Origin of the sequence: Shinella zoogloeoides (assembly GCF_030733845.1) — a bacterium.
GTDB lineage: Bacteria > Pseudomonadota > Alphaproteobacteria > Rhizobiales > Rhizobiaceae > Shinella > Shinella zoogloeoides_C.
This window is the reverse complement of sequence record NZ_CP132312.1, coordinates 57,672-113,912: the sequence shown is the minus strand read 5'-3', so window position 1 is coordinate 113,912 and position 56,241 is coordinate 57,672. Positions and strand designations below refer to the sequence as shown.

At 65.3% G+C, this 56,241-nt stretch carries 54 protein-coding genes (2 of these 54 running past the window's edge); 22 read left to right on the top strand and 32 right to left on the bottom strand.

Going from position 1 to position 56,241, the window contains the following annotated elements:
• The 3 genes in view from Q9316_RS21000 to Q9316_RS20990 are tightly spaced (at most 37 nt apart) and all read left to right on the top strand, a layout consistent with a single transcriptional unit that may run on beyond the window.
• A protein-coding gene (locus tag Q9316_RS21000) for an alpha-hydroxy acid oxidase (RefSeq protein ID WP_306035833.1) crosses the window boundary here: on the top strand, positions 1-42 show its 3' portion. 1,104 nt of this gene lie to the left of the window's left edge; only the last 42 of its 1,146 coding nucleotides appear in the window; the start codon falls outside the window, past its left edge; it ends in the stop codon at positions 40-42.
• Positions 43-79: 37 nt separating this feature from the next.
• Positions 80-316: a CopG family ribbon-helix-helix protein gene (locus Q9316_RS20995; protein WP_306035684.1), complete on the top strand. Its 237-nt coding sequence runs from the start codon at positions 80-82 to the stop codon at positions 314-316.
• A 9-nt stretch (positions 317-325) separates the two neighbouring features.
• A complete protein-coding gene (locus Q9316_RS20990) occupies positions 326-613 on the top strand; it encodes a type II toxin-antitoxin system RelE/ParE family toxin (RefSeq protein ID WP_306035832.1) in 288 nt (95 codons plus the stop codon).
• A gap of 3 nt (positions 614-616) precedes the next feature.
• Here the strand turns inward: Q9316_RS20990 and Q9316_RS20985 are convergent, their stop codons facing one another.
• The 3 genes from Q9316_RS20985 to Q9316_RS20975 all read right to left on the bottom strand — a co-directional run bounded on the left by Q9316_RS20985 (position 617) and on the right by Q9316_RS20975 (position 4,503).
• Positions 617-2,005, bottom strand: a complete 1,389-nt coding sequence (locus tag Q9316_RS20985) for a glutamine synthetase family protein (protein WP_306035683.1) — start codon at positions 2,003-2,005, stop codon at positions 617-619.
• A complete protein-coding gene (locus Q9316_RS20980) occupies positions 2,002-3,375 on the bottom strand; it encodes a transaminase (protein WP_306035682.1) in 1,374 nt (457 codons plus the stop codon). The genes Q9316_RS20985 and Q9316_RS20980 overlap by 4 nt, the downstream gene beginning before the upstream one ends.
• Before the next feature lie 78 nt (positions 3,376-3,453).
• Entirely contained in the window at positions 3,454-4,503 is a 1,050-nt protein-coding gene (locus tag Q9316_RS20975) for a helix-turn-helix domain-containing protein (protein ID WP_306035681.1), read from the bottom strand.
• A gap of 269 nt (positions 4,504-4,772) precedes the next feature.
• Here Q9316_RS20975 and Q9316_RS20970 point away from each other — a divergent pair, with 269 nt between their 5' ends.
• Complete coding sequence (locus Q9316_RS20970) at positions 4,773-5,672, top strand: hypothetical protein (protein ID WP_306035679.1); 900 nt, start codon at positions 4,773-4,775, stop codon at positions 5,670-5,672.
• Here the strand turns inward: Q9316_RS20970 and Q9316_RS20965 are convergent.
• On the bottom strand, positions 5,669-6,070 hold the full coding sequence (locus Q9316_RS20965; protein WP_306035678.1) for a DUF3307 domain-containing protein: 402 nt from the start codon (positions 6,068-6,070) through the stop codon (positions 5,669-5,671). The two genes, Q9316_RS20970 and Q9316_RS20965, sit on opposite strands and share 4 nt — an antisense overlap.
• 25 nt (positions 6,071-6,095) lie before the next feature.
• Positions 6,096-7,337, bottom strand: a complete 1,242-nt coding sequence (locus tag Q9316_RS20960) for an AGE family epimerase/isomerase (protein WP_306035677.1) — start codon at positions 7,335-7,337, stop codon at positions 6,096-6,098.
• Between the two features lie 385 nt (positions 7,338-7,722).
• Between Q9316_RS20960 and Q9316_RS20955 the strand changes: the two genes are divergently transcribed.
• Entirely contained in the window at positions 7,723-7,884 is a 162-nt protein-coding gene (locus Q9316_RS20955; RefSeq protein WP_306035676.1) for a hypothetical protein, read from the top strand.
• A gap of 95 nt (positions 7,885-7,979) precedes the next feature.
• Here Q9316_RS20955 and Q9316_RS20950 read toward each other — a convergent pair whose 3' ends face one another.
• From Q9316_RS20950 to nirK, 5 genes are all read right to left on the bottom strand, one after another.
• Positions 7,980-8,441 carry a GFA family protein gene (locus Q9316_RS20950; RefSeq protein WP_306035675.1) on the bottom strand — a complete coding sequence of 154 codons (462 nt, stop codon included), beginning with the start codon at positions 8,439-8,441 and terminating at the stop codon, positions 7,980-7,982.
• Positions 8,442-8,469: 28 nt separating this feature from the next.
• Positions 8,470-8,631 (bottom strand): hypothetical protein, encoded by a 162-nt coding sequence (locus tag Q9316_RS20945; protein ID WP_306035674.1) that lies wholly within the window; start codon positions 8,629-8,631, stop codon positions 8,470-8,472.
• A gap of 114 nt (positions 8,632-8,745) precedes the next feature.
• A complete protein-coding gene (locus Q9316_RS20940) occupies positions 8,746-9,441 on the bottom strand; it encodes a Crp/Fnr family transcriptional regulator (protein ID WP_306035673.1) in 696 nt (231 codons plus the stop codon).
• 62 nt (positions 9,442-9,503) lie between these two features.
• Positions 9,504-10,418 carry a formylglycine-generating enzyme family protein gene (locus Q9316_RS20935; protein WP_306035672.1) on the bottom strand — a complete coding sequence of 305 codons (915 nt, stop codon included), beginning with the start codon at positions 10,416-10,418 and terminating at the stop codon, positions 9,504-9,506.
• A gap of 131 nt (positions 10,419-10,549) precedes the next feature.
• Positions 10,550-11,692 (bottom strand): copper-containing nitrite reductase, encoded by a 1,143-nt coding sequence (gene nirK / locus Q9316_RS20930; RefSeq protein ID WP_306035671.1) that lies wholly within the window; start codon positions 11,690-11,692, stop codon positions 10,550-10,552.
• 214 nt (positions 11,693-11,906) lie between these two features.
• Here nirK and Q9316_RS20925 point away from each other — a divergent pair, with 214 nt between their 5' ends.
• Complete coding sequence (locus Q9316_RS20925; RefSeq protein WP_306035670.1) at positions 11,907-13,121, top strand: NnrS family protein; 1,215 nt, start codon at positions 11,907-11,909, stop codon at positions 13,119-13,121.
• A 39-nt stretch (positions 13,122-13,160) separates the two neighbouring features.
• Here Q9316_RS20925 and Q9316_RS20920 read toward each other — a convergent pair whose 3' ends face one another.
• From Q9316_RS20920 to Q9316_RS20905, 4 genes are read right to left on the bottom strand one after another with little or no spacing between them, the layout of a single operon-like run.
• The gene (locus Q9316_RS20920) at positions 13,161-13,463 is read right to left on the bottom strand and encodes a metal-sulfur cluster assembly factor (protein ID WP_306035669.1); all 303 of its coding nucleotides are present in this window, start codon (positions 13,461-13,463) and stop codon (positions 13,161-13,163) included.
• Positions 13,464-13,467: 4 nt separating this feature from the next.
• Entirely contained in the window at positions 13,468-14,001 is a 534-nt protein-coding gene (locus Q9316_RS20915) for a DUF2249 domain-containing protein (protein WP_306035668.1), read from the bottom strand.
• Between the two features lie 3 nt (positions 14,002-14,004).
• Complete coding sequence (locus Q9316_RS20910; RefSeq protein ID WP_306035667.1) at positions 14,005-15,357, bottom strand: hypothetical protein; 1,353 nt, start codon at positions 15,355-15,357, stop codon at positions 14,005-14,007.
• Positions 15,358-15,383: 26 nt separating this feature from the next.
• On the bottom strand, positions 15,384-15,665 hold the full coding sequence (locus tag Q9316_RS20905) for a DUF2249 domain-containing protein (RefSeq protein WP_306035666.1): 282 nt from the start codon (positions 15,663-15,665) through the stop codon (positions 15,384-15,386).
• Between the two features lie 228 nt (positions 15,666-15,893).
• On the opposite strand from Q9316_RS20905, the gene hemN reads away from it, so the two are divergent.
• Positions 15,894-17,246: an oxygen-independent coproporphyrinogen III oxidase gene (gene hemN, locus Q9316_RS20900; RefSeq protein ID WP_306035665.1), complete on the top strand. Its 1,353-nt coding sequence runs from the start codon at positions 15,894-15,896 to the stop codon at positions 17,244-17,246.
• Between the two features lie 59 nt (positions 17,247-17,305).
• On the opposite strand, the gene Q9316_RS20895 is transcribed toward hemN, so the two are convergent.
• The 6 genes from Q9316_RS20895 to Q9316_RS20870 all read right to left on the bottom strand — a co-directional run bounded on the left by Q9316_RS20895 (position 17,306) and on the right by Q9316_RS20870 (position 22,897).
• The gene (locus Q9316_RS20895; RefSeq protein WP_306035664.1) at positions 17,306-19,204 is read right to left on the bottom strand and encodes a nitric oxide reductase activation protein NorD; all 1,899 of its coding nucleotides are present in this window, start codon (positions 19,202-19,204) and stop codon (positions 17,306-17,308) included.
• Positions 19,205-19,211: 7 nt separating this feature from the next.
• Positions 19,212-20,015: a CbbQ/NirQ/NorQ/GpvN family protein gene (locus Q9316_RS20890; protein WP_306035663.1), complete on the bottom strand. Its 804-nt coding sequence runs from the start codon at positions 20,013-20,015 to the stop codon at positions 19,212-19,214.
• A 64-nt stretch (positions 20,016-20,079) separates the two neighbouring features.
• Positions 20,080-21,426, bottom strand: a complete 1,347-nt coding sequence (locus tag Q9316_RS20885) for a nitric-oxide reductase large subunit (protein ID WP_306035662.1) — start codon at positions 21,424-21,426, stop codon at positions 20,080-20,082.
• Between the two features lie 24 nt (positions 21,427-21,450).
• A complete protein-coding gene (locus Q9316_RS20880) occupies positions 21,451-21,903 on the bottom strand; it encodes a c-type cytochrome (RefSeq protein WP_306035661.1) in 453 nt (150 codons plus the stop codon).
• A 156-nt stretch (positions 21,904-22,059) separates the two neighbouring features.
• Positions 22,060-22,335, bottom strand: coding sequence for a cytochrome C oxidase subunit IV family protein (locus Q9316_RS20875; RefSeq protein ID WP_306035660.1), 276 nt, complete (start codon positions 22,333-22,335; stop codon positions 22,060-22,062).
• A gap of 7 nt (positions 22,336-22,342) precedes the next feature.
• Positions 22,343-22,897 (bottom strand): cytochrome c oxidase subunit 3, encoded by a 555-nt coding sequence (locus tag Q9316_RS20870; RefSeq protein ID WP_306035659.1) that lies wholly within the window; start codon positions 22,895-22,897, stop codon positions 22,343-22,345.
• A gap of 100 nt (positions 22,898-22,997) precedes the next feature.
• Between Q9316_RS20870 and Q9316_RS20865 the strand changes: the two genes are divergently transcribed.
• Positions 22,998-23,153, top strand: a complete 156-nt coding sequence (locus tag Q9316_RS20865) for a hypothetical protein (protein WP_226922569.1) — start codon at positions 22,998-23,000, stop codon at positions 23,151-23,153.
• Positions 23,154-23,158: 5 nt separating this feature from the next.
• On the opposite strand, the gene Q9316_RS20860 is transcribed toward Q9316_RS20865, so the two are convergent.
• On the bottom strand, positions 23,159-23,962 hold the full coding sequence (locus Q9316_RS20860; RefSeq protein WP_306035658.1) for an alpha/beta fold hydrolase: 804 nt from the start codon (positions 23,960-23,962) through the stop codon (positions 23,159-23,161).
• A gap of 181 nt (positions 23,963-24,143) precedes the next feature.
• Here Q9316_RS20860 and pncB point away from each other — a divergent pair, with 181 nt between their 5' ends.
• Positions 24,144-25,448, top strand: coding sequence for a nicotinate phosphoribosyltransferase (gene pncB, locus Q9316_RS20855; RefSeq protein WP_306035657.1), 1,305 nt, complete (start codon positions 24,144-24,146; stop codon positions 25,446-25,448).
• 46 nt (positions 25,449-25,494) lie between these two features.
• On the top strand, positions 25,495-26,202 hold the full coding sequence (locus Q9316_RS20850; protein ID WP_306035656.1) for a glutathione S-transferase: 708 nt from the start codon (positions 25,495-25,497) through the stop codon (positions 26,200-26,202).
• Positions 26,203-26,211: 9 nt separating this feature from the next.
• On the opposite strand, the gene Q9316_RS20845 is transcribed toward Q9316_RS20850, so the two are convergent.
• Both Q9316_RS20845 and Q9316_RS20840 read right to left on the bottom strand, forming a co-directional pair.
• Positions 26,212-26,676, bottom strand: coding sequence for an RrF2 family transcriptional regulator (locus tag Q9316_RS20845; RefSeq protein ID WP_306035655.1), 465 nt, complete (start codon positions 26,674-26,676; stop codon positions 26,212-26,214).
• A 338-nt stretch (positions 26,677-27,014) separates the two neighbouring features.
• Positions 27,015-27,878, bottom strand: a complete 864-nt coding sequence (locus Q9316_RS20840; RefSeq protein ID WP_306035654.1) for a MurR/RpiR family transcriptional regulator — start codon at positions 27,876-27,878, stop codon at positions 27,015-27,017.
• Between the two features lie 630 nt (positions 27,879-28,508).
• Here Q9316_RS20840 and Q9316_RS20835 point away from each other — a divergent pair.
• The 5 genes from Q9316_RS20835 to Q9316_RS20815 are packed head-to-tail and all read left to right on the top strand — an operon-like array spanning position 28,509 to position 35,201.
• Positions 28,509-29,990, top strand: a complete 1,482-nt coding sequence (locus tag Q9316_RS20835; RefSeq protein ID WP_306035653.1) for a M81 family metallopeptidase — start codon at positions 28,509-28,511, stop codon at positions 29,988-29,990.
• 53 nt (positions 29,991-30,043) lie between these two features.
• Positions 30,044-31,561 (top strand): ABC transporter substrate-binding protein, encoded by a 1,518-nt coding sequence (locus Q9316_RS20830; protein ID WP_306035652.1) that lies wholly within the window; start codon positions 30,044-30,046, stop codon positions 31,559-31,561.
• 21 nt (positions 31,562-31,582) lie between these two features.
• Positions 31,583-32,524: an ABC transporter permease gene (locus Q9316_RS20825; RefSeq protein ID WP_306035831.1), complete on the top strand. Its 942-nt coding sequence runs from the start codon at positions 31,583-31,585 to the stop codon at positions 32,522-32,524.
• Positions 32,521-33,381 (top strand): ABC transporter permease, encoded by an 861-nt coding sequence (locus Q9316_RS20820; protein ID WP_306035651.1) that lies wholly within the window; start codon positions 32,521-32,523, stop codon positions 33,379-33,381. Before Q9316_RS20825 ends, Q9316_RS20820 begins: the two co-directional genes overlap by 4 nt.
• A 2-nt stretch (positions 33,382-33,383) precedes the next feature.
• Positions 33,384-35,201: an ABC transporter ATP-binding protein gene (locus Q9316_RS20815; RefSeq protein WP_306035650.1), complete on the top strand. Its 1,818-nt coding sequence runs from the start codon at positions 33,384-33,386 to the stop codon at positions 35,199-35,201.
• Positions 35,202-35,267: 66 nt separating this feature from the next.
• Here Q9316_RS20815 and ade read toward each other — a convergent pair whose 3' ends face one another.
• From ade to Q9316_RS20800, 3 genes are all read right to left on the bottom strand, one after another.
• Entirely contained in the window at positions 35,268-37,055 is a 1,788-nt protein-coding gene (gene ade / locus Q9316_RS20810; RefSeq protein ID WP_306035649.1) for an adenine deaminase, read from the bottom strand.
• A 66-nt stretch (positions 37,056-37,121) separates the two neighbouring features.
• The gene (locus tag Q9316_RS20805; RefSeq protein ID WP_306035648.1) at positions 37,122-38,522 is read right to left on the bottom strand and encodes an NCS2 family permease; all 1,401 of its coding nucleotides are present in this window, start codon (positions 38,520-38,522) and stop codon (positions 37,122-37,124) included.
• Between the two features lie 46 nt (positions 38,523-38,568).
• Positions 38,569-40,371 (bottom strand): adenine deaminase, encoded by a 1,803-nt coding sequence (locus Q9316_RS20800; RefSeq protein WP_306035647.1) that lies wholly within the window; start codon positions 40,369-40,371, stop codon positions 38,569-38,571.
• A gap of 116 nt (positions 40,372-40,487) precedes the next feature.
• Here Q9316_RS20800 and Q9316_RS20795 point away from each other — a divergent pair, with 116 nt between their 5' ends.
• The 6 genes from Q9316_RS20795 to Q9316_RS20770 all read left to right on the top strand — a co-directional run bounded on the left by Q9316_RS20795 (position 40,488) and on the right by Q9316_RS20770 (position 45,963).
• A complete protein-coding gene (locus tag Q9316_RS20795) occupies positions 40,488-41,432 on the top strand; it encodes a LysR family transcriptional regulator (protein ID WP_306035646.1) in 945 nt (314 codons plus the stop codon).
• 92 nt (positions 41,433-41,524) lie between these two features.
• On the top strand, positions 41,525-42,307 hold the full coding sequence (locus Q9316_RS20790) for a pyrroline-5-carboxylate reductase (protein ID WP_306035830.1): 783 nt from the start codon (positions 41,525-41,527) through the stop codon (positions 42,305-42,307).
• 245 nt (positions 42,308-42,552) lie between these two features.
• Positions 42,553-43,785 carry a glycine betaine/L-proline ABC transporter ATP-binding protein ProV gene (gene proV, locus Q9316_RS20785; RefSeq protein WP_306035645.1) on the top strand — a complete coding sequence of 411 codons (1,233 nt, stop codon included), beginning with the start codon at positions 42,553-42,555 and terminating at the stop codon, positions 43,783-43,785.
• Between the two features lie 24 nt (positions 43,786-43,809).
• Positions 43,810-44,694, top strand: coding sequence for an ABC transporter permease (locus tag Q9316_RS20780; protein ID WP_306035644.1), 885 nt, complete (start codon positions 43,810-43,812; stop codon positions 44,692-44,694).
• 51 nt (positions 44,695-44,745) lie between these two features.
• On the top strand, positions 44,746-45,621 hold the full coding sequence (locus Q9316_RS20775; RefSeq protein ID WP_306035643.1) for a glycine betaine ABC transporter substrate-binding protein: 876 nt from the start codon (positions 44,746-44,748) through the stop codon (positions 45,619-45,621).
• A gap of 69 nt (positions 45,622-45,690) precedes the next feature.
• Complete coding sequence (locus Q9316_RS20770; protein WP_306035642.1) at positions 45,691-45,963, top strand: helix-turn-helix domain-containing protein; 273 nt, start codon at positions 45,691-45,693, stop codon at positions 45,961-45,963.
• Positions 45,964-46,703: 740 nt separating this feature from the next.
• Here the strand turns inward: Q9316_RS20770 and Q9316_RS20765 are convergent.
• The 6 genes from Q9316_RS20765 to Q9316_RS20740 form a co-directional block, all read right to left on the bottom strand.
• Entirely contained in the window at positions 46,704-48,521 is a 1,818-nt protein-coding gene (locus Q9316_RS20765; protein WP_306035641.1) for an aminopeptidase P family protein, read from the bottom strand.
• 18 nt (positions 48,522-48,539) lie between these two features.
• Positions 48,540-49,835 carry an alpha/beta fold hydrolase gene (locus Q9316_RS20760; protein WP_306035640.1) on the bottom strand — a complete coding sequence of 432 codons (1,296 nt, stop codon included), beginning with the start codon at positions 49,833-49,835 and terminating at the stop codon, positions 48,540-48,542.
• 9 nt (positions 49,836-49,844) lie between these two features.
• Positions 49,845-50,798, bottom strand: a complete 954-nt coding sequence (locus Q9316_RS20755; protein WP_306035639.1) for an ABC transporter permease — start codon at positions 50,796-50,798, stop codon at positions 49,845-49,847.
• On the bottom strand, positions 50,795-51,763 hold the full coding sequence (locus Q9316_RS20750; RefSeq protein ID WP_306035638.1) for an ABC transporter permease: 969 nt from the start codon (positions 51,761-51,763) through the stop codon (positions 50,795-50,797). The genes Q9316_RS20755 and Q9316_RS20750 overlap by 4 nt, the downstream gene beginning before the upstream one ends.
• Positions 51,760-53,610, bottom strand: a complete 1,851-nt coding sequence (locus Q9316_RS20745; RefSeq protein ID WP_306035637.1) for a dipeptide ABC transporter ATP-binding protein — start codon at positions 53,608-53,610, stop codon at positions 51,760-51,762. Before Q9316_RS20745 ends, Q9316_RS20750 begins: the two co-directional genes overlap by 4 nt.
• A gap of 76 nt (positions 53,611-53,686) precedes the next feature.
• Entirely contained in the window at positions 53,687-55,402 is a 1,716-nt protein-coding gene (locus Q9316_RS20740; RefSeq protein WP_306035636.1) for an ABC transporter substrate-binding protein, read from the bottom strand.
• Between the two features lie 296 nt (positions 55,403-55,698).
• On the opposite strand from Q9316_RS20740, the gene Q9316_RS20735 reads away from it, so the two are divergent.
• Positions 55,699-56,241, top strand: the 5' portion of a protein-coding gene (locus Q9316_RS20735; RefSeq protein ID WP_306035635.1) for a helix-turn-helix domain-containing protein. Its footprint extends 18 nt past the window's final position; the window shows 543 of its 561 coding nt (coding positions 1-543); it begins with the start codon at positions 55,699-55,701; its stop codon lies beyond the right edge, outside the window.

The following is a 56,241-nucleotide window of genomic DNA, read 5'->3' as shown; positions in this document are numbered from 1 at the left end:
GATGTGAAGAACCTGTCACGCAACAACCTCCACAAGGATTGATACTGGCGAGACGAGTTGCTTTATGCGACAATAGGCCATGGACGAACGCAACGACATCTCCAAGGACCTCGACCGCCGCATCGATGCGCTTGCGGCGCGGTCATCCTTGACCCGCAGCCAGATCATCGAGGACGCACTCGCGCATGGCCGCTCGCTCGCATGGCAGGAGCGATGGATCGCGGGCGTGGAGGCCGGCCTTGCGGATGCCGAGCGCGGCGACTTCGCCTCCGAGGAGGAGATCGCTCTCGTTCTCAACAAGCATACACGTCGCTGATCGGGCATGTTGCAGGTCGTCTGGACCCGGCGCTATCTCCAAGAGCTCGAAGCAATTGCCGACTACATAGCGGAGCGAAATCCCGTTGCGGCCGCAAAGGTCGCAACCATGATCCATACGCGGACCGGGCGTTTCCTCTCGGACAATCCCTTTATCGGCCGGGTCGGAGAGATCGCGGGAACGCGGGAGCTTGTCGTCCCCGGCACGCCTTACATCGTAGCCTATAGGGTGCTCGAAACGCGGGTCGAAGTCCTCTTCGTACAGCACGGCGCGCGCGAATGGCCAGAAACTTTCTGAGCCTCAGACGACTTCGCCGTAAAGCATGCGCTCCAGCGCAGTCACTTCGTTGGCAAAACGACGGTATTCGGCGCGTTTGAGGGCGAGGAAGACGTGGTGCAGGCGCTCGCCGAGGGCGCCCTTCAGGAAGGGCGAGCGGGCCGCCGTCTCTATGGCGCTCTTCCAGTCCGGCGGCAGCTCGTCGCCCGCCGATTCGGCATAGGCGGTCGTTTCCGGGCCAGGATTGGCCTTTGCGAGAATACCCTTGCGCATGCCGGCAAGGACGGTCGCTCCGACGAGATAGGGATTGGAATCGATCCCGGCGGCGCGCTGCTCCAGGTGGCGGCCCGCCGGGGAGCCTGCTGGAATGCGCACGGCGACGCTGCGGTTGTTGGTGCCCCAGGTCGGTGTCGTCGGCGCATAGCTCTGGGCGGAAAAGCGCCGCCAGGAATTGAAGTGCGGCGCGAAGACGAGCATGGACTCCTGCATCGTCTCCAACAGGCCGGCGACCGCGTGTTTCAGGAGCGGCGAGAGGGCCTCGTTTCGATCGGCGAAGCGGTTGTTGCCCTCGGCATCGGCAAGGCTCGCATGGACATGCATGCCGGAGCCGGCGCGACCGGCGAAGGGTTTTGCCATGAAGCAGGCCATCATGCCATGGCGCACGGCTAGAGCGCGCAGGAGGCGCTTCAGCATCACGAGGTCGTCTGCCGCCCGCAAGGCGCTTCCATGACGGAGCGTCAGCTCGAACTGGCCCTGGGCATATTCCGAGATCATGGTTTCGACCGGCAGGCCCTGTGCCTCGGCACCGCGGTAAACGGCATCGATGAAGGGCTCCAGCCGATCGAGCTCGGCAACACCGTAGACCTGGATGCCGTCCGGCCGTTCGCCGGAAAGCGGCAGGCGCAACGGCTGGAAATTGCCGTCCGCGGCGCGCTCCCTGTCGAGCAGGTAGAATTCCAGCTCATAGGCGAGCACCGGGTGAAAGCCGTCGGCTTCGAGCCGCGTTACCTGGCGGGCGAGCGCATGGCGCGGATCGGCCGCCATCGGCGTGCCGTCCAACTCGAAAAGGGCAAGCCGGACTTCGCCACGCGGCGGGTTGGTCCAGGGCAGGGGCACCAGCGAGCCGGCAATCGGCCAGGCGCGACGATCGGCATCGCCATCCGCCCAGACGAGGCCGGTTTCCTCTACATCCTCGCCGGTGACATCAAGGCCGAGGATGGAGCCGGGCAGGTGCCGGCCGGAGCGGAAGATCGGCAGCAATTCGTGCCGCCGAATGATTTTTCCGCGCGCGATGCCGTTGAGGTCGATCAGGACGAGATCGAACGCGGTGATTTCCGGATGGGCCGCGAGGAACGCTTCCGCCTCCGCGATGTCGGCGGCTTCCGGAGGGCGGGCGGCAAGATCGCGGCTCACGCGGCGGCCCTCCGCTCGACGAGACGTGCCGTGACGGTCGCAAACGCGCTCACCAGGCCATCGGCCTGGCTCTGCGAAAGAGCGGGGCTGACCAGCACCATGTTGTGGAAGGGCGTCAACAGGTAGCCGAGATTGAGCATGGAAAGGTGCAATGCGGCCTCGATCGTGTCCGAGGCGGCGGCACGCGCCTCGGCGGCATTCGTGACCGGCGCGGGCGAGAAAACGACCTCCAGCCGGGCGCCGACGCGCGAAACCGTCCAGTCGAGGCCGGCCGCGGCGATCGCCGCCTTGAAGCCGCTCTCGATACGATCGGCGCGCGCCTGCATCGTGTTGTACGCCTCTTCCGTCATGACCTGCTCCAGGCAGGCGCGCAGGCAGGCGAGTTGCAGCGCGCTGCCCGAAAGCGTCGTGCCGATGCCGGAATGGCCATGGCCGCTCTGCTCGCGGCGAATGACGTGCAGCCTGTCGGAAATCGCCTGCGTCATGCCCCAGACGCTGACGGGAACGCCGCCGCCGATGGGCTTGCCCATGACCATGAGGTCGGGTTCAAGGCCGTGCACCTTCGTATAGCCGCCAAGGCCGGTGGAAATGGTGTGCGTCTCGTCGATGAGGAGAAGCGTCCCAGCGTCGCGCGTCAGACGCCGCAGCGCATCATGGAAGCCGGGCGCGGGCGGGATCATGCCGCAATTGGTCATCACCGGCTCGGCGAGCACGCAGGCGATGTCCTGCGCGGCGAGCGCCTTTTCCAGCGCCGCCTCGTCGTTGAACGGAATGGAGACGGTCAGTTCGCCGAGGTCGCGGACCTGGCCGAGCAGGTTGCGGCGCGAGACGGTCCTGCCGTCGACGAGATCGACCAGCGTGTCGTCCACCGCGCCGTGGTAGCAGCCATCGAAGACCAGCAGTTTCGCACGCCCGGTAACGGCGCGGGCGACGCGGATCGCGAAGCGGTTGGCGTCGCTCGCCGTGGCGCCGAGCTGCCAGCGCGGCAGGCCGAAGCGCTCGACCAGAAGGCGGCCGACTACCTGCGCATCCGAGGACGGCAGCATGGTGGTGAGGCCGCGCGTGCCGGCATTCCTCAGCGCCTCCAGCACCGGTGCCGGGCCGTGGCCGAACATGGCGCCGGTATCGCCGAGGCAGACATCGACGATGCGGTTGCCGTCGATATCGACGAGCTCCGCGCCGCTGGCCTGATCGACGACGAGAGGGAAGGGCGTCGGCCAATCGAGCATCCAGTGCTGCGGCACGCCGTCGAAGAAGCCCGACGTCGTTTCGTCATGCGATGCCGCCGAGCGTGGCCGCCTTGCGCGGAAAATTTCCGCTTCCGCCTCGATGAGCGCGCGGGCGCGCGCCTCCAGCTTCGCCCTCTCCATCCCGTTCTCCAGAAAGCACCCCAGGAAATGTGATCACATACTGGTGGATGTGATTTCAAGTGTCAAACGACAAGATGGCTACAGCGAACCGACGATACGCAACCAGTCGTGCACGGAGGTCGCGGCCTGCTTTTCGAGGGAACCACGGGCGAGGGGGCTTTTGCGGTCCATCTCGCGCACCTCGCTCGGGCTCATGCCGAACTGGTGGCGGAAGGTGCGCGAAAAGGCGGAAATATCGGCAAAACCGCAGGCATAGGCGATCTCGCCGACCGTGCGCTTGCCGTCGTTCGCCAGCATGTCGAAGGCGGCGCGCAGGCGCCGGGTGCGGATGTGGTCCGTGACGCCCCCGATCGGCTCGAAAAGCCTGTAGAGCGAGGCGCGCGACAGGCCGAACACCTTGCACAGATGCTCCGGCCCGAGATCCGGCATGGCGATGTTCTGTTCGATGTAGCGCCGGATTTCCATGATGACGGCGCCGCGCACGGTGGGCGAAGGCTGGCTGCGCACGGCCACCTGCGGGGCGATGAGATCGGTGACGAGGTTGGCGGTGGCGGTGACGATGGCCGGCGCCTCGGCCTGCGTGATATCGGCCATATCCGCGAACAGGGCGCGCATATGGCTGCCGATCAGGCGCGCGATGCTCGTGGAGCCCTTGAGCACGAGACCGTGCAGCGCATCGTTCTGGACCTCGCTGCCGAAAAGCAGGTGGCGGGGCAGGACGAGCGTGAGGTTGCGACAGTGCCGGGTCTCGGAATGCATGGGGCGCGACAGGTCGAAGAGCGAGATGTCGCCGGCCTCCACAGTCATCGCCTCACCGCCCAGCATGCGCAGGTCGCTGCCTTCCAGGGTCAACTGGACGAAGATGAGGTCGAGCCCGCTTCGGGCGATGCGGCCGGGATCGCGGGAGAACGTATAGTTCGTGCCCAGCATGTCGGCGACGAGGAAAAGCGCCGGCCCCATGAAGTAGGTCGAAAGGCCCGCACGGAAATCGCCGAGATGTTCCGGCGTTTCCATCGTCGTGCGAAAGATCGGATCCAGCGTCTCAGCAAAGAGCTGGCTCTTCCGGCGGCAATCCGCGCCGGCTTCGGCAAGGACGGAATGAGAGGGCAGCTTGTCGGCGGAATTCATGGCGGCTCGATACGGTTGCAGGGATGACACTACCTATCAAGCGAGTGGTACGGATGAAGGTTCCCGTAAATTCGGCGTCATGCCGAATGTGCCGCCTTGGCACCGCGTCTCAAACTTTTGGCCACCCGTCTCATATTGTCTACAGGAACATCTATTACAATTGACAGTTTATCCCGGCTGCAACCCCATGGAAAATAATGGGTCTATCCGGACCTGGGCGCTGCGACAAGAACCGCATAGGCGCGCCGATCCAGAACGGGAAAACATATATGGATCAGATTTCATTCGATGACGGAGCGATGGCTTTTGTTGTGCCGCCGTTCGAGTTCCTGGCGGCGCCAGGGTTCGCGCAGGCGCGGGACCGGCTGATCGACGGCAAGCTTGCGCTCTACGAAGGCAATCACCTCTTCAATCGGCTGATCCTGGAGGAAGGGCGGTATCTCTGTTATCTCGCCGCCCTGTCGCTCTACGCCGCGCAGGACACGGCCCAGTCATCCACCTGGCTGACGCTCGGACGGCTTCAGCGGGAGGTGACGGAACTCGGGGTCGCAAGCCGCAACCGCGTCGAGGCCCAGGTTTCCTACCTGCGCAAATACGGTTTTCTCACGCAGCAGCCCCATGCCTCCGATCGTCGCGTGCGCCTGCTCGTCCCTAGCGATGCGCTTCTGGCGCGCGACGCGGGCATTCTCGGCCTCCTCGTGAGCGGGCTTTCGGAATTCGGCCTGTCCCCGGTGAAGGCGCACAAGGGACCGCTGAGCCCCGGCCTGCACCGCGGGATGCGCGGGGCGACATTGCCACGCCTGCCGGGCCTCAGCCGGATCATCCGCCGGCACCTGCCGCTCGCGCCGTTCTTCGCCCATGATTGCGGCTACATGATCCTTCTGCTCCTGCTGCGCGGCGCGCGCGAAAGCGGCAACAACACGATCGCCACCGGGTACCAGCGCCTCGCCATGCAGACGGGCGTCTCGCGCACCCATGTCCGCCGCATCGTCGAGGCGGCGCGCGATGCCGGTCTTGTGACGACGGCAGCGCGCGGCGGCCACGACATAGGGCTGACACCCGCCATGTGGCATGCGGCGGATCGCTGGTTCGCCGATCAGTTCGCGCTGACGGACCTGCTCCTGCGCGAGGCGCTGGCGCATGCCAAGCCGGAAGGGCCCGCAACCTAACGCGCGGCGGCGGCGAGCAGGATCGCCAGTCCGATATGGGTGAGGTGGTGCAGCGTCTGGTCCGCACCGAAAAGCCACCAGAAACCGGCCTGACGCGGCGTGACCTTCGCGCGTCTTGCCGCAAGGCTCTTCAGCCGGTCGATCGCGCCGTGCACGACGGCATCGGCGAGACCGAGCCAGGCGAGGGGCGGATAGACGGAGAGGAAGAGCGCGGCGGTTAATGCGCCGTGCACGCCCGCATGGGCGGCAAGGGGCAGGAACCAGCCCGCCGGCCGGTCCTTGCCCGCCGCCATCCAGTCCGTCTGGAGGAGGAAATCCGCAAGGAAATGTTTCGCCAGGAACGCCGCCGAGGCGGCGGCGATCCATAGGGTCGGGATTTGGTCCGGTATGTCGATCATTCCGTCCGCCCTGCGGCAGCCGGCGCTAGCGGCCGTCTGCCTCGATGATGCCCCTGGTGAGGCTGCCCGTCGCCGGATAGAGCGGGATCAGGCACGCCTGCAGCGCATGATAGATGTCGCCCTTGCCGGCGAACAGGGTGTAGCTCGGCACGAGATCTTCCGTCAGTTCCTCATGCCAGCCGCCACGATCCTGATCGAGGAAATGGCGGGCGAGCGTGTCCCAGATCCTGCGATACCAGGACTCGTGGAAATCGCTCGGCAGGTGCTCGCACAGGAAGGCGGCGGCGCCGGCGCCTTCGGCCATCGGCCACCACAGCTTGTTGCGCTTGGCCGGCTCGTCGCTCCAGTCGAGCGTATAGAAGAAGCCGCCCTTCTCCTTGTCCCAGCCGAGCGCGATCGACTGCGCGAAGAGCGCCTTGGCGGCTTCCGGCATCCAGGCGTGCTTGCGGTCGCCAAGCGCGTGGAGTTGAAGGATGAGGCGGGCCCATTCCAGCCAGTGGCCGGGCGTGGTGCCGGACGGGCGGAACATCTCGTTGCCGCGATAGTCCTTGTCGAGCACCCAGTTCTCGTCGAAGTGCTCGGGCACGCGGAAGCCGTTTTCGCCGGCGCGACGGCGGATGACGAGGTCGGCGATGCTCTCCGCCTTGTCGAGATAGCTCTTGTCGCCCGTCGCCTCGAAGGCAGCCATCAGCGCTTCGGTCAGGTGCATGTTGGAATTCTGGCCGCGATAGCCGGGGATCGGCGACCAGTCCGCCTCGAATTCCTCGGCAATCGCGCCGTGTTCGTTTTCCCAGAAGCGCTCTTGCAGGATATCGGTGACGTCGGCGATCATGCGATCGGCATCGGGATGGCCGGCGACCTTGGCGCTGGAGGCAGCGAGCAGCACGAAAGCGTGTCCGTAGCCCTGTTTGCTGGCGTCGAGCAGGCCGGCATTATCCAGCGACCAGTGATAGCCGCCGCGCTCGTGGTCCCGGTGCTTTTCCCAGAGATACTTCATGCCGTGGTCGACGATGTCGTCTGAACCGGGGCGGCCGAGCAGGCTGCCGATCGAAAAGCAATGCACCATGCGCGCGGTGGAGTGGATGCCGCGCACCGGATTGCCGGGATTGAGCGGCCGGCCTTCCGCGTCGAGTTCGTGGAAGCCGCCAAGCGGATTGAAAGCCCGGTTCTGGAAGAAATCGAACAGGCGGTTCGCTTCCCGCCACAGCCATTGACGGTGGTAGTCGCGCTTGCGCCAAGCCGTACCGAGATGTCCCGTTGCGCCCATGATGCGTTCTCCTTTTTGATCGGTCCGCATTGTCTTGTCCGGTGCCGGGCTGGCCGGAGCGCGGGAGAATTTACCGTGGCGTGGTATCGCGCACGGCCCGCAACGCTCGCAATGACGGCTGACCTCGACAGGTGGGGAGGGATTTATGGCTCAGAAAGACAGGCGCCGCAACCCGCGAGCGGCGGACAGCACAAACCGCGGCCGGGCCGTTGGCCTTGGTGACACCAGCTCGAAACGGGCGTTTACGATTGCGGCGAAATTGAGAAAAAATACCCTACCAATCTTATAGGGATAATATATAACTCATCGCAGAGAACGGGCGGACATGACGTTCCGCCCTTGGAGAAGGCCGCATCACGGCCTCCCGAAGAAGGGATGATGGTTGATGAGCAGTACGAAACTCGACGGCCGTTCCACCTACGGGGCCTTCAGCCCTGTCAGCACCCGTCGGGCACGCCGCGCCGAGCGGCAGTTCGTCGTCAACAACATCGCCATCGCCGGCGCCTTCCTCTTCGTCAGCGCCGTCATCTTCGGCCTCGTCGGTTGACAGTTTTCAGTTCCATAATTCAGCTTATGTGACTTAGGACTGTAGCTGGGTGGGTTCAAGTTTGAAGTGCGACACGCACTCGCAGGCGGCGCTGTTCAGCGGTCGGCAGGGATGAACTTCAGCACCCCTGCCAAAACCGGACCGCTCTCGCCTTTCCGGTCAGACGGATGAGCGACGCCGTCGTTGACGGGAACTTCCTCGAAATCGAAGGGACTTAGGCCTTCGAGGCAGGCGACGTTCACGCCGTACTGGCTGGGGTTGGAGCGGCGCTGGTGGTGGGTATAGATGCCGCATCGAGAGCAGAAATAGTGTTTCGCGGTCATTGTGTTGAACTGATAGAGGGTCAGGAACGCCTCGCCCTGTTCGATGACGATGCCGGAAATGTCTGCGGAAACCGCGATGGCGCCGCGCATGCGGCAATAGGAGCAGGAGCATCGGCGGGCGGTGTGCAGACCGTTCGTCAGGCAAACCTGAAAGCGCACGGAGCCGCAATGGCAGGCGCCGCGGATCCGGTCCATGTCCTTGTCGAGGGCTTCCGTCTTTTCCGTGCCGGCCATTGCCACTTCCTTCCCGCGCCCGCCCCGTTCACAACGTCTGCGGCGCCATGAACTGGTAGTAGGCCCAGACGAGCGCGATCACGACGACAACGGCGAGCCAGATCCGTCCCTTCTTCGGCCCCGGCGTCACAGGCTTCTTCTCCTGCTTCGGCTTGCGGGGTTCGAATTTCAGAACATTGTTGTCGTTCAAGACGTCCTCCGTCGCGCTGCAGATCGCTGCGAAACCTAAAACAGTTCACGCAAAAGTGCGAAGCGGTTTGTGTGCGTTCCCACGAAAAAAGAAGGCGGCGCGGAAAGGCGTGCCTCAGTCCTTCGGGCCGTCGGCAAGGGCTGAAAGGCCGGCGATATCGCGGATGAGAAGCTTCTGGCGGCCGCCCTGGACGAGGCCTAGGGTTTCCCAGGCGCTGAGGATGCGCGAGACGGTGTGCAGCGTCGTGCCGGTCATCTCCGCGATGTCCTGGCGCGAGATCGGGAAGTCGATGCGGATGCCCTCCCCCTCCTTGCGGCCGGCCTGCTTGGAGAGCCGCAACACGGCATGGGCGACACGCCGTTCGACCTCCTGCGTCGACATTTCGCGTATGCGGGTATGCGCCTCCTCCAGACGCTGGCCGATGGTCTGCATGGCGCTGACGGCAAGGCGGGGATTCTGCTCGACGAATTGCGGCCAGAGATCGGTCGGCCAGCCGAGGATGACGCTTTCGGTCGCCGCGCGCGCGGTGCCGGGATAGTCGGATCGCTGGAGGGCCTTGGCAAAGCCGAAGAGATCGCCGGGATGCACGACACGCACGATGATCTGCTGGCCGTCCTCCGTCACCTGCGTCACCTTCAGCCGGCCGTGCAGGAGCAGGAAGAAGCTCGCCGCCTGCTGACCCTGCTCGAAGACGGCGTCGCCCTGCGCCACGCGGCGCGCGGTCGCGTGGGTCAGCAGCCTGTCGAGGTCCTCGTCGCTCATCCTGTCGAACAGGGCGAGCGAACGGACGACGGTCCGGTCAATCTTCACGATGGCGTTCCTCTCGCGTGAAAGTCACCGGCTTCTATCACGCCTCTTCCCTTACCGGAAGTTCAGAGCGGAACGCCGCGCTCCCGAAGCGCCACGAGGAGCGGCGCGTACCAGCGCGTGTCCTTGACCAGGCGGAAGCCGACATTGTCCGGCGGCACGCCCACCGCGCAGCCGCCGCCCTTCGGATTGCGCACGAACGAACTCATCGCCGCGCGATGCTTGCCGCTGGCGACATAGATGCCGCAGGACGAGACGTCGTTCACCACGCGCGCCGCCTTGTCGAGATTGACGCGCCGGTTGCAGGTCGCCGTCCATTCCCAGACATTGCCGGCGAAATCGGCTAGGCCGTATTCGTTCTCGCCGAAACGGCCGAGCGGCTGGGGCACGGGATCGCGCGAGGCCTTGCGGCCCGCCTCGCGGCGATAGTCGGCCAGCCACCGGTCCGCCGGGTTTGTACTGTTGATGTCGACGCCGAGCGCATCGTCCGGGAAGCGCGAACCGGCGGCGAAGGCAAGGTCCCGATCGTTCGGCAGCGTCCAGATCTCGCCGGTGCGCTCGCTGAGCCAGCCCGCATAGGCGATCGCGTCGTCATAGCTGACGCCGGTCGCCGGCGTATTGCTGGGGTCGGCCGGGACAAAGCCCGGCTCGGCCGGCGCGCATGCGCCATCGGCGACGCAGCGCGCATAGTCGCTGGCGGTGACCTGGTACTTCATGATGGTGAGCGGACGGCGGACGGTCACGGCCTTCACCGTTCCGTCGACGGCAAAGCCGTTGCGGTAGAATTCGCCGCTGTCACGATAGGCAAAGCTGCGCGGCGCGATCTCGATCGTCTGCGGTTCGTCCAGCACATGGCCGGCCGGCGCGGCGCCGATGAGGTCCGTCTTGACCGCGAGCACGCCGGTGAGCGCGGCAAGCAGAAGGACGGGAAAGGCAAGCGATGTCCACGAATGGCCGGGTCTCGATGTCACTGTAGCCATGACGGCCTCCTTGCACCTCGCCCGGACGATTGTTCGGCATCCGGGACGGGCGCCGATTGGGGACCGGGCCGCCGGCGGCGGCCCGGAAGGATGCGCCTGCCTCAACAAAAGGCGCATCCGGTGCTCGGGCGTCAGGCGCCGCTCGGCGGCGTGACCGAGGTCATCAGGTCGTCGTTCCAGTCACCGGTGACGGTGAAGTGCGCGGCGGCGCCCAGCTCGAAGGCCTCGATCAGGTTGTGGTTGACATAGGCGTAGATGCCGGGCTGCTCGAAGGTGTAGAAGGCTGCGCCCGCCGTGCCGCCCGGGATGAACCAGGTTTCTTGGTCGACGTCGGGCACGTTGCGGAACTTGCCTGTTGCCCAGACATAGTCGCCGTGGCCGCCGATGAGGTGGGGGCGCGTGTCGCGGTTGGCCTGCGAATGCACGATCAGCACCTTCTCGCCCACTTCGGCCTTGAGCGCATTGTCGCCGGTGAGCGCCCCGACGGCGCCGTTGAAGACGATGTGGCTCGGGGTCAGCGTGCGCATGACTTCCAGCGTGTCGGCATACGATTCCCCGACGCTCGCATATTTCTTGTAGTTCCCTTCCGCATCGCGCGGCACGTAGAAGTCCTGCTCGCCGACATAGTAGACGCGGTCGTAGGTCAGCTCCTTGCCGTGGCCGTCCGTCAGGCCTTCGCGCGGCAGCACCATGATCGCGCCGTTCATGCCCGAGGTGACGTGCCAGGGAACCATTCCGGGAGGTGCGCAGTGGTAGACGAAGACGCCGGCCTTCGTGGCCTTGAAGCGCAGCACGGTCCGCTCACCCGGGTTGACCACGGTCAGCGCGCCGCCGCCGAGCGCACCCGTTGCCGAGTGGAAGTCGATATTGTGCTGCAGCTCGTTGGTTTCAGGGTTGATCAGCGTCAGTTCGACATAGTCGCCCTGGTGCACGACCATCAGCGGGCCGGGAACCGAGCCGTTGAAGGTCATGGCGTGCACCTCGGTGCCCTTGTCGTCGAGGATCATCTTCTTTTCCTCGATCGTCATGGTGAATTCGTAGACTTTCGGTCCGCCTTGCGCCTTCTGGGTATGGGCGTGGACGAACGGCGGTTTCACCAGCTCGACCTTCACCCGTTCCAGCTTTGCGATGTCGGCCGCCGCTGCGGCTGCGTTCGTTTCGATCGCGCCACCTTCGGCATGCGCCATCGACGCCGCAATGATCGGCGTCAGGACGCCGGCGAAGGCGGCACCGCCCAGAATGGTGCGGCGTGTCATCTGAAACTGCTCAGTCATTGCATTTCTCCTTATTCAAAGGACGGAGCGGTGTATCGCCCGGTCCTCTTCGTTTTAGGAGCATTCGCGCCGACCTCTTTGTGATGGCTCAAATTACCCTTTCCGGTTGCTGCGGCATTTTGGCAGGCGCTCATTTGCTCTTTGCCATCTCGCAAAGAAGCAGCGCCGCGCCTGCCCTAAAAAGAGCTGACAATTGCAAAGGAACGAGACGATCATGAGTGCAAGCGAACCCACAGTGCGCGTCAGCCGCGCGGTCCCGCGCGGCCTTTCCCGAACGGGCCCGGTGCTGTTTTCCTATGGCTTCCGGCCGTTCTTCCTTGGCGGGGGCCTCTGGGCCATCGTCGCGATGAGCCTGTGGATCGGGGCGATCACCGGCAGGCTCGATCTTGCAGGCGACTACGGCGCTCCCAACTGGCACGCGCATGAAATGCTGTTCGGCTTCGCCTCCGCAGTGCTCGCGGGCTTCCTGCTGACGGCGGTGCCCAACTGGACGGGGCGTCTGCCCGTCTCGGGCTGGCCACTCGCCGGACTTTTCTCGCTCTGGTGCGCAGGCCGCATCGCCCTTCTTATGACGGACGAATTTGGCGTGGCGACCGCCGCGGTAATCGACGGCCTGTTCCTGCCCGCATTGCTGGCCATCTGCTCGCGCGAGGTCGTGGCGGGGCGCAAGTGGAAGGACCTGAAGGTGCTCGGCGGCCTGCTGGCGCTCTCAGTCGCCAACGGCATCTTCCATGTCGCCGTCATCGACGGCAGCCATGTCCACATGGCGACGCGCCTTGCCGTCGCGGCCTATGTCGTGCTGGTGATGATCGTCGGCGGCCGCATCATACCGAGCTTCACCCGCAACTGGCTCAACAAGTCCGGCCGCACCGATTTCCCGGTGCCCTACAATCGCTACGACACGGTCGCCATTCTCGGCGGCCTCGGTGCGCTCGCCGCCTGGACGGTGCAGCCGCAGCATACGGCAACGGCCGGGCTCGGTTTTGCCGCCGCCGTGCTGCACTGCATTCGGCTGCACCGCTGGCGCGGCTGGACGACGGCACCGGAGAAAGTGCTCGCCGTCCTTCACGTCGCCTATGCCTTCGTGCCGCTCGGTCTCCTGGCCATCGGGCTCAGCGCGCTCGGCTATCTGGAGGAGCGCTCCGTCCTGCACCTCCTGTCGGTCGGCGCGATCGCCTGCATGATGCTGGCCGTGATGACACGCGCAAGCCTCGGCCATACCGGCCGGCCGCTCAAGGCCTCGCGCCTGACCGTCGCTGCCTATGCGGCCTTGATCCTGTGCGCGCTCGTGCGCCCGCTCGGCGAGATCCTTCCCGAGGCAAGTGCGCAGATCTACGCCGCCGCCGGCCTGCTGTGGATCGTCGCCTTCGGCCTGTTCTGCCTGGAATATGCGCCGATCCTCGCCCGCAAGCGTCGTGCGCCGCTCTGAATGCTAGAACGGCCCGGAGATGTCTCCGGGCCGTTCGTCTCAGCTTTCCGCCGTCTCCATCATGTCAGGCGTCCAGGGCGGCTCGTAGGTCATGTGCACCTCGGCATATTCGGCGCCCGGCACATGCCAGACGCAATTGCCGACCGCTTCCTTGAGATAGCCGCTCGCCGGACAGCCGCGCGTCGTCGTGGTCATGGTGACTTGGACGATGCCGCCCTCCTCCACAACGATGTCGTAGATCAGGCCGAGATCGACGATGTTGCGGCCGATCTCGGGGTCGATGATCATGCGCAGCGCATTGCGGATATCCCCGGCGAGCGCGGCTTTCTCCTGTTCGTCCATCGCCCTATTCCTTCGCGCGGCCGACCCGCACGAGAATGCGGTAGGCCGAGCCGGTATCGTCGAAATTGCCGGCCCACTGGTGGCCGCGCTTCGTCAGTTCCGGGAACAAGAACAGCGGCTCGCGCGAGAGCACCGCGAAGAGCACGGCGCCGGCGTCGAGCTCCTCGAGGGCGGCGAGGATGCGCACCATCGGTTCGGGCGGATCGAGGTCAGCAAGGTCGAGATGAAGCGACGGGTCCGGCCAGGTCTCGGGCCTCTCGGCATCGGCGGACGTCTCGACCGGCTTGGCATCCTGCTGCGGCGTGAACAGCACTTCCCAGTGCCCGTTATCAATCTCGCGAGACTCGTGATCGAAACCACGCCCCTCCATGACGCGGAACAACGGCTGCGGGCGGAAAGGGGCGACGAGCTTCAGCCCCTGCCCCGGCGCAAGATCCTGCACCGCCTGCATGATCTCCTGGAACGGCTCGCCGCCGCTCTTCAGGATCGGCCGCACATCGAGCACCTTCGGTGCGATCCCGGTTGAAACGTCGGACATCGGTTATCTCCTTGAAACGGAAAGGGGCAGGAAAAGATGCGGCCGCACCATGCCGGTGGGTGAACGCAAGCTGGCCGGCACGATAGAGAGCCGGCGCGCGCGGATGAATTCCCGCATCAGCGCCAGTGTCGCGACGAGTTGCAGGCAAACCGCGCCGCGAAAGATTTCGGGCATATCCGCAAGCAGTGCCGATGTCGCCACCGCCACCGCGCCATAATAGACGATGAACAGGATGCGCGCATGGCCTTCCTCGACCAGATCCTGAACGCGCGGCACCGGTGCCCGGCCGAGCACCGGCCCATAGGCCTCCAGCCAGGTCAGGAAGGCGACGATCTTGTAGAGCTGGGCGAGCCCGAGCCCGCTCAACCAGCCGAAGGCGAAGAGATAGGCGACCGCCCCGACGGTCTCGCCGGCGCGGATCGCAGGCACGTTGACGAGAGCGAGGGAAATGGCGAGCGCGACGAAGGCGGGAAAGCTGGCGCGAATGTTCAGTTCCGCCTGCTTGCGCTTGCGGGCACGATAGATGCTCCTGATGTCGCCACCATAGAGCAGCACCGCCACCAGCGTCAGCAGCAACGCCGCGGCGAACAGGACGGAGACGCCGGAAAGGGCGAGAAGCACGAGAGGGATGCAGGCCGCGATGAGCCCTGCCGCGAGGGCCGTCGTCCACCACACGGCACGGCTCGTCCGGCGTTCCGCCTCCGGCGCGAGCAGGAACATGGCGAGCAGGCGATAGCTGACGCCGACCGCCGTGATGCTCAGCCAGCCGCCGAGGCCAAGTATGGCATGCAATCCCACGCCGCCCGCAACCAGCCGGGCGAGCGCTACGCTCTCGCTGAGGCCGGACAGGGCCAATGTGAAGGCGGCCCCGACGAGGACCGCTCCGATAAGCGATACCAGCGCCACAGCAACGAAGCGGGCCGGCAGCGGCAAGGGCCGCGCCGCATACAGCGTGGCGGCAAGAAGCCCCGCGATCAGGCCGAAGCCGAGAAGAAGCATGCCGCCGCCGAGCGGCAGCAGGATGAGCGGCAGGTCGATAGCCCCCGAAAGCGCGACGAAGCCGGCGACAAGAAAGCCGAGGCCGCCGACCAGCAGAATAAGGGCCGGCGCCGCAAGCTGCCCGCCGACCAGCGGGCGGCCGACAAGCACCGACACGAATTGCAGGAGCGCGCCCACCATCAGCAGGCTCAGCCAGCCGATGGCGACGACATGGACCAGCGCCAGCGTTTCCGGTGCGCTGACCGGAACTGCCGGATAGCCGTAGCCGACGACCATCAGGCCCTGCCCGGCAAGAAGCATCAGGCAGGCGGCGGCGAAGTAGGACATGGTCCAGCGGGAGAGCGTCGCGCCCGGCATCTCGGTTCCCCTTCGCCGCGCTTGCGCTAGTGGTCGGAGCCGCAGCAGCAGTCGCAGCCGCCGTCTTCCAGCCGGTCGATCTCGACACGCCAGACCTCCGGCCCCTGCTCGAGATAGTCCCAGCCGAACTGGCCCGGGAAGTTCGTTTCTAGCTGGTAGTGCAGCGGACGCGGATCGTGGTCGCTGGTGATCAGCATGGATTTTCCGGGCAGGAGCGCGCCCAGCATGCCGAAGATGCGCGGATGGCGCTCGCGCGGGGGGATGACGCGGACGTCGATGGAGGGTTTTTCCTGATGTTGTTCAGTCATGTTCTGGCGTTTTCGTCCCGGCCGTTCCGATCCTGTTCCAGAAGGCACGGCCCGAGCCGACCGGAACCGCCCGAACCTAACCCCACCGCCGTCCCGCCACTTTGACGTTGCGCAAACAATTCCCCGGTTCCGGCCGGGATGCCCCACTGCTTGGCTTTTCGCAAAGAACGGCACGCTTCCCGCCCCTAGGCTCTGTCCATTCGACCATCACGGACAAAGGAACGCGCCATGCAACAGGCCCTGATCGAAAAATATGGCGAGGCGCGCTTGCCGCGCTATACGAGCTATCCGACGGCACCGGGCTTTTCGCCCACCGTCGGCACCGGCACCTATGGCGACTGGCTCTCGGCCATCAGGCCGGGCGCGGACGCCTCGCTCTACCTGCACATCCCGTTCTGCCGCTCCATGTGCTGGTATTGCGGCTGTCACACGACGATCACCCAGCGCGACGAGCCGATCCTCGACTATATCGACATGCTGCGCAGGGAAATCGGCCTCGTTTCCGACAAGGTCGGCGGCCGGCCGAACATCCGCCATGTGCATTTTGGCGGCGGCACGCCGACCATCATGCAGCCGGAGGAGTTCCGCGACCTCATCGGCCTGATGCGCGCCCGCTTCGCCTTCACGGCGGGCATGGAGATTGCCGTCGAGATCGACCCGCGAACCCTCACGCCGGAGATGGCCGCAGCGCTCGGCGATGCGGGCGTCACCCGTGCAAGCCTTGGCGTGCAGAGCTTCGATCCCGTCGTGCAGAAGGCGATCAACCGCATCCAGAGCGAGGCACAGACGGCCGACGCCGTGACGCGGCTGCGCAAGGCCGGGGTGGAGGGCATCAATTTCGACCTGATCTACGGCCTGCCGCACCAGACGGTCCAGTCGTGCATAGACACGGCAAGGGCGGCGGTCGCCATGCGGCCGGAGCGCTTCGCGGTCTTCGGCTACGCCCATATCCCCTCCTTCAAGAAGCACCAGCGGCTGATCGACGAACGCGCCCTTCCGGATGCGGCCATGCGCATCGAGCAGGCCGAGGCCATCGCCGAAACGCTTGCCGCGAGCGGCTATGTCCGCATCGGGCTCGATCACTACGCCCTGCCCGGCGACGGCCTTGCGCTTGCCGCGCGGCGCGGCCGGCTGCACCGCAATTTCCAGGGCTATACGACGGATGCCTGCACCACCCTCATCGGCTTCGGCGCCTCGGCCATCGGCCGCACGCCGGAAGGCTATATCCAGAACGAGGTGCCGCCGGGTCTCTATGCCCAGCGCGTCGCCTCCGGCCGGCTGGCGACCGTCAAGGGATACCGGCTGACGGCGGAGGACCGGCTGCGCGCCGAGATCATCGAGCGGCTGATGTGCGACTTCCGCGTCGATGTCGCTACCATTGCCGTGCGCCACGGCTTCGATGCCGCGCCGCTTGTCGAGGGCAATGCGCGGCTGGCGGCCCTGAAGGAGGACGGAGCGATCGATATCAGCGGCGGCACCGTCACCGTGCGACAGGACCACCGCTTCATCATCCGCGCCGTCGCGGCTGCCTTCGACGCCTATATCGACCAGTCGGCCCGCACGCACAGCAAGGCCGCCTGAACGGAAAAAGACCCGGCATGGTGCGGCATGCCGGGCCTTTCCTCGCGATCTTGCGCCCTCTATCCCACAAGACCACGATAGATCGCCGGCAGCGCCGCAGGCAGCCGGGCGATGTTGCTGACGATGGCGTAGCCGTTGCGGCCGAAGATCGCCGGCACATAGGCCTGTGCCTCCCGGTCGACCGTCACCCCGAACACGCTGACGCCCGTCCGGCGCGCTTCCGTAACGGCGCGGCGGCTATCCTCCAGCGCGAAGCGGCCCTCATAGTGGTCCACGTCATTCGGCTTGCCATCGGTGAGGAGCAACAGCAACTTGCGGCGATTCGGCTGCTCGCGCAGTTTCGCCGCCGCATGGCGGATCGCCGGGCCGATGCGGGTGTAGAAGCCGGGCTTCAACGCCGCGATGCGCGCCTCGACGCCATGCCCCATCGGCTCGCCGAAATCCTTGACCGTCTCGACGCGCACCCAGGAGCGGCGACGGGAGGTGAAGGTGAGGATCGAATGGCGGTCACCGCAGGCGGCAAGCCCATGGGCGAGCACCGTCAGCGCTTCCTTCTCGACATCGAGCACACGGCGGTTGTCGAACCAGGCGTCGGTGGAGAGCGAGACGTCGACGAGGATGGTGACGGCGAGGTCGTGCGCCTGCGGCCGGCTCATCAAATGGATGCGATCGCTGCCCTGCCCGCCGGCGGCAAGATCGCTGCGCGCGCGCACCACCGCATCGAGGTCGAGTTCCGCCCCGTCGAGCTGCGCGCGCAGCATTTCATGGCGCGGGCGCAGCACCTCGAACTGGCGGCGCACCCGGCGGATGAGGCTCTTCGTGTCCGGGTCGGCCTGCGGCACCGTGGCGGTGTCCGGCGCCGGCGAGGCGAGCACGCGGCAATGGTCCGGCAGGTAGCTCGCCGTACGGTAGTCCCATTCCGGATAGGTAAATTCGCCGGTCAGCCGCGTGCGGTCGAGGGCTTCCGGCGGAAGGTCGAGATCGAAGTGGAAGCGCGCGGCGGGACGCCCCTTGCGCTCGCCGAGCGTCATATCGTCCAGCTCGTCGGCGGCACTTGAATCGTGATCGTCGCTGTCGTCGCCGGGGCGGTCGACATTGACCATCTCGGCCATGGCAAGGATTTTCTCGAAGCGGTTGAGGATGAAGGGGCTGCGCTCGTTCTTGCGGTTCTCCGCCTTCTCGCGCAGCGCGACATGCCGGCCGATCTCCGACGCCTGCTGATCGCTCCCGGTCGCCGGCTGGTCCTCCTCCCCACGCCCTTCGCCTTCCTTGCGCAAAAGCGCATCGGGCCAGAGCGGCATGGGCAGCATGGGCAGGTAGCCGGGCGGCGCACGGTGCGGGAAGATGACAGGCAGCGTATCGTCCGCCAGCCCCGCGCCCTTTTTCAGGAGGCTGAGGATACGGTTCTCGACATGGCGCTCGATGGTTGGCAGCGGCCGTCGGCGGCGCGCCTCCAGCGTCGCAGCGCAAAGCCGCCTGTAGCGTCGGGCGAGGCCCGGAAAGGTGGCGAGGATCGCTTTCGCGGTCGTCTCCGCCCGCGCCAGGATGGCAAGGTCGCGCTGGAGCGGGTCGTCATGTGTCACCTGATCGAGCGGCATGACGGCCATGGCCGCGGCCAGCCAGATATAGAGGTCCCGATTGAGGCCGCGATCTGCGAAGAGCGCGATCTCGCCCGGCAGCATCAGCGTCGCGTGGTCACGGCCGGGCTGCACAAGCTTCTCCTCCCCGAGCCCCATGCGCTGGCGCAGCCTGAGGCGATGCGTCGAGGTGCGCCCGCGCGCCGGCGCGATCTGAACCGCGCCCTCCCCGCCAAAACCGCGAAAGCAGACGGCGAGCACCGGTCGAACATCTTCCAGCCGGACGGCATGGTCCGGATGGCGTGGCCAGGTGGCCGTGTTGCCGACGAGCCTGTGCCAGGCGCGGCCGACGGTTTCCTCCAGTTCCAGGAAATCCAGCATGGCGGCCTCAGCGGATCAGCGCGTCGGCGATTTCGAGGAGGGCGGCGCGGACGTCCGGCTCGTCGGTGAGCGGTTCGATCATCGCGGCGCGCACGGCCTCGCGAATCGTCATGCCGCTGTCGATAAGGCAGGCGCAATAGACGAGAAGGCGCGTCGATACGCCCTCTTCCAGGTCGTGGCCTTTGAGAGCGCGAAGCCGATGAGCGAGTTCGACGAGCGGTGCGACGCGCGCCTCGTCCAGCCCGCTTTCCGTTGCGACGACGGCGATCTCCGCACTCTTTGGCAGAAAATCGAACTCGATGGCGACGAAGCGCTGGCGCGTCGAAGGCTTCAGCGCCTTCAGGAGATTCTGGTAGCCGGGATTGTAGGAGACGACGAGCATGAAGCCGGCCGGGGCTTCCAGCACTTCGCCGGTGCGCTCCAGCGGCAGGATGCGCCGGTCGTCGGTGAGCGGATGCAGCACGACGGCGACGTCCTTGCGCGCCTCGACGATCTCGTCGAGATAGCACACGCCCCCTTCGCGCACCGCGCGCGTCAGCGGGCCGTCGACCCAGACCGTGTCGCCGCCCTTCAGGAGGTAGCGGCCGGTGAGGTCGGCGGCGGACAGGTCGTCGTGGCAGGAGACGGTGGAAAGCGGCAGGCCGAGCCTTGCGGCCATGTGACTGACGAAGCGCGTCTTGCCGCAGCCCGTCGGGCCTTTCAGCAGCAGCGGAAGCTGCCGCGTCCAGGCCGTCTCGAACAGGGCGCATTCATTGCCGGAGGGGCTGTAGGCGGGAATTTCGGCGCGCGACGCCTTGAGCATGACGTTCATTTTGGTCTCCACGAATTTCTGAAAGGAAGTGCCGGCCCCGCGGGATGACGGGGCCGGCCAGCACTCACTCGGCCGGCTGGACCAGCTGGGTAAGGCTGTCGCGCCGTTCCCGGCCGGGCACGAGCACGGCCCAGACGAACATCAGTGCCGAGAGGAGGACAGCGACACCCGAGCCGAGACGCACCCAGTAGAACAGCGCGAGCTGGTCCTGGACGTCCATGAAGTTCTCGCCGAGCACGCGCTGGAGATGCACCTGCACGACACCGGCGAAGGTGAGCGCGAAGGTCATCACCGACATGGCCGTGCACATGATCCAGAAGCTCGCGATCGAGAGCCACTGGTTGAACGGCGCCCGGCCGCGGATTTCCGGGATGGCGTAGGCCATCATGGCAAGGTTCAGCATCACATAGGCGCCGAAGAAGGCGAGGTGCCCGTGCGCGGCGGTGACCTGGGTGCCGTGGGTGTAGTAGTTCACCGACGACAGCGTGTGCAGGAAGCCCCAGACGCCAGCGCCGAAAAAGGCCATCACCGAGCAGCCGATCGACCACAGCAGCGCCGCCTTGTTCGGATGGTTGCGGCCGGCCTTCCAGGTCATCACGAAGGTGAAGATGACCATGGTGAAGAAGGGCGCCACTTCCAGCGTGGAGAACAGCGAGCCGATCCACTGCCAGTAGCCCGGCGCGCCGATCCAGTAATAGTGGTGGCCCGTGCCGAGGATGCCCGAGAAGAGCGCGAGGCCAACGATGACGTAGAGCCATTTCTCCACGACCTCGCGGTCGATGCCGTTGAGCTTGATCATCAGGAAGGCGAGCACGGAGGCCATGATCAGCTCCCAGACGCCCTCGACCCACAGGTGGATGACGTACCACCAGTACATCTTGTCGAGCGCCAGGTTGATCGGGTTGTAGAAGGCGAAGAGGAAGAAGATCGCCAGGCCCCACAGGCCGAAGAGCAGGATGTTGATGACCGTGGTCTTGCGACCCTTCAGCGCAGTCATGGTGATGTTGAAGAGGAACATCAGGACGACGACGACGATGCCGACCTTGGCGATGAAGGTCTGCTCGAGGAATTCCCGCCCCTCATGGATGCGGAACATGTAGCCGACGACCGTCAGGCCCGCAGCCACGAAGAACATCCAGAACTGGAGAACGGCGAGCTTCGGGCTGAACAGCTCCGTCTCGGTCTCCTCCGGGATCATGTAGTAGGTCGCGCCCATGAAGCCCATGAGCAGCCAGACGACGAGCGCATTGGTATGAATCATGCGCACGATGTTGAACGGCAGGAGCTCGGAAAGCGTGTTGGGCAGCACGTAGATCGTGCCGGCCACGACGCCGAAGAGGACCTGGGCGAGGAAGAGGCCGAGCGCACCGTAGAAATACAGCATCGCGACCTTTTGCGTTTGATATTTCATGTCTTTTCTCCTGAACCCTGTCCGTCAGCCGGCATCGTTCGGCGGCCAGTTCTGGGTCATGATCCGGCTCGTCCATTCGAGGAAATCAGCGAGATCGTTGAGTTCCTGTTCGGTGAGGTTGAACTGCGGCATCTGCCGCCGGCCCTCCGCCCCGCTCGGCTGCGCGGCCATCCAGGCCTTCAGCGCCTCGCGCGCGCCCTCGGGGTCGTCGACGCCGCCATAACGCTTCCAGACATTGCCGAGCTCGGGCGCGAAATAGGCGCCCTCGCCCAGCAAGGTGTGGCAGTTGATGCAGGCGTTCTTCTCCCAGACATGCTTGCCGCGCGCGACGCTGTCGGTGAGCGTCGTCTCGTCGGTGGAGGACGTCCTGATGTAGTAGTGAGAGTGGGCCGTAAGCCCCACGAAGATCGCGAAGAAGAAGATGGACCCGCCATAGAAGACGTTGCGGGCCCCGGTCTTGGTTAGGCGCTCTGCCATCCCATGGTCCTTTCCTTGCCGAAACCCCATGGGCCCGGCGCCAAACCCCGCCAGACTGTTTTGCCGGCGATCCCCTCGCCGGCAATGCGGGACGTCATGGTTCTAGCGGCGGGGGAAAAGCCTTCTTTGCGCATTGGCAAAGACCGGGGCGGTTGCTCAGCCGATCAGCGCGACGGCGACGGCGCGGACGAGCGCAAGCGACAGCAAGGCCGCCGGCCAGGCGAGCAGCGCGGAGCGCAGGACGCCATGGCTCGGCCTCAAATCCATGAAGTCGAGGATGACGAGGCGGCCCTTGGCATAGGCCATGACGAGCACGGCCGCGACCGGCACCAGCAACCCACCGCTGAGCCCCCCGACGAAGGCGCCGCCGACGGCGAGCGTCAGCAGCATGGCGAGCGTGGCGACGAACTGTTCGCGGGCCTGTCGGGTCATGGGCGCCTCAGGTGAGATAGACGATCGGGAACATCACGAGCCAGACAAGATCGATCGCATGCCAAAGCGTCGCGATCATCAAGACATTGGCGCGCGACGGCCGCCAGGCGACGAGCAGGAGAATGCCGGCGCCGAACAGCACATGCAGCAGGTGGAAGCCGGTGACGAGGAAATAGAGTTCCGTCAGCCCCCCGGCCGCGCCGATGCCGGAGCGGAGCTCGATGGCATACTCGACGACCTTGACGGCCACGAAGGCAAAGCCGCCCAGCGCTGCAATGACGAGCGGGCGGCGGACGCCGTCGTCACCGCGGCGAACCGCAAGCGCCGCCTGCCAGCCGCTGAAGACGAGAAGAACGGTGTTGAGGGCGGCAAGCCCCGGATGAAGATGCGAGCGAAGCAGCGCGGCGCCATCGGTGTCCATCACGGTCATCACCATGAAGGCGACGAGCAGTGCGCCGAAGGCCGCAAGCTCGCTCCACACCAGAATCCAGAGCAAGAGGGAATCCGCTTCCCCGCCCTCGGCCTTCCCGACCGCCATGTCCATGTCGTCTATCGTCGCCATGGATGTTCCCTAGCGCGCAAACCAATGGACTTCTTTGCGCCGGCACAAAGAGCAGGCAGGCCGAGCGCGGCATGATGGCCGCAAAGGAAAGGATCTCTTCATGACGGACGCACAGTTCGGCCTCATCGTCGCCGCGCCTGTAATCGCCGGCTTCGCGCTGATGCTATACCGCATGGGCGTCCTGCAGGGCGCGGGAACGCTTTCGGCGGTCGGCGCGTCGGTTGTGATCGCCGCCGTGCTCTTCTTCGGACAGTAGGCCTGCTAGCCGGTTTCCGCGAGGAAGCGCAGGACTTCGCGGTTGAAGAGGTCCGGCCGCTGCAAGGGTGCGAAATGGCTGACGTCAGGAAGCACGACCAACTGGCCGGCGGGAATGCTGCGCGCGAGATAGGCCATATGCTCCTGCCGGATGAATTCGTCGTTCTCGCCGATCGCGACCGTGACCGGCACACGGATGCCGGCAAGCTGATCGACCGTGTAGTTCGGCTCGCTCTGCATCATGCGGGAGACATCCGCCACGAAGGCGTCGAACTCGTCCGGCGTCGCGGAAAGCGCCCGATAGTCGATCCTGTGCCGGGCGAAGCAACGGTCGAGCAGCGGGGACGGCTGAACGTCGAGCGTGCCGCTCGGGTCCATGTTGCAGGCGAAAAAGAAGACGCCGGCAACCCGTTCCGGATGCAGGTCGGCCAGGATCAGCGCCGTGCAGGCGCCGTCGCTCCAGCCGACGAGGCTAACCTTGTCTAGATTGAGATGGTCCATCACCGCCAACACGTCATTTGCCATGCGCACATAGCTGAACGGCCCGGCATCACGCGTGCTGCGCCCGTGCCCCCGACTGTCGACGACCAACACCGAGCGCCCGGCCGCAACGAGAGCGGGCACCTGGTTGGCCCAATTGCCGGCGTGGCCGAGTCCGCCATGGAGCAGAACGACCGCCGGCCCGCTTCCGTAAACCGCATGCCAGATGCGCGCGCCGTCGTTTTCGACGAAGCCCTCCCGGGCCGAAACGGGCAGCAGCGGCGTACCGTGCTTCTCGAAATCCAGCAGTTCGTCATCCATATCAAGCATAAGCGTCTCCATGTTCACTCCCCGTAAAGACGAACGAGGGAAGTGGCTTCCGACAGCTTCGTAAAAAAATGCGACTTTTTGCGCCCGGCTTGCAATCGGCGGTTCGATAAACGAGGCTGGCGCGCCGGCAAGCCCGCTGCCGGCAGACCATGGATTCTTCCGCCATCGACCAGGAGCCGGCATGGCCGTCAACGATATCGCGACCCGCACCTACGACCACAATTTCCGGCTCGATCCGATCGTGCGCAGCCTGCTCGACACGGATTTCTACAAGCTGCTGATGCTGCAGATGATCCGGCAGCTCCACCCGGATGTGAACGCCACCTTCTCGCTGATCAACCGCACGACGAGCGTGCGGCTCGCCGACATCATCGACGAGGGGGAACTGCGCGCGCAGCTCGACCACGCCCGAAGCGTGCGCTTCACCAAGAAGGAGCTGATCTGGCTGGCCGGCAACAGCTTTTACGGCAGGTCGCGCATGTTCGGCCCGGATTTCATCGCCTGGCTCTCCGCCTTCCAGCTGCCTGATTACGAGCTGCGCAAGGCGGATGGGCAGTACGAGCTGCATTTCGACGGGCCCTGGACGCACACCACCATGTGGGAGATTCCCGCGCTTGCGATCATCAACGAGATGAAATCCCGCGCGGCCATGCGCGAGCGCGGCCGCTTCACGCTCGATGTGCTCTATGCCCGCGCCAAGGCGCGGCTCTGGGAGAAGGTGGAACGGCTGCGGCAGCTTCCCGACCTCGTCATTTCCGATTTCGGCACACGGCGGCGCCACGGTTTCCTGTGGCAGCGCTGGTGCGTGGAAGCGCTGAAGGAAGGGCTCGGCGATCGTTTCATCGGCACCTCCAACGTCCTGCTTGCCATGGACGCCGATCTGGAGGCGATCGGCACCAATGCGCACGAACTGCCGATGGTCGCCGCAGCGCTGGCGGAGGGGGACGAAGCCCTCGCCCTCGCGCCCTACCAGGTGCTGGAGGAATGGCGGCAGCATTACAACGGCAACCTGCTGATCGCGCTGCCCGATGCCTTCGGCACGCCCGCCTTCCTCGCCAATGCGCCCGATTGGGTGGCGGACTGGACGGGCTTCCGGCCGGACAGCGCACCGCCCATTGCCGGCGGGGAGCAGATCATCGACTGGTGGCGCGAAAAGGGACGCGACCCGCGTGAAAAGCTGCTGATCTTCTCGGACGGCATGGATGTCGATACGATCGAGGAGACGTACCGCCATTTCCACGGCCGCGTACGCATGAGCTTCGGCTGGGGCACCAACCTGACCAATGATTTCCGGGGTTGCGACCCTGACGGCGGCAACGGCCTCGACCCGATCTCCCTCGTCTGCAAGGTGACGAGCGCCAACGGCCGGCCGGCCGTCAAGCTCTCCGACAATCCTCTCAAGGCAACGGGCGACCCGGCGGAGATCGAGCGATACCGCCGCGTCTTCGGCGTCAACGGCCAGATCGTCAGGCCGGTCGAGGTGTAGTCATCGAGGATCGGAACCGCAGCAACGCCAAGGGCATTTCCCCGCCATGACCTATGAACTCTATTACTGGACCGGCATTCAGGGCCGAGGCGAATATGTCCGGCTGGCGCTGGAAGCGGCAGCGGCCCCGTATAGGGACGTCGCGCGGGAAGAAGGCGACGGCGTCATCGCGGCAGTGGGAAAGCAGGTGGCGACACCGTCCTTCGCGCCGCCCTTCCTGAAGGACGGCACGCTAGTCGTCGGCCAGGTCGCCGCGATCCTCCTTTATCTGGGCGACAAGCTCGACCTTGCGCCGAAGGACGAGCGGCTGCGCCTGTGGACGCACCAGATCCAGCTCACCATCGCGGATTTCGTGCTGGAGGCGCACGATGTCCATCACCCGATCGGCGCCGGGCAATATTACGAAGACCAGAAGCCGGAATCGCTGCGGCGGGCGAAGGAATTTCGCGAGGAGCGCGTGCCGAAATTTCTCGGCTGGTTCGAAACCATCCTGGAGAAGAACCCCGAAGGCCCGGCCCACCTTGTCGGCGATCGCCTGACCTATGCCGATCTTTCGATTTTTCAGGCGATGAGCGGGCTGACCTATGCCTTTCCAAAGCTGATGAACCGACTGGGCCCGAACTATGGCAAGGTCAACGCCGTCTGCGCTGATGTCGCCGAGCTGCCGAACATCGCGGCCTATCTGGCGAGCGAAAGGCGGATCGCTCCGAACGAGAACGATCTTTTTCGCCACTATCCGGAACTGGACGCTTAGTATCGCGGATCAGCCGACCCGCTTCTCCAGTGTCTCTTCCTCGATCATCGCGGCGGCGCCCGGCACGGCGACGAACTGTTCGAGCGTCAACGTGTCGAGGATGGAGGCGATGGCGTCGCGAACCTCCGTCATCGCCCGGCGGACCTGACAGGCCTCCGGATCCGCACAGTCCTCGCAAGCCTCGTAGGCCGTGCGGCTCGCACAGCGGATCGGCGCCAGCGGGCCGTCAAGCACGCGTATGGCGTGGCCGATGCGGATTTCGGAGGCCGGATGCGAAAGCGAATAGCCGCCGCCCGGGCCCTTCTTCGAGCGCAGCATGCCGGCATTGCGCAGTTCCAGCAGGATCGTATCGAGGAACTTCTTCGGAATGTTGTTGCGCAGGGCGATCTCGCTGACGAACGCCGTTTCGCCCGGCGCAAGGCGCGCGAGGTCCACGAGGGCCTTCAATCCGTATTTTCCCTTTTTCGTCAGCATCTCAGCCTGCTTTCCATCGGCTATGCGGCGGCGTGGACGCACGGCGCGTCCGGCGGTTTTATCGTCTTCTTCGGAAGATCGATCGGTCCACCCATTGACGGGCGATTCCGGCTCATTCTAGGCACCGAAGTGCGAAAAACATATAAAAACGGTATAATTTATTTGCGCGCTGTGCCGCAAGGAAATCGGCGTCTTTTGTCAAGCTCTTACGTGGTTTTGGCAATGGACGTGCCCAAATGGCATCATTTTCCGCTTTGTCGGCGTAATTTTCATCAAGCGTGACCGCCGGCATCATCGCGATCGCGCGGACAATCGAGCGGCGGCGCACCGCTAGGGGATCAATCCCCGAGGAGCTGGCGGTCGTCGCCGTCGCGGCGGCTCACCAGTTCCTCCTTGATGCTGCGCAGCGTTTTCAAAGACTTGTTGCGATCGGCATAGGCGACGAGGTTCGCCAGCATGTCGATGACGGCAAGATAGGCAAAGCGCGTGGAGGTGGGGCGGAAGATGTTCTTGCCTTCCGGCAGGTCGACGGCGACGACAACATCGGCCGCCGCCGCAACCGGGGATCCGCTCTGGGTGACGACAACCGTCGGCACGCCGCGCTGGCGAAGCAGCTCCAGGCAATGGACGAGCGCCGGATCGCGCCCGGTGAAGGACGAGCCGAAGACCACGGTGCCAGGCTGTGCCGCTGCCGAAAGCATCGCATTCATGTTGTGGTCGTTGGACGCATGGATGCGGCACCCGAGCCGGAAGAGCCGGTTGTGCAGCTCGTTGACGATCATCGCGGAATTGCCGCTCGCCCCGAAGGCCTGGATGAAGTCGGCCCCGCGCAGCAGGCGGGCGGCCGTCTCCAGCGCGGAAAGATCGATCTGGCGATGAAGCTGGAACAGCGCGTTCTGCGCCTTGGCGATGATATCGGCCGCGACCTCTTCCGGCGTTTCGGTCGGCACTTCCGGCTTGACGTAGCGCAGGCCCACATAGGCCAGCTTGGCGAGCTGCACCTTGAAATCCGGAAAGCCCCGGCAGCCCAGCCGGCGGCAGAAGCGCGTGACCGTCGGCGGCGAGACGCCGGCGCGCTCGGCAAGATCGCCGATCGAGGCGTTCATGACGAAATCCACGTCGTCGAGAGCGAGCTGCGCGAGCTTGCGGTCGAGGCCCGACAGCCTGTTTCCCTCATCCGACAATGCGTGAAAAAGGTCCATCAGATCCCCCGCCCGCGAAATCTTCGCGATTGCCGTAACGCTCGTGAAAACGAATTTCAACATTTCAAGTCATAACACAGAGCCGGCATCAGACAATGGCCGATTAACGGAAATCTGCCGGCCGCTTTGGGTCGCATATGCCAGCCGGCTTGATAAAATTTCATCGCTTCTCCTGCATTTTCGCTTCAGCGACACTCCAAACAGAAGGACCCGTTGTAATTTTCTCGGCTTGGAAGCCTCATCATTTTCACGTTCCTCTCTGCCGCTCGCGCATCAAACGAGCCCGCAGCGGCGACCTTCCACCCAAAACCGCTGGATAAACAAGACTGATTCATCGGGGAGCAGGCAAAAAAAGCGATTCAGCACTTTGGAGAGCCGTGAAAATCTTTCTCCAAAATCAGCCAATGTGAAAACAGATTACATATATTTTCTTCATAGCGCGTCCATATGTTGACTTTTTGTGAAATTATCGCATCATCTGGAAAACAAATTACATCGCCAAGCGATGAAGCAATCGACGGGAACATTCATCCGGAACACGGCGGATAGCTTTCGGGCTGGCAGGCGGACGCGAAGGCGGCGCCGGTGCCGGCGTGCATGCGGACACCAGAACCCATTCGGAACGGACATATGCGTATCTTCACGGCATCGCTCGCCACCGAGACCAACACCTTCTCGCCCGTTCCGACGGATATGAATGCCTTCAAGGCCGCCTTCTATGCCGGTCCGGGCGAGCATCCCGACACGCCGACGCTCTGCTCCTCCGTCGTGCCGATCCTGCGCCGGCGCGGCCGGGCGGAGGGTTTCACCGTCATCGAGGGCACGTCCTGCTGGGCCGAGCCGGCCGGCCTCATCCAGCGGCAGACCTACGAGACGCTGCGCGACCGGATCATCGGCGAACTCAAGGACGCCCTTCCGGTCGACGCGGTCGTGCTCGGCCTGCACGGCGCGATGGTGGCGCAGGGCTATGACGACCCGGAAGGCGATTTCCTGGCCCGCATCCGCGATCTTGTCGGACCGGACGTGCTGATCGCCGTCGAATTCGACCCGCACAGCCACCTGACGGCCAAGCGCGTCGCCAATCTCGATATCATGGCGACCTTCCTCGAATTCCCGCATACGGATTTCGAGGAGCGCGGCGAGCATGTGGTGGAACTGGCGCTGCGGACGCTGCGCGGCGAGATCAAGCCCGTCGTCTCCACCTTCGACTGCCGCATGATCACGATCTACCCGACGAGCCGCGAGCCGATGCGCGCCTATGTCGACCGGCTGAAGGCGATGGAAGGCAAGGACGGCATTCTCTCGGCCTCCGTCATCCACGGCTTCATGGCCGGCGACGTGCCGGACATGGGCACGCGCATTGTCGTCGTCACGGATGGCGACAAGGCGAAGGGCGACGCGCTCGCCGAAAAACTCGGCCACGAGCTCTACGGCATGCGCCGGCAGACCGCCATGCCGATGTTCGACACCGAGGCTGGGCTCGACCGGGCGCTCGCCGTGCGCGCCGCGCGGCCGGACGTGCCGGTGGTCATCGCCGACGTCTGGGACAATCCGGGCGGCGGCGTCGCGGGCGACGCCACCTTCATCCTGCGCCGCATGATCGAGCGCGGCTTCGAGGACGTCGCGGTCGCGACCATCTGGGATCCCATCGCCGTTACCTTCTGCCATGCGGCGGGCGAAGGCGCGGAACTCGCCTTGCGCTTTGGCGGCAAGTCCGGCCCGGAAGGCGGCGAGCCGCTGGACCTGCGGGTTACCGTCCGGGCCGTGTTCGACGCCGGCTGGCAGAGTTTCCGCAACAGCCGCGTGACGCTCGGCGCGGCCGCCGTGGTACGCCCGCTCGGCACGACCATCGACATCGTGCTGATCACCAGCCGCACCCAGACCTACGAGCCAGACATCTTCTCCAACCAGGGCGTGGACTTCACCAAGAAGGCCTTCCTGCTGGTGAAGTCGACCAACCATTTCCATGCCGGCTTCCAGCCGATCTCCTCCGAGATCGTCTACGTCGCCGCCCCAACCTCCTATCCGACGGATCCCGCCACGACGGCCTACCGCAAGGCGCGGCTCGACCTGTGGCCGCGTGTCGCCGATCCGCTCGGCCTCGAGACCTGAACCACCCAGCCGGACGGGAGCCGGCGCAAGAGCTTTGAAAACGGAGGAATACAATGAAAAACGCAATCATCCTCGCAACCCTGGCGGCGCTGGCCGCCGGCACCAGCAGCCTCGCCATCGCCCAGACCACGGACGGCGTCCTGACCGTCGCCACCATCGGCGAGCCGCCGACGCTCGACGTGATGCAGACGGCGACCGACATCGTGCTGACCATCGACCAGCACATCTTCGAGACGCTCTACACCTATGACAACGAGTGGCGCTCCGTGCCGCTGCTGGCGGCCGCCCAGCCCGAGATCTCCGAGGACGGCCTCACCTACCGCATCCCGCTGCGTGAAGGCGTGAAGTTCCACGACGGCAGCGACCTCGACGCCAAGGACGTCACCGCCTCGCTGACGCGCTGGATGGCGGTCAATTCCAAGGGCAAGCAGGTTGCCGAAGTCGTCGAGAGCATCACCGAGGACGGCGCCAACATGGTCGTCGTCAAGCTGAAGTCGCGCTACGCGCCGCTGCTGGCGACCTTCTCGCAGGCCTCGGTCATCATGCCCTCGGAAAAGATCGCCGACACGCTGACCGAATTCGTCGGCACCGGCCCCTATGCCCTGAAGGAGCGCAAGCCAGACCAGTACACCCAGCTCGTCCGCTTCGACGGCTACAAGTCGCCCGAAGGCGAGCCGAGCAACTATGCCGGCAAGCGCGAGGCCATCGCCAAGGAAATCCGCTTCGTACCGGTACCGGACGCCAATACCCGCGTCGAAGGCCTGATCTCCGGCCAGTTCGACTTTGCCGATTCGCTTCCGGTCAGCGCCTATGAGCGCGTCGAGGCGAGCGGCAAGGCCAAGCCCGTCATCTACGAGAACACCGGCTGGGCCTCCATGAACATGAACATGAAGGAAGGCCTGCTGACGAAGAAGGAGCTGCGCCAGGCCGTCCAGGTCGCGCTCAACCCGAACGACATGATGCTCGCCGCCTTCTCCGACGAGCGCTTCTTCAGCGTCGATGCCTCGATCTTCCCGAAGGGTTCGCTCTGGTACACCGAGGCAGGCGTCGCGCGCTACGGCGAGGGCGACCCGGAAGCGGCCGCCAAGCTGCTTTCCGATGCCGGCTATGACGGCACGCCGCTGCGCCTGATGACCAGCCGCCAATACGAATTCCACTACAAGATCGGCGAAGTCGCGAAAGCCTATCTCGAGGCCGCCGGCTTCAAGGTGGACCTGCAGGTGGTGGACTGGGCAACGCTGACGACCCGCCGTGCCGACCCGAAGGAATGGGATATCTTCATCACCCATTCCAACTTCCCGGGCGACCCGACGACGATCAACACGATCACCGACACCTATCCGGGCTGGTATGTTTCAGAGCAGAAGGCCGCCGCCGTCTCGACCTATATGAACGCCGTTTCCGACGCCGACAAGCAGAAGGCGTGGGAAGGCATCCAGACCGTGATCTACGACGACGCGCCGCTCTTCAAGGTCGGCAACTTCAACGCCGTCACGGGCGTCGCCGCCGGCATTGAGGACTATACACCCACCTACTGGCCGCATTTCTGGAACGTCACTCCGAAGAAGTAAGGAGACAGGCAAATGGCAAGGATCGCCCAGGCACTTTTGAAACGGCTGGGGGGCATGGCTATCGTGCTCGCCCTGGTCGTGACGGTGGTTTTCGTCATCGTCCGCGTGACGCCGGGCGATCCCGCCGCCGTGATGCTGGGGTCGGATGCGACCCCCGAGGACATCGCGCAGCTGCGCACCAAGATGGGGCTCGATGCGCCGTTGATCGCCCAGTATGGCCAGTTCGTCCTGGGCATCCTGAAGGGCGATCTCGGCCAGTCGATCTTCCTCGACCAGCCGGTGACGACGGCGCTCGCCGAGCGCGCGGAGCCGACCTTCTTCCTCACCCTGTTCTCCATCCTCATCGCGGTGGCGATCGCGCTGCCGGTGGGCATCCTCTCCGCCGTCAAGCGCGGCACGCTGTTCGACCAGGTTGTCGTGACGCTGACCATGGTGGCCGCGAGCGTGCCGAGCTTCTGGCTGGGCCTCATGCTCATCCAGGTCTTCGCCGTCGGCCAGGGCTGGTTCCCGGCCTCCGGCTATGGCGGGCCGGACACCTCCTTCCTCGAGCGGCTGCATCATCTCGTGCTGCCGGCCGTCGCCCTCGGCGTCGTCAATTCGGCGCTCATCACCCGCTTCACCCGCGCCGCCATGCTGGACGTGCTCGGCGACGATTACGTGCGCACAGCCCGCGCCAAGGGCGCGAGCGAGCGCCGCGTGATCCTGAAACATGCGCTGAAAAACGCGATGATCCCGATCATCACCGTCATCGGCCTTTCCATCGCTATGCTGGTGGCGGGCGCGGTCGTCACCGAGACGGTGTTCGGCCTGCCGGGCGTCGGCAATCTCGTGGTCTCGGCCGTGCTGCGCCGCGACTATCCCGTCATCCAGGGCACGCTGCTCGTCGTGGCGGCGATCTACGTGCTCATCAACTTCATCGTCGACATGCTCTACATCCTCGTCGACCCGCGGGTGCGCCTATGATGACCGGTTCCCTCACCCTTCCGATCGCGGCCAGCCTGCGCCGCCTGTTCCGCAACCGCGCCATCCTGTTCGGCGCGATCATCCTCCTTATCGTGCTGCTGGCCGCCATTCTCGCGCCGTGGATCGCCCCCTACGCGCCGAACAAGCTGTCGATCGTCAACAAGCTGAAGGCGCCGTCGCTGGCCAATATCTTCGGCACCGACGAATTCGGCCGCGACATCTTCTCCCGCGCCATCTATGCGGGCCGCATCTCGCTGCTCGTCAGCCTCGGCGTCGTCTGCATCTCCACCGTGCTCGGCGTGATCATGGGCGTTGCCGCCGGCTTCTTCCGCAAGCTCGATGCCCCGATCTCGCGGCTGCTCGACGCCATGATGTCCTTCCCGGACATCCTGCTTGCCATCGCGCTCGTCGCGGCCCTCGGCCCCTCGCTCTCGACGGTCATCCTGGCGCTCGGCATCACCTATGCGCCGCGCCTTGCCCGCATCGTGCGCGGCTCGACGCTGGTGCTGCGCGAACTGCCCTATATCGAGGCGGCCGTCGCCATGGGCCTGCCGACCTGGCAGATCCTGACCCGCCATGTGCTGCTTAACCTCGCCTCGCCCATCCTCGTGCAGGCCACCTTCGTCTTCGCTTCGGCGATGCTGGCGGAAGCGAGCCTGTCCTTCCTCGGCGTCGGCGTCTCCACCGACATGCCGACCTGGGGCACGATGCTCGCCTCGGGGCGCGAATACATGAACAACGCCCCCTGGCTGATGATCTTCCCGGGGCTCGCCATCGTCTTCTCGGTCCTTGCCCTGCAATTGCTCGGCGACGGGCTGCGCGATCTGGTCGATCCGCGTCTTGCGAAGGAAAGCTGACCATGTCTGCAACGGATAATGCAAGCCGGCCGGTGCTTTCGGTCGAAAACCTCACGACCTCCTTCAAGACCGCGGAAGGATGGCGCGCCGTCATCCGCGACATCAACGTTCAGGTTCACGCCGGGGAAACCGTCGCGATCGTCGGGGAATCCGGCTCGGGCAAGAGCGTCACGGCGCTGTCGACCATGCGGCTGCTCCCCGCCGGTCGGGCGCGCTGCGAAGGCCGCATCCTGCTCGAAGGCCGCGACCTTCTCCAGGCGAGCGAGGCGGAGATGCGCAGCGTGCGCGGCGGCACCATCGGCATGATCTTCCAGGAGCCGATGACCTCGCTCAACCCGGTCTTCACCATCGGCAACCAGATCGCCGAGGCGCTGGTGCTGCACCGCGACCTCTCGTGGACGGCGGCGGAGGCGGAAGCCCTCCGGCTGATGGAGCGCGTGCGCATTCCCGCGGCGAAATCGCGCCTCCACGAATATCCGCACAAGTTCTCCGGCGGCATGCGCCAGCGCGTGATGATCGCCATGGCGCTCGCCTGCCGGCCGAAGCTGCTCATCGCCGACGAGCCGACGACGGCGCTCGACGTCACCGTCCAGGCTGAAATCCTTCACCTCCTGCGCGAATTGCAGCGCGAGGAGAACATGGGCGTGCTCTTCATCACCCACGACATGGGCGTGGTGGCGGAGGTGGCCGATCGCACCGTCGTCATGCTCCGCGGCGACATGATCGAGACCGGCGCGACACCGGACATCTTCGCCGCGCCGAAGGCCGCCTATACGAAGGCCCTGCTCGCCTCCATTCCAAGGCTCGGCACGATGGGCGACGCGATTGCACCGCGCCGCTTTCCCGATGTCGATCCGGCGACGGGCACGGCAAGCGACGGCCGGGTCATGGAGCCCGTCGCCGATGATGTCAAACCTCTCCTCAAGGTAGACGCGCTCTCCGTCCGCTTCGCCCTGCCGCATGGCCAGATCCACGCCGTCGAGAACGTCTCCTTCGACCTTCGCCCGGGCGAGACCCTGTCGCTGGTCGGCGAGAGCGGCTGCGGCAAATCGACAACCGGCCGGGCGATCATGCGCCTTGTCGATCCCAGCAACGGGTCGATCGTCATCGACGGACAGGACGTGACGAAGGCGGGCTCAGGCGCGCTGCGTTCCATGCGCCGCAACACGCAGATGATCTTCCAGGACCCGTTCGCCTCGCTCAATCCGCGCATCACCATCGGCTCGGCGATTGCCGAACCGATGCTCGCGCATGGCCTGCTCGGCCGCAAGGAGGCCAAGGCGCGCGTCGCCGAACTGCTGGAGCAGGTCGGCCTGCCGGCGGCGGTGGCGACGCGCCATCCGCACGAATTCTCCGGCGGCCAGCGCCAGCGCATCTCGATTGCCCGCGCGCTCGCGCTGGAGCCGAAATTCATCGTCGCCGACGAGGCGGTCTCCGCGCTCGACGTGTCGGTGAAGGCGCAGGTCGCCAATCTCCTCCTAGACCTGCAGGAAAAGCACCGCCTCGCCTATCTCTTCATCTCGCACGACATGGCGGTGGTGGAGCGCGTCAGCCACCGCGTCGCGGTGATGTTCCTCGGCGAGATCGTCGAGATCGGCTCGCGCGCGGCGATCTTCGACAATCCGCAGCACCCCTATACCCGCCGCCTCATCTCCGCCGTGCCGATCCCCGATCCCGCGCGCCGCGGCCACCAGCCGCCGCCGCTCAACGAGGAGATCAAGAGCCCGCTGCGTCCGCACGGCTACGTGCCGCCCCGGCGAACCTATCGCGAGGTATCACCAGGCCATTTCGTTCAGGAGGCGAGCGCGGCAGCGGCGTGAGGCTCTCAAAAAAGACAAAGGGCCGGTTTCCGGCCCTTTGTCGCGTCAGCCCATCGGTGGCGAATGCTAACCGACGATGACGTCGGTCTTTTCAAACCGCGTGACGTCGATCAGGCCGATATCGGAGATGCGCAGTTCCGGGATCACCACCAGCGCCAGCAGCGAGTGCTGCATATAGGCGTTGTTGAGGGTGCAGCCGCAGGCGCGCATGCCGTCCACCAGGCGGTTGGCCTTCTCCGCCACGATTTCCGCGCGCTCGTCCGACATCAGGCCCGCGACGGGCAGCTCGACGAGGGCGAGCTCCCGCCCGCCGGCAATCAGCACGATGCCGCCGCCCACTTCCTGCAAGCGGTTGGCGGCCTGCGCCATGTCGGCCTTGTTCGTGCCGACGACGATCATGTGGTGGCTGTCATGCGCGACCGTCGAGGCCATGGCGCAATCGGTGTCGTAGCCGAAGCCGGAGACGAAGGCGTTGACCACGCCGCCGGTCGCCCGGTGGCGCTCGACCAGCGCGATCTGGCAGACATCGCCGGCACGATCCATCTGCACGAGGCCGGCCTTGACCGGCAGGCGGCGTTGCAGAGCCTTGGTCGGCGCCTGGTTCTCGACGACGCCGATCACCCGCACGTCCACCTCCGCGGCACCGCTTGCAGGAATGTCGAAGTCGGCGGCGGCAAGCGCCTTGCCGAGCTTAACCGTGTTCTTGGCACTCGCCGGATAGTCGTAGGCCGGAATGTCGGCGATGAGCGCGCCCTTTTCGGCCAGCAGGCGCCCGCGGGCGAACACCATCTCGACCGGCAGGGCCGCGAGGTCCGAGGTGACGATCAGGTCGGCGCGGCGGCCGGGGGCGATGGAGCCAAGCTCCCGTTCGAGGCCGAAATGCTGCGCGGTGTTGAGCGTCGCCATCTGGATCGCGGTCACCGGTTTCAGGCCCTGCGCGATGGCATGGCGGACAACCCGGTTCATGTGGCCGTCCTGAACCAGCGTGCCGGAATGGCTGTCATCCGTGCAGAGCACGAAGTTGCGCGGGTCGATGCCCCGTTCCGTGATGGCCTTGACCTGCGCCGCCACGTCGAACCAGGCCGAGCCGAGGCGCAGCATGGCACGCATGCCCTGACGAACGCGGGCGATGGCGTCGTCCACGGTGGTCCCCTCGTGGTCGTCGGCCGGGCCGCCAGCCGCGTAGGCATGGAAGGCCCGGCCGAGGTCCGGGGAGGCATAGTGGCCGCCGACCGTCAGGCGGGCGTTCTGCGTGGCGGCGATTTCCGCGACCATCTTGGGATCGTTCGCCGCGACGCCGGGAAAATTCATCATCTCGCCGAGGCCGACGATGTTCGGCCAGGCGAGTGCCTCGCGCACGTCCTCGGCGCTCAGCGTCGCGCCGGCATTCTCCAGGCCCGGCGCGCTCGGCACGCAGCTCGGCACCTGCACGAAGATGTTGACGGGCAGGCTCTGCGCCTCGTCGTTCATCAGCTTGACGCCGGCCATGCCAAGCACGTTGGCGATCTCGTGCGGGTCGACGAACATGGTGGTCGTGCCGTGCGGAATGACCGCGCGGGCAAATTCCGTCACCGTCACCAGCCCGCTTTCGACATGCATGTGCCCGTCGCAGAGGCCGGGCACGAGATAGCGGCCCGCCGCATCCACGACCGTCGTCCCCTCGCCGATCGTGTGGCTGGCGTCCGGGCCGACATAGGCGAAGCGCCCGGCCGCGACCGCGATGTCGGTGTTCGGGACGATCTCGCCCGAATAGACGTTCACCCAGCGGCCGTTGCGGATGACGAGATCCGCGGGCTTGCGCCCCATCGCGACGTCCACCAGAAGCGGTGCGGTTTCAGACCATGATTGCAGCATTGCCGCCTATCCTTCCAATCCGAGTGTTCTGCGATCCGGCGGCGCTTGCGGCGCCGCCGGAGAAAATCATTGAACCTGCGCGACCAGCATCGCCGCCAGCGCCGCCACGAACCACATGACCGGCCGGACCTCTGACGGCTTGCCGAGCGCCAGCTTCATCACGACGAAGCCGATGATGGCAAGCGACAGGCCGAGCGTGATCGAGAATGTCAGCGGAATGAGCACGATGGCGAGGAAGGCCGGAATGGCATCCTCCATGTCCCCCCAGTTGATCCGCCCCATCGGCTCCGACATGAAGAGGCCGGTGAGGATGAGGACCGGCGCCGTGGCGATCGCCGGAACCAGCGACAGCAGCGGCGAGAGGAACAGGAACGGCAGGAACAGCAGGCCGGCGACGAAGGCGACGAGGCCGGTGCGCCCGCCCTGCGCGATGCCGGCGCCCGATTCCAGGTAGACGGTCGCCGGGCTCGTGCCGAGCGGGGCCGAGATGAGCGCCGCGACGGCATCGACATGCATCGATTCCTTCACGTTGCGCGGCATGCCGTTCTCGTCCTTCAGGTCGGCGGCTTCCGCCAGGCCGAGGAAGGTCGAGAGCGCCTCCACGAAATTGGTGAAGAGGAAGACGAAGATGAACGGCACATAGGCGAATTGCAGCGCGCCGATGAGGTCGATCCTGCCGACGAAGCTGAAGTCGGGCGCCGCGAAGAGGCCGCTCCAGTTGACCAGCGTGTGCATGTCGGGCACCCCGGCTGCAAAGGCGCTGCCATCGCCCCACCAGCGCCCGATCGGGATGGCGAGAAGGGTGGTGATGACCATGCCCGCCATCATGGCGCCGGGCACGCGGCGCACGACGAGCGCGGCCGTGATGATGAAGCCGGCGATGAAGGTGAGCGTGACGGGCGTGAACGGCGTCAGCGCGACGATCGTATCGGGATTGGCGACGATGAACTTGGCGTTCTCCAGGCCGATCAGCGCGATGAACAGGCCGATGCCGCAGGCGATGCCGTAGCGCAGGTCCTTCGGGATCGCCTCGATGACCGCGGTGCGCAGGTTGAGCACGGCAAGGATCGTGAAGAGCACGCCCGCCCAGAACACGCAGCCGAGCGCGATCTCCAGCGGCACGTTGGCGCCCATCACCATCGTATAGGCAAAGAGCGCGTTGATGCCCATGCCGGGCGCGACGAGAATGGGGCTGCGGGCGTAGAGGCCCATGGCGCAGCTGCCGATCAGGCTGACCAACACGGTGGCCGTGACGCCGGCGGAGAATGGAATGCCGGCGTTCTGAAGGATCGCCGGATTGACGACGATGACATAGGACGCCGCCAGGAACGTCGTCAGGGCGGCGATGATTTCCGTGCGGACCGTCGATCCGCTTTTTGTGACCTCAAACAGGCGGTCGATGGTGCCGCCGGGCCGGGATTGCGCCCGGCCCGCGGGTTCTTCCGCGACTTTCGATTGATAGTTCATGCTGTTCCTCCCCTTTTGAACCTCATCGAGCCGCTTGACGGTTCTCCTACTCCGCCGCAAGCGTGTTCGCCACGGCGGACCCGTCCGGGTCCAGCGGCGAAATGATCCGCAGATTGACGCAGTCGACGACGCCGAGATCGGTGATGGCGTAGTCGGGAATGGCGGTGATCTGCAGAACGAACATGTACATGAACGGCCAGGGCAGATCGCAGCCGAGGCCGCGCGCCGCTTCGTCCAGCCGCATCTCGGCCGCCGCCATCTCCTCCGGGTCGATGTCAGACACGATGCCGCCGATCGGAAGATGCAGGAACTCGACCACCTCGCCCTTGTCGACCACCACCTGGCCGCCATTGTTGGCGATGAGGTGGTTGATGGCGACCGCCATGTCCTGCGGGTCGGCGCCGATGCAGATGATATTGTTGTCGTCGGGCGCGGTCGAGCTGGCGATGGCGCCGGATTTCAGGTTGAAGCCGGAGGTGAAGGCGACCGGACGGTTCTCCGTCTTGCCGTAGCGCTCGACCACCGTGACATACTGTACGTTCTGGCTCGCATCGGCGAGAACCTTGCCGTCCACGACCGGCAGGGTGACGTCGCGGCGCGTGCGCACGAAAACCTTCTCCGGCGTGACGGCGATGGCCAGCACGTCGGCGGACGCGGCCTTGCCGGCGAAGGGCACGGCAATGTCGGCGGCCGTCAACGGCCTGGCCTTGACCGATTGCAGCAGGCCGGCGCTGCGTTGCGGCGGCACCAGTTCGATCGCCATCCGCCCGTCGCGGGCGGCAAGCGCGCCATTGGCCACCACCGCCTCGATGCGGAACTCGCGCAGGTCGTTGACGATGAGGATGTCGGCCGTGCGGCCAGGCGAGATCGAGCCGACCTTGTGGTCGATGCGCAGTGCCTCGGCGCCGTTGATCGTCGCCATCTGGATGGCGGCCATTGGCGAGATGCCCATGGCGATCGCCATGCGGACCATATTGTCAAGATGGCCGCGGGCGAGGATGTCGCTCGCCACCACGTCGTCCGTGCAGAAGCTGATGCGGCGTAGCGCCTTGACGCCCATCTCCGTGACAATGCGCAGGTTGTCGGAGAGGAAGTGGGAAATGGAGGATTCGCGCACGACGACATGCATGCCGGCGCGCAGCTTCTCCAGCATCTCCTCGGGCGTGTAGCTCTCATGGTCGGCGCGCACGCCGGACTGCATGTAGCCGTTGAGGCGCGCACCGCGGGTCATCGGGCAGCAGCCGAGCACCGGCAGGCGGCTCGCCTCACCGATCGCGATGGCCTGAAGGACGTCCTCGTCCTCCTCCTGGATGAATTCGCGCACCGTCTCCCAGATGCCGACGCATTCCGGCCAGTGGTGGGTGTCGCGGTGATCCCGAGGGCTGAAATAGTGGCCGACGGTGGAGCGCGGCATGGTGTAGGGCGTCTTGCACGGCGCGCCCCAGAATACCTTGAGCGGCGTTTCCTTCACCTCGTCGAGGAATTCGCGCGCCGCGTCCGGGCCGCCGACGACGATGATCTGGTCGAGGCCGGTCACGATGGACGTCGTGCCGAGCGGAACGACTGCCTTGGCGAAGCTGGTCAGCGAGAGCTTCGAGCATTCGACATGCAGATGCCCGTCGATCATGCCCGGCGCGAGATATTTGCCGGTCGCGTCGATGATCTCGGTCTCGGGTCCGATATATTCGCTGATATCGCCGACGGCGATGATGCGGTCGCGATAGATGGCGACGTCGGCCTGGTAGATCTCCTCGGAAACCACGTTGACCAGCCGGCCGCCACGAACGGCCACGGTTGCCTTGGACTCCCCGCCCGATGCGGCGCGGATGAATTCTCGAATGTCGGACATTCAAACCTCCCTTGTTCGATGGGAGTATTTCAGCCGCTTTCCGTTTGAACAACTGGCCGAATTGAGGCTATTATCGAACGTATCGTCCAATTTTTTGAACGAAATAGAGAGCGGGAATGGACCTTTCAGTGATCGACTGTTTCGTGAAAGTGGCGGACGCAAAGTCGATTTCCGCAGCTTCCCGCCTGCATCGCCTGCCGAAATCCACCCTCAGCCACCGGGTCCGTCAGCTGGAGGACCAGTTCGGCGTCGAGCTTTTCGTGCGCGAGGGCCACCAGCTGAACCTGACGGACGCCGGCTCCGAGCTGCTGCGCCATGCGCGAAAGATCCAGACGAGCTGCGACGACGCCGCGACGGCCATGGCCGAGATGCACCAGGAGGTCGCGGGAACGCTGCGGGTCGGCTCGACGGGCGAGTTCGGCACCACCATCACCTCCGAACTGCTCTATGCCTTCCAGAAGACCTATCCGCAGGTCATCCTCGACGTCGTGTTCCTCTCGGCCCGCCAGCCGTTCAGCGACGTTTCCGACATGGCGCTGGACGGCATCTTCCACTGGGGCGAACCGTCCGACGTCGATTATGTCAGCCGCCGGCTGGCGACGGCCTCCTACGGGCTCTATGCGAGCCCGGACTATCTCGCGCAGCACGGCCAGCCGGCAAACGCCGACGACCTTGCCCGCCACCGCGGCCTCATCTTTCGCAACACCACGCGGCTGCAGCCCTGGTATCTTTCCCGGCAAGGCGCGGAGGAAACCGAAATCCTGCCGCCCGCGAGCCTGATGGCGAACGACTACTGGACTCTCAAATATTTCGCCGTCGCCGGACAGGGCATTGCCTATCTTCCGGGCTTCTTCGTCGAGACGGAATGCCAGAGCGATCTCCTCCTTCCCGTCCTGCCCGAATGGCGCTCGCGCGAAACGGCGATCAACCTCATCTATTCGCGGCGCCGCCACGTTTCACGCCGCTTCAAGGCCTTCGTCGGCTTCTGCCTGGAGTTCTACCGCCGACGCGAGCGCGACCAGATCCCGCGCTATTTCGTCGAGAAGATCGCCCCGAGATAAGGCGGCCGGATATCGACAAGACCAGGTGGGGACCCTACGATCGCCGCGCATGTGCGGGCCGATGCCTGCCAAAGACGGAAAGCGGAATGATCATGTCCCTGCCCCAGAAAATCGGCTTCATCGGAACCGGCGCCATCACCGACGCCATGGTGCGCGGCCTCCTTGCCGAACCCGCCGCCGTGCCCCATGTCATGGTGTCCCTGCGCAGCGCGGAAACCTCCGCAAGGCTGGCCGCCGATTTCCCGGCCGTTCTCGTTGCCAGCGACAACCAGGCAATCATCGACGGCTGCGATACCGTCGTGCTGGCGATCCGCCCGCAGATCGCCGAGGAGGTCGTCCGACCCTTGCATTTCCGTGATGGCCAGAAGGTGATCAGCGTGGTCGCCGCGACCGGCCGGCCTGCCCTTCTCGACTGGATCGGCGCGGACGTGCGCCTTGCCCAGGCGATCCCCCTGCCCTTCGTCGCCCGGCGCAAGGGCGTCACCGCGATCTATCCGCCGGATGCGGATACGGCGGCGGTCTTCAACGTGCTCGGCAATGCCGTCGCGTGCGAGACCAAGGAGGAATACGACCTTCTGGCCGCCGCCAGCGCCCTGATGGCGACCTATTTCGGCGTCATGCACCGCACGACCGAATGGCTCGCCGAAAACGGCCTGCCGGAAGAAAAGGGCCGCGCCTACCTCGCACCTCTCTTCGCCGGCCTGTCGGAAACGGCGCTGACAGCTGCGCGAGATGCCGATTTCATGGATCTCAGCGGCGAATTCGCCACCAAGGGCGGCCTGAACGAGCAGGTCTTCACCGATTTCGAAAAGCACGGCGGCAGCCGCGCCATCATGCTCGCCCTCGACCGGGTCCTCACGCGAATTCGCGGATAGTCCGCAAGCTAACCAAACACAGCCAAACCATTCCATTTCGGCGATAAAAACCTTCGCTGCGTAGAATTTTTTTCTTAAAACATGGACATTGCGGCGCGAGTATGCCAGAAGATGTCCACATTGCGACGCGCTATCGTATTTACGAAGCCTTTCGGCCTGCGCGTCTTCCCATCCCGCTGATTGCTTCATCAGCTTTCAACAGACGAAGGAGAGCGCCCCGCTTCCGGAGCCGGGCCCGATACAATATGGCATTTGCAACTGAGAGCGAACTCTCGGCAAACGACCGACCGGTCAAGATCAGCATCAAGAACGTTTTCAAGGTCTTCGGCGAACGGCCGGAGAAGGCCCTCGAACTTCTGAGGGCCGGCAGGACCAAGGCCGATATCCACGCGGCGACGGGCTGCACCATCGGCGTCAACGACGCCACCTTCGACATCCGCGCCGGCGAAATCTTCGTCATCATGGGGCTTTCCGGCTCCGGCAAGTCCACCATGCTGCGCCTCATCAACCGGCTGATCGACCCCACGTCCGGGTCGATCGAGATCGAAGGACGCGACGTCGCGACAATGCCGCGCAACGAGCTGATCGCGCTGCGCCGCCGCGACATCAGCATGGTCTTCCAGTCCTTCGCGCTCCTGCCCAATCGCACCGTCCTCGACAATGCCGCCTTCGGGCTCGAAGTCGCCGGCGTCGGTGAGGCCGAGCGCAAGCAGCGCGCCCGCGCCGCGCTCCGGGCCGTCGGGCTGGAGGGCTACGACGACAGCCGCACCGATCAGCTTTCCGGCGGCATGAAACAACGGGTCGGGCTTGCCCGGGCGCTCGCCGGCGAGCCGACCGTGCTCTTGATGGACGAGGCCTTTTCCGCGCTCGATCCGCTCATCCGCACGGAGATGCAGGACGAACTGGTGCGCCTCCAGGCCGAGCACAGCCGCACCATCGTCTTCGTCAGCCACGACCTCGACGAGGCCATGCGCATCGGTGACCGCATCTGCATCATGCAGAACGGCGCGGTGGTACAGGTCGGCACCCCCGACGAGATCGTGCTGAAGCCCGCCAACGACTACGTGCGTTCCTTCTTCCGCAATGTCGACGTCTCGCAGGTTTTCCGCGCCGGCGATGTCGCCCGCAAGACGCAGGTGACGATCATCGAGCGCCAGGGCGTTTCCGCCGCCGCGGCGCTGGAACGCATGGAACACTACGACCGGGACGTCGCCATCATCCTCGGCCGCGACAAGACCTACCACGGCATGGTCAGCCGCAATTCGCTGATCGAAACCACGCGTGACGGCGCAAGCGATCCCTACAGGCGGGCCTTCCTACCGGACATCGAGCCTATTCCCGCGTCGGAAAGCCTGTCCAACGTGCTCGGGAAAGTCGCCGCAAGCGCCGTTCCGGTGCCCGTTGTCGACGAAGCCAACCGCTATCTCGGCTCCATCAGCAAGTCGGCGCTTCTCGAAACGCTCGATCGCACCGCCTGACCCAGCCAGTTCGGAGACAATTTCATGACTTTCGATATCGGTGACGGCGTCGATAGCGCCGTCAACTACATCCTCGACAATTTCGCCCCGCTGCTCGACATGATCGCGGCCGCGATCGGCGCGGTGACCAACGGCATCCAGGCAGCACTGCTGGCGACGCCGATGCCCCTCGGCCTTGCGATCCTCGTTCTGCTTTCACTCTGGCGCGTCGGGTTCGGCTTTGCCGCGTTCACCGCCGTCTCGCTCTGGCTCGTCGATCATATGGGCCTGTGGTCCGCGATGATGGAGACGCTGTCCCTGGTGCTCGCCTCCACGCTGGTCGCCATGGTGACCGGCCTGCCGCTCGGCATCGCCATGGCGCGCAGCGACAGGGTCGCGGCGGTCGTGCGGCCGGTGCTCGATCTCATGCAGACCATGCCCGCCTTCGTCTACCTGATCCCCGCCGCGATGTTCTTCGGCCTCGGCGCCGTGCCCGGCACCATCGCGACCGTCATCTTCTCGATGCCGCCCGTCGTGCGCCTCACCAATCTCGGCATCCGCCAGGTGCATGCGGAATTCATCGAGGCCGGCAACGCCTTCGGCTGCACCGCCGCGCAACTGCTCTTCAAGGTGCAGCTTCCCAACGCCCTGCCCTCCATCATGGCCGGCATCAACCAGACGATCATGCTCTCGCTGTCGATGGTGGTGATCGCCTCGATGATCGGCGCGGGCGGCATCGGCAACACGGTGCTGACCGGCATCCAGCGGCTCGATGTCGGCACCGGCTTCGAGGGCGGCATCGCCGTCGTCATTCTCGCGGTGATCCTCGACCGGATCACCCAGAGCCTGGGAAAGGAACGCGCCGGTCTCTGGCGCAGCCTTTTCCACCGTCAGGCGCAACAGCCGGTGGCCTCCACCGCGACAGCCTGAAAATGGCGGCCTCGAGCGCCGCCCAATGCGAACCTTCAAAAAGGAGCAACCATGTTCAAGACCCTCGTTACGATCGGCCTCGCGGCCGGGATCACCGCCGGTACGCTCAGTGCCGCGTTTGCGCAGGACAAGGCGCCGGTGAAGATCGGCTGGGCGGCCTGGTCCGATGCCGAATTCGTCACCAAGCTCGCCGCCAAGCTCATCAAGGACGAGCTTGGCCAGGAGGTTGAGCTGGTCCAGACCGACGTCGCGCCGCTCTACCAGGGCGTTTCCCGCGGCGATCTCGATGCCATGATGATGGCCTGGCTGCCGGAAACCCATGCCGACTATTTCGCCAAGGTGAAGGACAAGGTGACGACGCTTGGCACCGTCTATGACGGCGCCAAGCTCGGCTGGGTCGTGCCCAAATATATCCCCGAGGAGGCGATCTCCTCCATCGATGACCTCAAGAAGGATGACGTGAAGGACAAGCTGAAGGGAAGCATCGAGGGCATCGACCCCGGCGCCGGGCTCACGCGCCTTTCCGAAAAGGCCGTCAAGGACTACGGGCTCGACGCCTACAAGCTGCAGATCTCCAGCGAGGCCGGCATGCTGACGACCGTCGACCGGGCGATCCGCAAGGAAGACTGGTTCGTCGCCACTTCCTGGAGCCCGCACTGGATGTTCGGCAAATACGAGCTTCGCTACATCGACGACCCGAAGGGATCGCTCGGCAAGGCCGAACATGTCGACGTGATCGCCCGCAAGGATTTCGAGAAGGACAATCCTGAAGTCGCCGGCTTCCTGTCGCGCATGAAGCTGCCGATCGGCGATCTCGAGGCCGCGATGTTCGCGGCGCAGGAGACCACCTACGAGAAGGCCGTCGACAAGTACATCGCGGACCATCCGGACCAGATCAAGGCCTGGCTCGCCAAGGAAGACGGCTGACGCCGAGAAGCAATTGCGCCTCGCGGACATCTCCGCGAGGCAGTCCCTGTCCGAACAATGGAGCACGACATGTACAACGACGCCACTTTCGCCTCTCGGACCGCAGTCGATACGGCCTACGACACGATGGGCGGACGCATCTCGCTGGCGCGCGACGCGGTCGGCCTCTCCGTCGAGGAGATTTCCGCCATTGCCGGCGTGACGGTCGAGACCTGGACCAACTGGGAAAACGACCGGTCGGAGCCCCGCGCCAACCGTCTCGACATGCTGGCCCGCATCCTGCAGGTCAGCATCGCATGGCTGCTCGACGGGCAGGGCAAGGGACCGGCGGAGGCGCAGTAGCGCAGGGCGGGCGCAACCGTTCGTAGTGCGGGTCGTTGCGCGTTAAACGCGTGTCGGGAAAACGCATTTTTCCGACAACGGGCTTGCCCGCGGGCGTCCTGTCCCAAGGTGGAGCAGAGGGAGGGATTCCCCTTCTGCTTCATGAAGGATTTGATTCAAATCGGCGCAAACGCGTTAACCACTCATAAATCTCGATGCGTCTCGCAACCCATGGCCGGTAGGCCCATTCCGATGGGCGGCTACCTTGGCACCGCTCCATGAGGGAGCCGATTCGAGGTGCCATAAAATGCCACAACAGACCTGTCGCCGTCTGACCGCCGACCCCACGCCGACCGAGCGCCTCATGCGCGCCATCGACGATATAGACAAGAAACTGGAATTGGCCCGGCTGCACGGTCAGCCGGCTCCGATCAGCGCCTATCGCGCCCGGCGCATCCTTCAAAGGGCGCTTGCGCGATGCCGTACGCGCGCCGGCACAAATCCCCCATCGGCCGGTTGATCGCGATGCCAAAAACGAAAAAGCCTGCCGCGGGAGGAGGTGCGGCAGGCTTTTCGAAAAGAATGAACAGCGACTGGGAGGAGGAGTGCCGCTGTTCCGACAGACGTTCCCTGGGAGGAGAATGGGACCGTCTGAAACACGAAGCTCTGCGGGAGGAGATGCATTGCTTCGATGGAGAGGATCATAAACCAGCCATCCGTATTGAACAGCCATTATGCTGCAGTGCAGCTATGCACGGAGCTCATGCCGGACGACGATCCGTGCGCTGCTCTGCCACCAGACGGGTCTGGGACAGCAAAAAAGCCTTCGTTTGCGGGCGGACCCGCTCCATGAGACTTGCGCGCACGCGGGCATGATAGTGATCGAGAAAAGCCGCCTCCTCGGGGCTGAGCGCATCGAGATCGGCCATCGCAAGGTCGATCGGCGCCAGCGTCAGCGACGAAAAACGGCAGAAGCCGGCGCCGTCGGCGACAACCTCCACCTGGTTTTCGATGCGCATCCCGAACGCGCCTTCCTCATAGTAGCCGGGCTCCACCGTCATGATGTTGCCGGGCACCAGGCCGTGAAGGTTCGGTTTCCGGTCGAAGCGGTGCGGATATTCGTGCACGAGCAGGTTATGGCCGACCCCGTGGCCGGTGCCATGGTCGTAGTCGAGGCCCACCTCCCACAGCGCCCGGCGCGCGAAGGCATCGAGCTGATGGCCTTGCGTGCCGGACGGGAAGCGCACCGACATCAGCGACACGAACCCCTTCAGCACCGCCGTATAGGCCTTGCGCATCCTGGGGCTCGGGGCGCCGATCATCAGCGTCCGTGTCAGGTCGGTGGTGCCGTTCAGATATTGCCCGCCGGAATCCACCAGATAGGGCGCGGCCGTATCGATCGCGGCATTGGTCTCCGGCCGGGCCGCATAATGACACATGGCCGCATTGGCGCCGGCGGCGGAAATCGTGCGGAAACTGGGCTCGATGAACCCGGTCCGCTCCTTGCGGAAGGCAAGCAGCCGTTCCTCGGCCTCAAGCTCGGTCAGAGCCGCCGCCCTGCCCCGTCGTGCAGGAACTTCGGCCGCCAGCCAGGCGAGGAAATCGGTGACGGCGATCCCGTCCTCCAGATGGCAGTCGCGATATCCCCGCAATTCGGCCGGTGTCTTTGCCGCCTTGGCGAGGGTGATCGGGCTCGTCTGCGCCGCGAGCCTGCCGCCCGCGGCGAGGATGGCCGCGCGGACCGCCTGCGGTGCGAAATCCGCATCGACCAGCGCGGTCCTTTCCACCGCCGTCGCCGCCAGCCGGTCGAGAAAGCGATCCGGCGGCAAGAGCGTCACATCGTCCAGTTCATAGGCATCGAGGTCGTTGCCGAGCTTGCGGCGGTCCACGAACCATTCGACGCGGTTGTCCGAACCGAGCAGGAGGAAAGAATGCGGTACCGGATTCATCGGAACGTCGGAACCGCGCACGTTCAGCAGCCAGGCAATGTTATCAGGCAGCGTTTCCACCAGAAGGTCGGCCCCCCGCTCGCGCAGGCCTTCGGCGATACGCGCACGCTTCTGTAGAACCGTTTCGCCGGCAACCTCCGGCGGCATCGCGCGGATCGCGCCGAGCGGGCGGGCCGGCCGCTCGCGCCACACGGCATCGAAGGGATCGGTATCGAGCGGCACCAGTTCCGCCCCCGCCGCCGAGCAGCCGGCCGCGAGCCGGTCATAGAGGCTGCCGGCGACGAGCATGGAATCGATGCCGATGCGCCAGCCCGGCCGGGCATGGGTCTTCAGCCAGCGGTCGAGCGGATCGTCGTGCAGGTGGCGGACCTCGAAGAGCGCGGGATCGACCTCCTGCCGCACCTGAACCTGATAGCGGCCGTCCACGAAGAGCAGCGCATTGTCCTCTAGCACGAGCGCAAGGCCCGCCGAGCCGGTAAAGCCGCTGAGATAGTGCAGGCAATCGTCCCGTGGCGCCGTGACCTCGCTCTGGTGGGCATCGGTGCGCGGCACGATAAGCCCGTCCAACCCGGCCGCACCCAGCCAGCCGCGCAGCGCCGCCAGCACCGGCGCACGGTCGTTCTTCGTCATGATCTGTCCAGTCTCTTTCTAGCCGTCCGCCTTCAGCGGCCCGCCCTTTTCGGCGACCAGTTCGACAAGTCGCTCGAAGACAGCGCCGGACTGGCGAATGCCGTCATGCTCGAACTCGTTGGTGATCCAGAAATCCAGATTGCCGACCGCTCGCGCCGTTTCAAGCGAAAGCCCGGCATCGACATACATGTCGTCATGGTAGATCACCGCCGAGACGGGGACCGCATTGGCGGCAAGCCGGGCCTTGTCGTAGAGCCGGCTGTGGCGTGGGCGGCGGGCGAGCGCCTCCGCGGCGGCGCGGAACGGCCGCAACAGCGCGATCTCCTCGAACATCGAGGGATAAATCATCTCGCCGGTGAAGAGCAGCGGGCGCGCCTTGGCGTCGAATTCGGGGAATTCGCCGAGCAGCCGCTCCGCCGACCAGCCCGTTGCGCCTTCGTCTTCGCCGTAGATCGCTTCGTGGATGGCGGCAAACAGCGGATTACCGTGATAGGCGGTCGCATGCATGAGGGAGGCGAGGAACTGGTCGGACAGCCGGTCGCCGGCAAAAGCCTCGTCGAGCAGCCAGTGAATGTTCTCGAAGCCCGGCCCCATGCCGAAATCCATGCCGAGGCTCTGGAAACGGCGGACCGACAGGCGGTCGCCATCGGGCAGCAGCACGTCGTGGGCATCGATGAAATCGGCAATGCGGGCGACCAGCGCACGATCGTCAGGATAACGCTTGTAGAACGCCTCGTTCTTGGCCCGCACACGGGGATAGGTATGTCGGTAGACCGCGTCGGCCGAGGGATCGAGGCTCGGCATGCCGCCGGCGATGTAGCATGCCGAAAGCCCCTCGGGCGCGCGGCTGAGATAGGTGAACGTCAGGAAACCGCCATAGCTCTGGCCAAGCGTCTGCCAGCGCACCCCGCCGAAGACGGCCTTGCGCAGGTGCTCTAGGTCGTCGACGATGGAATCGGCACGCAAGCACGCGAGGTAATCCGCGCCCGCCTCCCCGTCGAAGCCGGCGATCGTCGCCGCGTCGACCGGCGTGGAGCGGCCGGTTCCGCGCTGGTCGGGCAGGATGACCCGGTGCGTTTTCAGCGCCTTGTGCAGCCAGGGCGGGCCGCCGCGCGTCGGCCGTGGCGATTTTCCGCCCGGTCCGCCCTGCAGGAAGCAGATGAGCGGCAGCGTCTCGTCCTTGCGTACGGGATCGACCACCTCGCGGGCGAAGATCTCGATGGTGCGGCCGGCCGGCTGTGTCCAGTCGAGCGGCACGGTGACGACATGGTCGCGGATATGCATGCCGGGAATGGTGTATTCGGAAACGATCATGGGAAGTCCTCAACGTACCCGCGGGTCGAGCAGCACATAGAAAAGGTCGACGACGATGTTGGCGATCACGATGAACAGCCCGCCGAGCAGCACCACGCCGATGATGATCGGCCGGTCCTGGTTGGCCACCGCCTGCACGGCGAGCGCCCCGACACCCTGAAGGCCATAGACCTGCTCGATGATGATGACGCCGCCGAGCAGCATGGCGATATCCGCGCCGAGTTGCGTGACGAGCGGCGTCAGCGCCGCGCGGAGGCCATGTTTCCACACGACGCGGCGCTCGGAAAGCCCCTTGGCGCGGGCGGTGCGAATATAGTCCTCGCCCATCACCTCCAGCATCTGGCCCCGGGTGAGGCGCGCGTAGACGGCGGCCATGGTCAGAGCCAGCGTCGTCCACGGCAGCGCCAAATGCCAGGCCCATAGCGCGGGGTTGCTCGTCAGCGCCTTGTAGCCGCCGGCCGGGAACAGGGTGAACCCCGCCTGTTTCGGCAGGAAATAGAGGAGGTACAGCGACATCATGCCGAGCACGAAGGTCGGGAAGCTGAGGCCGACCAGGATGAAGGCCTGCCCCAGCCGGTCCCGCAGGCTGCCGGCATGGCGCGCCGACATGATGCCGATCGGCACACCGATGGAAAGCCACAGCACCGCGCCGCCGAGCACCAGCGAGAGCGTCACCGGAATGCGCCGCAGGACGATCGGCGCGACGGGCTGCTGGTTGCGGTAGGAGAAGCCGAGATCGCCGGAGAGCGCCTTGCCCATGAAGGCGCCGTACTGGACGAAGATCGGCTTGTCGACACCGAGGTTCTTGCGGATCTGTGCGAGCTGGCTTTCCGTCGCCTTGTCGCCGGCGATCATGCGGGCCGGATCGCCGGGCGCAACGAAGAACAGGAAGAAGACGAAGGCCGAGAGGACGAGCAGGACGCCCGCGCCGAAGGCGACGCGGCGGGTAAGGAACCGGATCATCGCTTTGCGGCTCCCTTCGGCCGGCGCTTCAGGTGGCGGGCGGTCCGCGCGCTCTTCGGATCGAGCGCATCGCGCAGGCCGTCGCCCAGGATGTTGAAGGCCAGCGTCGTCATGAGCAGCGCCGTGCCGGGCACGAAGACCAGCCACCAGGCGACGAGATAGAGCGAGTTGGACGAGGCGTCGGCCAGCATTCCACCCCAGCTCGGCGTCGGCGGCACGATGCCCATGCCGAGGAAGGAGAGCGTCGCCTCGAAGACGATGGAATTGGGGATCTGCATCGTGGTGTAGACGATGATGGGCACCGCGAGGTTGGGCAGGATGTCGACGACCATGATCGACAGCGGCCCCGCGCCGAGCGAGCGGCTGGCCTGCACGAAATCCTGCCGACGGAGCGAGATCACCTGACCGCGGATGACGCGCGCCATGGGCGCCCAGCTGAAGAACACGATGACGGCGACGCTGAGGGTAAGGCTCGGCCCGAAGGCGGAAACCAGCGCGAGCGCGCACAGCAGGAACGGCACGCTCATCACGAGGTCGGTGACGCGGCTGAGGACGAGATCGACCGTGCCGCCGAAATAGCCGGCCGTCGTGCCGATGACGACCGCGATGAACGAGGCGATCAGCGAGGCGAAGACCCCGACGAGCAGCGAGACCTGCGCGCCGTAGGCAAGGCGCACCAGCACGTCGCGGCCGAGCTGGTCCGTGCCGAGCCAGAATTCCGCTCCCGGCCCGACGGGAATGCCCGCCGGCGAAAGACCGGTATCGCGGAACTGCTCGATCGGCGAATGACCGGTCATCGCGGCGACCAGCGGCGCGCCGACGGCAAGGAGAATGATTGCAAGGATGACGGTGAAGGCCATCATGCTCGCCTTGTCGCGCCTCAGCCGCCGCAGCGTCAGCTCGAAGGAGCCGCGCTGGACGATTTCGCTTTCCGCAAGCGGTTCTTTCGCCACGCTTTCGCTCATGATGCCACCTGCAGCCGCGTTTCGACCAGTGAGCGCCGTTCCTTCTCCTCGAAGACAGGGATCGTCTTGGACGCCGCCAGCAGCGTCTTCGTATAGGGGTGCTGCGGGGCGGCGAACAATCGCTCGGCGGTCTCCAGCTCGACGATCCTGCCGCCCTGCATGACGGCGATGCGATCACACACATGGCGCACGACCGAGAGGTCGTGGGAGATGAAAAGATAGGTCAGGCCCAGTTCACGCTGAAGGCGGCGCAGCAGGTTCAGCACCTGCGCCTGGATCGACACGTCCAGCGCCGAGACCGGCTCGTCGCAGATGATCAGTCCCGGATTCAGCGCCAGGGCCCGCGCGATGCCGATCCGCTGGCGCTGGCCACCGGAGAATTCCGAGGGGAAGCGGTTATAGTGCTCGGGGTTGAGCCCGACGATCTCCATCAGCTCGCGCACCTTGGCCCGGCGCGCCTCGCCGGAGGCGATGCCATGCAGGCGGAAGGGATCGCCGATGATGGCGCCCACGCGCCGACGCGGGTTCAGCGAGCCGAACGGATCCTGGAACACGAGCTGGACCTGCTGGCGCATCTCCCGCCATTGCCGGGCGTCGAGCGCGCCCATGTCGCGGCCGAGCACCCGGACGCGGCCGGACGTCGCCGGCGTGAGGCCCGCGACGATGCGGGCGAGCGTCGATTTCCCGCAGCCGCTCTCGCCGACAAGGCCCACGGTCTCGCCCCGCCCGATGGTCAGGTCTATGCCTTTGAGCACGTCGAGCGACCGCTTTGGACCGAAGAAGCTGCCGATCTGATAGGTCAGGCGCACATCCTCGATTTCCGCGACCGGTTCGGCGGCAACCGCCTGCACAGGGGCAGCAACCGCTTTGGCCGCAGGCCTTGCCTTTCCGGCCCCCTCCTCCAGCCAACAGAGGGATTCCACTCCGTCGCTATAGAGGCGCAGCGGCGGCGGCTCGTTCGAACAGCGCGGCAGCGCCTCGGCGCAGCGCGGCGCGAAAACGCAGCCAGCGGGCGTTGCGAGCAGGCTCGGCGGCCGGCCGCTTATCGGGGCGAGCTCCGTGCCCGGCCGGTAGCTCGCAGGCGTGGAGCGCAGGAGGCCCGCGGTGTAAGGATGGGCCGGCCGGCGAAACACGTCGGCGGCGCGCCCGTATTCCAGCCGATGGCCGGCATACATCACCATGACGTCGTCGGCGACGCTCGACAGCAGCCCCAGATCGTGGGTGATGAGGATGACCGTCGTGCCGAAATCCCGCCGCATCGCATCAAGCAGCGATACGATCTGCGCCTGCACCGTCACGTCGAGCGCCGTCGTCGGCTCATCGGCGATGACGAGCGCCGGCTTCAGGATGAGCGCCATGGCGATCATCACGCGCTGACGCATGCCGCCGGAGAATTGATGAGGATAGTCGTCGAACCGGTCGGCCGGCGACGGGATGCCGACCTTGCCGAGCATGTCGATCACCCGCGCCCGCGCCTCGGCCGCGCTCACCTTCTCATGTGCGTGCACCATCTCGGCGATCTGCGCGCCGATCGTGTAGAACGGATGCAGGCTGGAGAGCGGGTCCTGGAAGATCATGCCGATGCGCCCGCCCCGCAGCCGGCGCATCTCCTCCTGCGGCAGGCCGACCAGGTTTCGCCCCTCGAAGAGCACCTCGCCGCCGATTTCCGCATTGGCGAGCAGCCCCGTCACGGCCTGCGTGAGCACGCTCTTGCCGGAGCCGGATTCCCCGGCGATGCCGAACAACGAGCCTGGCCGGACGGAAAACGAGACGTTGCACACCGCATGCACCACCCCGTCCTCGGTCGGGATGTCTACGGTAAGACCCTTGGCTTCGAGAATGGTCACAGCCGACCCTGTTTTCTTCTGACGGAAGATGGTCCGGCGCCGCGAGAACCGCGACGCCGGCAAAGAGGCATGGCGCTCAGCGCTCCAGCCAGAGGTTCGTCCAGTCGCCCTCGACGCCCAGCGCATAGGGCAGGAAGTTCTTCACGGCCTCGCTGCGATAGCGCGGGTTCTTGTTGGCGATCAGCGGCACGACCGGCGCATCGGCCATCACCAGCTCGTCCACCTCGGCCCACAGCTTGCCCGTCTCTTCCGGCGTGGTCGCGTTGATCGCCCGCGCGGCGATCTCGTTGGCCTTCGGATTGTTGTAGTCGGTGTAGTTGTAGGTCTGGTGCGTGCCGTCGAAGGTGAATTGCGGCTGGAAGACGGAGCGTGCCGCGCCGCCGACCCAGTCCGGCGTCCAGCCGACCGGCGCGATGTCCCAGGTCCCCTCCTTGGTGTTGACCGGGTTGGTCATGAACTTGGAATAGTAGTCGGCCGCCGTCACCGGGGTCATTTCCAGCGTGATGCCGGCACGCGCCATGCTGGCCTGGATCGTCGCGGCGGTCGCCACTTCGAGATCCTTGTTGCGATAGGGCATCTTCAGCGTGATACCATCAGGGAAGCCGGCTTCTGCCAGCAGGGCCTTCGCCTTTTCCGGATCGCCCTTCGCATCCGGCGAGGGATAGAGATCGAACTTGTGGTGGCCGAGAACGCCGATGCCGAAGATGCCGTTCGCGGGCTCGGCGACGGTCGCGCCGCCCCATTGCTGGACGATCGCCGCCTTGTCCACGGCATATTGCAGCGCCTGGCGAACGCGCAGATCCTTCAGCGCGCCCTTGTTGTTGTCCGATACCGTGTTGATGAACAGGAAGTTCGTGTTGCCGGCGGACATGGCCGTCAGTTTCTCGTCACCCGTGGCGGCCAGCGTCGCCAGGATCGCGGTCGGTACGTTGATGTCGTAGGCGAGATCCGCGTCGCCCGACTGAAGCTGCTGCATGATCGCATCGGCCTGGAGACCCATGGTGATGTCGATCTCCTCGACATAGGCCTTGCGCAGCTGGTCGCTCTCGGCCTTCCAGGCCGGATTGCGCACGAGCTTCAGGCTGGTATCGGGCGTGTATTCGCCGATCGTATAGGGACCGTTGCCGACGAAGTTGGCGCGGTAGTCCGGGCTGTCGGGAATGTAGTCCAGCGTTTCGATCGCCGCCGCGGCGGGCATCGGCAGCGAGAGCATGTAGACGAAATCGCCGGCACGCTCCTTGAGCTTGAAGACCACGGTCGCATCGTCAGGCGTCTCGATGCCGGAAACGTCGTTGCCCTCGATATAGGCCTTCATGGCCTCCACCGTCGGCTCGACCTTGGAGAAACCGTCGCAGAACTCGCCGAGGCCGGAGATCAGCGCCGTGAAATAGGTCAGCGTCGACGCCTGCATATGCGGATTGCACAGGCGCTTGAAACCACGCTCGACATCGGCCGACGTGACCTGGCGCGCCCCGGAAGGCGCATTCCACATCGCGCCTTCGCGCAGCTTGAACGTATAGGTGAGACCCTCCTCGGCCGGCTGCGGCACCTCGGTCGCAAGGTCCCCGACCGGCTTGATCGCCACTTCGGCGTCATTGGAGGCCTCGTAGCTCACCAGCTGCCGGGAAATGGCGCGCATGAGATTGTTGGTGGGCACCATGCCGGCCAGCGCCGGATCCATGTGGTCGGGCTCGCCCGTCGCCAGGATGCGCAGCACGCCGCCGACCTGCGGCTCCTCCTGCGCCAATGCGCCACCGGCCGCAAGCATCGCGACCACGGCGACCGACGCCATCAGAGGCATTCCGTTCCTGTACATGCGCATTGGCTCCTCCCTCGAGTTCCCATCTCAGATCGTGAAGTCATTACTCAAAAATTGAAGCATTGCAAAAGAAATTAAAGTTCGGTAGTGAAATTTCTACAGGCGGCAGAAGCGGACGAACCGGCTTGGTTCGATGCAGCAAAAACCCCGGCAAGGCCCGGTTTCGCCGATCGACATCGCAGATGGCTTGCCTCATATCTTGAGCAGATCATCCACGCGGCAAACCAGGTTTTCCAATGTCGTCAGAACCGAAAGCGAGGCAGGCAGACGTGACAGACAGCGTCGCGGAAGAAACCCTCGGCAAGAAGATCCGCAAGCGCCGCCGCGCCATCGACATGACGCTGCAGCAGGTGGCCGACCGCGTCGGCCTTTCCATCGGCTTCCTGTCCCAGATCGAGCGCGGCGCCTCGACGCCCTCGCTGGCCTCGCTCTGCAACATTGCTGAGGCGCTCGGCACAAGCATCGACACCTTCGTCAAGCCGCCGCAACAATCGGGAACCGTGTCGCGCCACGGCAAGCGGGAGGCCTTCAGCCTGGGCGACACCAGGCGCACCTACGAATTCCTGGGCGCCGCGTTCCCGGACGCGAAGCTGCATCCGACCCTCGTGCGCCGCCCGCCCGGCCATGTCTCGGAGATCATGCACAACAAGGGGGAGGACTTCGTCTATGTCCTCGAAGGCAGCATGCTGCTGGAGATAGACGGCGAGCGTCACATCCTCAACAAGGGCGACTCCCTGCATTTCCAGTCGCATCTGCCCCACCGCTCCGCGACGCTCGGCACCGAGACCACGCTGGAACTGTGGATCCGCACG

Excerpts from the sequence above, each read along its gene's own strand:
- Q9316_RS20995 (WP_306035684.1), top strand. The coding sequence starts at position 80 with ATGGACGAACGCAACGACATCTCCAAGGACCTCGACCGCCGCATCGAT.
- Q9316_RS20980 (WP_306035682.1), bottom strand. The coding sequence starts at position 3,375 with ATGGAGAGGGCGAAGCTGGAGGCGCGCGCCCGCGCGCTCATCGAGGCG.
- Q9316_RS20975 (WP_306035681.1), bottom strand. The coding sequence starts at position 4,503 with ATGAATTCCGCCGACAAGCTGCCCTCTCATTCCGTCCTTGCCGAAGCC.
- Q9316_RS20970 (WP_306035679.1), top strand. The coding sequence starts at position 4,773 with ATGGATCAGATTTCATTCGATGACGGAGCGATGGCTTTTGTTGTGCCG.
- Q9316_RS20965 (WP_306035678.1), bottom strand. The coding sequence starts at position 6,070 with ATGATCGACATACCGGACCAAATCCCGACCCTATGGATCGCCGCCGCC.
- Q9316_RS20960 (WP_306035677.1), bottom strand. The coding sequence starts at position 7,337 with ATGGGCGCAACGGGACATCTCGGTACGGCTTGGCGCAAGCGCGACTAC.
- Q9316_RS20955 (WP_306035676.1), top strand. The coding sequence starts at position 7,723 with ATGAGCAGTACGAAACTCGACGGCCGTTCCACCTACGGGGCCTTCAGC.
- Q9316_RS20950 (WP_306035675.1), bottom strand. The coding sequence starts at position 8,441 with ATGGCCGGCACGGAAAAGACGGAAGCCCTCGACAAGGACATGGACCGG.
- Q9316_RS20935 (WP_306035672.1), bottom strand. The coding sequence starts at position 10,418 with ATGGCTACAGTGACATCGAGACCCGGCCATTCGTGGACATCGCTTGCC.
- nirK (WP_306035671.1), bottom strand. The coding sequence starts at position 11,692 with ATGACTGAGCAGTTTCAGATGACACGCCGCACCATTCTGGGCGGTGCC.
- Q9316_RS20925 (WP_306035670.1), top strand. The coding sequence starts at position 11,907 with ATGAGTGCAAGCGAACCCACAGTGCGCGTCAGCCGCGCGGTCCCGCGC.
- Q9316_RS20920 (WP_306035669.1), bottom strand. The coding sequence starts at position 13,463 with ATGGACGAACAGGAGAAAGCCGCGCTCGCCGGGGATATCCGCAATGCG.
- Q9316_RS20915 (WP_306035668.1), bottom strand. The coding sequence starts at position 14,001 with ATGTCCGACGTTTCAACCGGGATCGCACCGAAGGTGCTCGATGTGCGG.
- Q9316_RS20910 (WP_306035667.1), bottom strand. The coding sequence starts at position 15,357 with ATGCCGGGCGCGACGCTCTCCCGCTGGACCATGTCCTACTTCGCCGCC.
- Q9316_RS20905 (WP_306035666.1), bottom strand. The coding sequence starts at position 15,665 with ATGACTGAACAACATCAGGAAAAACCCTCCATCGACGTCCGCGTCATC.
- hemN (WP_306035665.1), top strand. The coding sequence starts at position 15,894 with ATGCAACAGGCCCTGATCGAAAAATATGGCGAGGCGCGCTTGCCGCGC.
- Q9316_RS20895 (WP_306035664.1), bottom strand. The coding sequence starts at position 19,204 with ATGCTGGATTTCCTGGAACTGGAGGAAACCGTCGGCCGCGCCTGGCAC.
- Q9316_RS20890 (WP_306035663.1), bottom strand. The coding sequence starts at position 20,015 with ATGAACGTCATGCTCAAGGCGTCGCGCGCCGAAATTCCCGCCTACAGC.
- Q9316_RS20885 (WP_306035662.1), bottom strand. The coding sequence starts at position 21,426 with ATGAAATATCAAACGCAAAAGGTCGCGATGCTGTATTTCTACGGTGCG.
- Q9316_RS20880 (WP_306035661.1), bottom strand. The coding sequence starts at position 21,903 with ATGGCAGAGCGCCTAACCAAGACCGGGGCCCGCAACGTCTTCTATGGC.
- Q9316_RS20875 (WP_306035660.1), bottom strand. The coding sequence starts at position 22,335 with ATGACCCGACAGGCCCGCGAACAGTTCGTCGCCACGCTCGCCATGCTG.
- Q9316_RS20870 (WP_306035659.1), bottom strand. The coding sequence starts at position 22,897 with ATGGCGACGATAGACGACATGGACATGGCGGTCGGGAAGGCCGAGGGC.
- Q9316_RS20865 (WP_226922569.1), top strand. The coding sequence starts at position 22,998 with ATGACGGACGCACAGTTCGGCCTCATCGTCGCCGCGCCTGTAATCGCC.
- Q9316_RS20860 (WP_306035658.1), bottom strand. The coding sequence starts at position 23,962 with ATGCTTGATATGGATGACGAACTGCTGGATTTCGAGAAGCACGGTACG.
- pncB (WP_306035657.1), top strand. The coding sequence starts at position 24,144 with ATGGCCGTCAACGATATCGCGACCCGCACCTACGACCACAATTTCCGG.
- Q9316_RS20850 (WP_306035656.1), top strand. The coding sequence starts at position 25,495 with ATGACCTATGAACTCTATTACTGGACCGGCATTCAGGGCCGAGGCGAA.
- Q9316_RS20845 (WP_306035655.1), bottom strand. The coding sequence starts at position 26,676 with ATGCTGACGAAAAAGGGAAAATACGGATTGAAGGCCCTCGTGGACCTC.
- Q9316_RS20840 (WP_306035654.1), bottom strand. The coding sequence starts at position 27,878 with ATGGACCTTTTTCACGCATTGTCGGATGAGGGAAACAGGCTGTCGGGC.
- Q9316_RS20835 (WP_306035653.1), top strand. The coding sequence starts at position 28,509 with ATGCGTATCTTCACGGCATCGCTCGCCACCGAGACCAACACCTTCTCG.
- Q9316_RS20830 (WP_306035652.1), top strand. The coding sequence starts at position 30,044 with ATGAAAAACGCAATCATCCTCGCAACCCTGGCGGCGCTGGCCGCCGGC.
- Q9316_RS20820 (WP_306035651.1), top strand. The coding sequence starts at position 32,521 with ATGATGACCGGTTCCCTCACCCTTCCGATCGCGGCCAGCCTGCGCCGC.
- Q9316_RS20815 (WP_306035650.1), top strand. The coding sequence starts at position 33,384 with ATGTCTGCAACGGATAATGCAAGCCGGCCGGTGCTTTCGGTCGAAAAC.
- ade (WP_306035649.1), bottom strand. The coding sequence starts at position 37,055 with ATGCTGCAATCATGGTCTGAAACCGCACCGCTTCTGGTGGACGTCGCG.
- Q9316_RS20805 (WP_306035648.1), bottom strand. The coding sequence starts at position 38,522 with ATGAACTATCAATCGAAAGTCGCGGAAGAACCCGCGGGCCGGGCGCAA.
- Q9316_RS20800 (WP_306035647.1), bottom strand. The coding sequence starts at position 40,371 with ATGTCCGACATTCGAGAATTCATCCGCGCCGCATCGGGCGGGGAGTCC.
- Q9316_RS20795 (WP_306035646.1), top strand. The coding sequence starts at position 40,488 with ATGGACCTTTCAGTGATCGACTGTTTCGTGAAAGTGGCGGACGCAAAG.
- Q9316_RS20790 (WP_306035830.1), top strand. The coding sequence starts at position 41,525 with ATGTCCCTGCCCCAGAAAATCGGCTTCATCGGAACCGGCGCCATCACC.
- proV (WP_306035645.1), top strand. The coding sequence starts at position 42,553 with ATGGCATTTGCAACTGAGAGCGAACTCTCGGCAAACGACCGACCGGTC.
- Q9316_RS20780 (WP_306035644.1), top strand. The coding sequence starts at position 43,810 with ATGACTTTCGATATCGGTGACGGCGTCGATAGCGCCGTCAACTACATC.
- Q9316_RS20775 (WP_306035643.1), top strand. The coding sequence starts at position 44,746 with ATGTTCAAGACCCTCGTTACGATCGGCCTCGCGGCCGGGATCACCGCC.
- Q9316_RS20770 (WP_306035642.1), top strand. The coding sequence starts at position 45,691 with ATGTACAACGACGCCACTTTCGCCTCTCGGACCGCAGTCGATACGGCC.
- Q9316_RS20765 (WP_306035641.1), bottom strand. The coding sequence starts at position 48,521 with ATGACGAAGAACGACCGTGCGCCGGTGCTGGCGGCGCTGCGCGGCTGG.
- Q9316_RS20760 (WP_306035640.1), bottom strand. The coding sequence starts at position 49,835 with ATGATCGTTTCCGAATACACCATTCCCGGCATGCATATCCGCGACCAT.
- Q9316_RS20755 (WP_306035639.1), bottom strand. The coding sequence starts at position 50,798 with ATGATCCGGTTCCTTACCCGCCGCGTCGCCTTCGGCGCGGGCGTCCTG.
- Q9316_RS20750 (WP_306035638.1), bottom strand. The coding sequence starts at position 51,763 with ATGAGCGAAAGCGTGGCGAAAGAACCGCTTGCGGAAAGCGAAATCGTC.
- Q9316_RS20740 (WP_306035636.1), bottom strand. The coding sequence starts at position 55,402 with ATGGCGTCGGTCGCCGTGGTCGCGATGCTTGCGGCCGGTGGCGCATTG.